Annotated in this window: 51 protein-coding genes and 1 pseudogene (1 of these 52 running past the window's edge); 37 read left to right on the top strand and 15 right to left on the bottom strand. The window is 61.4% G+C overall.

The genetic code is table 11. From position 1 onward, the window contains the following. The 21 genes from cysE to AC09SL_RS18760 all read left to right on the top strand — a co-directional run. Positions 1–739 carry the 3' portion of a serine O-acetyltransferase gene (gene cysE / locus AC09SL_RS18860; RefSeq protein ID WP_064107081.1) on the top strand. It extends 38 nt beyond the left edge of the window, so only the last 739 of its 777 coding nucleotides appear in the window; the start codon falls outside the window, past its left edge; its stop codon occupies positions 737–739. 303 nt (positions 740–1,042) lie between these two features. Next, positions 1,043–1,534 (top strand): Fe-S cluster assembly transcriptional regulator IscR, encoded by a 492-nt coding sequence (gene iscR / locus AC09SL_RS18855; RefSeq protein WP_024777044.1) that lies wholly within the window; start codon positions 1,043–1,045, stop codon positions 1,532–1,534. Between the two features lie 50 nt (positions 1,535–1,584). Next, positions 1,585–2,799, top strand: coding sequence for an IscS subfamily cysteine desulfurase (locus AC09SL_RS18850; RefSeq protein WP_058542524.1), 1,215 nt, complete (start codon positions 1,585–1,587; stop codon positions 2,797–2,799). Positions 2,800–2,842: 43 nt separating this feature from the next. Continuing rightward, positions 2,843–3,229 (top strand): Fe-S cluster assembly scaffold IscU, encoded by a 387-nt coding sequence (gene iscU, locus AC09SL_RS18845; RefSeq protein WP_003185157.1) that lies wholly within the window; start codon positions 2,843–2,845, stop codon positions 3,227–3,229. A gap of 25 nt (positions 3,230–3,254) precedes the next feature. Then, positions 3,255–3,578: an iron-sulfur cluster assembly protein IscA gene (gene iscA / locus AC09SL_RS18840; RefSeq protein WP_030139597.1), complete on the top strand. Its 324-nt coding sequence runs from the start codon at positions 3,255–3,257 to the stop codon at positions 3,576–3,578. 8 nt (positions 3,579–3,586) lie between these two features. Continuing rightward, positions 3,587–4,108: a co-chaperone HscB gene (hscB, locus tag AC09SL_RS18835; protein WP_058542525.1), complete on the top strand. Its 522-nt coding sequence runs from the start codon at positions 3,587–3,589 to the stop codon at positions 4,106–4,108. A 50-nt stretch (positions 4,109–4,158) separates the two neighbouring features. Next, on the top strand, positions 4,159–6,021 hold the full coding sequence (hscA, locus tag AC09SL_RS18830; RefSeq protein ID WP_058542526.1) for a Fe-S protein assembly chaperone HscA: 1,863 nt from the start codon (positions 4,159–4,161) through the stop codon (positions 6,019–6,021). A 3-nt stretch (positions 6,022–6,024) separates the two neighbouring features. Then, entirely contained in the window at positions 6,025–6,366 is a 342-nt protein-coding gene (gene fdx / locus AC09SL_RS18825; protein ID WP_058542527.1) for an ISC system 2Fe-2S type ferredoxin, read from the top strand. A 13-nt stretch (positions 6,367–6,379) separates the two neighbouring features. Further along, positions 6,380–6,580: a Fe-S cluster assembly protein IscX gene (iscX, locus tag AC09SL_RS18820; RefSeq protein WP_058542528.1), complete on the top strand. Its 201-nt coding sequence runs from the start codon at positions 6,380–6,382 to the stop codon at positions 6,578–6,580. An 88-nt stretch (positions 6,581–6,668) separates the two neighbouring features. Further along, entirely contained in the window at positions 6,669–7,094 is a 426-nt protein-coding gene (gene ndk / locus AC09SL_RS18815; protein ID WP_042727994.1) for a nucleoside-diphosphate kinase, read from the top strand. A 28-nt stretch (positions 7,095–7,122) separates the two neighbouring features. Beyond that, on the top strand, positions 7,123–8,271 hold the full coding sequence (rlmN, locus tag AC09SL_RS18810; RefSeq protein WP_053118626.1) for a dual-specificity RNA methyltransferase RlmN: 1,149 nt from the start codon (positions 7,123–7,125) through the stop codon (positions 8,269–8,271). Positions 8,272–8,283: 12 nt separating this feature from the next. Then, positions 8,284–9,042, top strand: coding sequence for a type IV pilus biogenesis/stability protein PilW (gene pilW, locus AC09SL_RS18805; protein ID WP_058542529.1), 759 nt, complete (start codon positions 8,284–8,286; stop codon positions 9,040–9,042). Beyond that, positions 9,042–10,073 carry a RodZ domain-containing protein gene (locus AC09SL_RS18800; RefSeq protein WP_058542530.1) on the top strand — a complete coding sequence of 344 codons (1,032 nt, stop codon included), beginning with the start codon at positions 9,042–9,044 and terminating at the stop codon, positions 10,071–10,073. Before pilW ends, AC09SL_RS18800 begins: the two co-directional genes overlap by 1 nt. 3 nt (positions 10,074–10,076) lie before the next feature. Continuing rightward, a complete protein-coding gene (gene ispG, locus AC09SL_RS18795) occupies positions 10,077–11,186 on the top strand; it encodes a flavodoxin-dependent (E)-4-hydroxy-3-methylbut-2-enyl-diphosphate synthase (protein ID WP_003185136.1) in 1,110 nt (369 codons plus the stop codon). Between the two features lie 22 nt (positions 11,187–11,208). Beyond that, on the top strand, positions 11,209–12,498 hold the full coding sequence (gene hisS, locus AC09SL_RS18790; RefSeq protein ID WP_058542531.1) for a histidine--tRNA ligase: 1,290 nt from the start codon (positions 11,209–11,211) through the stop codon (positions 12,496–12,498). Between the two features lie 40 nt (positions 12,499–12,538). After that, positions 12,539–13,180, top strand: coding sequence for a YfgM family protein (locus tag AC09SL_RS18785; protein ID WP_058542532.1), 642 nt, complete (start codon positions 12,539–12,541; stop codon positions 13,178–13,180). Further along, on the top strand, positions 13,173–14,324 hold the full coding sequence (bamB, locus tag AC09SL_RS18780) for an outer membrane protein assembly factor BamB (protein ID WP_058542533.1): 1,152 nt from the start codon (positions 13,173–13,175) through the stop codon (positions 14,322–14,324). The genes AC09SL_RS18785 and bamB overlap by 8 nt, the downstream gene beginning before the upstream one ends. A 134-nt stretch (positions 14,325–14,458) precedes the next feature. Continuing rightward, positions 14,459–15,931 carry a ribosome biogenesis GTPase Der gene (gene der, locus AC09SL_RS18775; protein ID WP_058542534.1) on the top strand — a complete coding sequence of 491 codons (1,473 nt, stop codon included), beginning with the start codon at positions 14,459–14,461 and terminating at the stop codon, positions 15,929–15,931. Positions 15,932–16,114: 183 nt separating this feature from the next. Beyond that, positions 16,115–17,263 carry a pyridoxal phosphate-dependent aminotransferase gene (locus AC09SL_RS18770; RefSeq protein ID WP_058542535.1) on the top strand — a complete coding sequence of 383 codons (1,149 nt, stop codon included), beginning with the start codon at positions 16,115–16,117 and terminating at the stop codon, positions 17,261–17,263. Continuing rightward, on the top strand, positions 17,251–18,042 hold the full coding sequence (locus AC09SL_RS18765; RefSeq protein WP_058542543.1) for an amidohydrolase: 792 nt from the start codon (positions 17,251–17,253) through the stop codon (positions 18,040–18,042). Before AC09SL_RS18770 ends, AC09SL_RS18765 begins: the two co-directional genes overlap by 13 nt. A gap of 68 nt (positions 18,043–18,110) precedes the next feature. After that, complete coding sequence (locus AC09SL_RS18760; RefSeq protein WP_058542536.1) at positions 18,111–18,530, top strand: hypothetical protein; 420 nt, start codon at positions 18,111–18,113, stop codon at positions 18,528–18,530. 206 nt (positions 18,531–18,736) lie between these two features. Here AC09SL_RS18760 and leuA read toward each other — a convergent pair whose 3' ends face one another. The 3 genes from leuA to xseA all read right to left on the bottom strand — a co-directional run bounded on the left by leuA (position 18,737) and on the right by xseA (position 23,016). After that, the gene (gene leuA, locus AC09SL_RS18755) at positions 18,737–20,416 is read right to left on the bottom strand and encodes a 2-isopropylmalate synthase (protein ID WP_058542537.1); all 1,680 of its coding nucleotides are present in this window, start codon (positions 20,414–20,416) and stop codon (positions 18,737–18,739) included. A gap of 395 nt (positions 20,417–20,811) precedes the next feature. Beyond that, entirely contained in the window at positions 20,812–21,633 is an 822-nt protein-coding gene (locus AC09SL_RS18750; protein WP_058542538.1) for a peptidoglycan DD-metalloendopeptidase family protein, read from the bottom strand. 3 nt (positions 21,634–21,636) lie between these two features. Beyond that, entirely contained in the window at positions 21,637–23,016 is a 1,380-nt protein-coding gene (xseA, locus tag AC09SL_RS18745) for an exodeoxyribonuclease VII large subunit (RefSeq protein ID WP_058542539.1), read from the bottom strand. Between the two features lie 150 nt (positions 23,017–23,166). On the opposite strand from xseA, the gene AC09SL_RS18740 reads away from it, so the two are divergent. From AC09SL_RS18740 to AC09SL_RS18725, 4 genes and pseudogenes are all read left to right on the top strand, one after another. Beyond that, positions 23,167–23,715: a hypothetical protein gene (locus AC09SL_RS18740; protein ID WP_058542540.1), complete on the top strand. Its 549-nt coding sequence runs from the start codon at positions 23,167–23,169 to the stop codon at positions 23,713–23,715. A gap of 231 nt (positions 23,716–23,946) precedes the next feature. Further along, positions 23,947–25,416, top strand: coding sequence for an IMP dehydrogenase (gene guaB / locus AC09SL_RS18735; protein ID WP_058542541.1), 1,470 nt, complete (start codon positions 23,947–23,949; stop codon positions 25,414–25,416). A gap of 79 nt (positions 25,417–25,495) precedes the next feature. Next, a complete protein-coding gene (gene guaA, locus AC09SL_RS18730; protein WP_058542542.1) occupies positions 25,496–27,073 on the top strand; it encodes a glutamine-hydrolyzing GMP synthase in 1,578 nt (525 codons plus the stop codon). Between the two features lie 244 nt (positions 27,074–27,317). Further along, a pseudogene (locus AC09SL_RS18725) lies at positions 27,318–27,635 on the top strand (helix-turn-helix transcriptional regulator); the annotation flags it as partial. Positions 27,636–27,984: 349 nt separating this feature from the next. Here the strand turns inward: AC09SL_RS18725 and treR are convergent. After that, the gene (gene treR, locus AC09SL_RS18720) at positions 27,985–28,689 is read right to left on the bottom strand and encodes a trehalose operon repressor (RefSeq protein ID WP_057448412.1); all 705 of its coding nucleotides are present in this window, start codon (positions 28,687–28,689) and stop codon (positions 27,985–27,987) included. A gap of 245 nt (positions 28,690–28,934) precedes the next feature. Here treR and treP point away from each other — a divergent pair, with 245 nt between their 5' ends. The 5 genes from treP to AC09SL_RS18695 all read left to right on the top strand — a co-directional run bounded on the left by treP (position 28,935) and on the right by AC09SL_RS18695 (position 36,362). After that, entirely contained in the window at positions 28,935–30,377 is a 1,443-nt protein-coding gene (treP, locus tag AC09SL_RS18715) for a PTS system trehalose-specific EIIBC component (protein WP_064107082.1), read from the top strand. A gap of 73 nt (positions 30,378–30,450) precedes the next feature. Then, entirely contained in the window at positions 30,451–32,097 is a 1,647-nt protein-coding gene (gene treC / locus AC09SL_RS18710) for an alpha,alpha-phosphotrehalase (RefSeq protein ID WP_058546176.1), read from the top strand. A 142-nt stretch (positions 32,098–32,239) separates the two neighbouring features. After that, a complete protein-coding gene (locus tag AC09SL_RS18705; RefSeq protein ID WP_058546175.1) occupies positions 32,240–33,463 on the top strand; it encodes a maltoporin in 1,224 nt (407 codons plus the stop codon). Positions 33,464–33,537: 74 nt separating this feature from the next. After that, a complete protein-coding gene (ptsP, locus tag AC09SL_RS18700; protein WP_058546174.1) occupies positions 33,538–36,072 on the top strand; it encodes a phosphoenolpyruvate--protein phosphotransferase in 2,535 nt (844 codons plus the stop codon). Positions 36,073–36,074: 2 nt separating this feature from the next. Continuing rightward, positions 36,075–36,362 carry a PTS sugar transporter subunit IIB gene (locus tag AC09SL_RS18695; protein ID WP_058546173.1) on the top strand — a complete coding sequence of 96 codons (288 nt, stop codon included), beginning with the start codon at positions 36,075–36,077 and terminating at the stop codon, positions 36,360–36,362. A 247-nt stretch (positions 36,363–36,609) separates the two neighbouring features. Here the strand turns inward: AC09SL_RS18695 and AC09SL_RS18690 are convergent, their stop codons facing one another. Genes AC09SL_RS18690 through AC09SL_RS18680 form a run of 3 tightly spaced genes read right to left on the bottom strand, consistent with a single transcriptional unit; the run spans position 36,610 to position 41,526 of the window. After that, a complete protein-coding gene (locus AC09SL_RS18690) occupies positions 36,610–37,734 on the bottom strand; it encodes an ABC transporter permease (protein WP_058546172.1) in 1,125 nt (374 codons plus the stop codon). A gap of 1 nt (position 37,735) precedes the next feature. Then, positions 37,736–40,477, bottom strand: a complete 2,742-nt coding sequence (gene rbbA, locus AC09SL_RS18685) for a ribosome-associated ATPase/putative transporter RbbA (protein WP_058546171.1) — start codon at positions 40,475–40,477, stop codon at positions 37,736–37,738. A 2-nt stretch (positions 40,478–40,479) separates the two neighbouring features. Further along, the gene (locus AC09SL_RS18680) at positions 40,480–41,526 is read right to left on the bottom strand and encodes an HlyD family secretion protein (protein ID WP_058546170.1); all 1,047 of its coding nucleotides are present in this window, start codon (positions 41,524–41,526) and stop codon (positions 40,480–40,482) included. 317 nt (positions 41,527–41,843) lie between these two features. Here AC09SL_RS18680 and AC09SL_RS18675 point away from each other — a divergent pair, with 317 nt between their 5' ends. Both AC09SL_RS18675 and tadA read left to right on the top strand, forming a co-directional pair. Continuing rightward, entirely contained in the window at positions 41,844–43,220 is a 1,377-nt protein-coding gene (locus AC09SL_RS18675) for a multicopper oxidase family protein (protein ID WP_058546169.1), read from the top strand. Beyond that, on the top strand, positions 43,220–43,717 hold the full coding sequence (gene tadA, locus AC09SL_RS18670; RefSeq protein ID WP_058546168.1) for a tRNA adenosine(34) deaminase TadA: 498 nt from the start codon (positions 43,220–43,222) through the stop codon (positions 43,715–43,717). Before AC09SL_RS18675 ends, tadA begins: the two co-directional genes overlap by 1 nt. A 260-nt stretch (positions 43,718–43,977) precedes the next feature. On the opposite strand, the gene cmoB is transcribed toward tadA, so the two are convergent. From cmoB to AC09SL_RS18630, 8 genes are all read right to left on the bottom strand, one after another. After that, positions 43,978–44,934 carry a tRNA 5-methoxyuridine(34)/uridine 5-oxyacetic acid(34) synthase CmoB gene (gene cmoB / locus AC09SL_RS18665; protein ID WP_058546167.1) on the bottom strand — a complete coding sequence of 319 codons (957 nt, stop codon included), beginning with the start codon at positions 44,932–44,934 and terminating at the stop codon, positions 43,978–43,980. After that, positions 44,931–45,674 carry a carboxy-S-adenosyl-L-methionine synthase CmoA gene (gene cmoA / locus AC09SL_RS18660; RefSeq protein WP_058546166.1) on the bottom strand — a complete coding sequence of 248 codons (744 nt, stop codon included), beginning with the start codon at positions 45,672–45,674 and terminating at the stop codon, positions 44,931–44,933. Before cmoA ends, cmoB begins: the two co-directional genes overlap by 4 nt. Positions 45,675–45,778: 104 nt before the next feature. After that, positions 45,779–46,414 (bottom strand): lysoplasmalogenase, encoded by a 636-nt coding sequence (locus tag AC09SL_RS18655; protein ID WP_058546177.1) that lies wholly within the window; start codon positions 46,412–46,414, stop codon positions 45,779–45,781. 2 nt (positions 46,415–46,416) lie between these two features. Further along, entirely contained in the window at positions 46,417–46,809 is a 393-nt protein-coding gene (locus AC09SL_RS18650; protein WP_058546165.1) for a protease inhibitor I42 family protein, read from the bottom strand. Positions 46,810–47,360: 551 nt separating this feature from the next. Further along, on the bottom strand, positions 47,361–49,775 hold the full coding sequence (gene lon / locus AC09SL_RS18645; RefSeq protein WP_058542690.1) for an endopeptidase La: 2,415 nt from the start codon (positions 49,773–49,775) through the stop codon (positions 47,361–47,363). Between the two features lie 210 nt (positions 49,776–49,985). Beyond that, positions 49,986–51,299 (bottom strand): MFS transporter, encoded by a 1,314-nt coding sequence (locus AC09SL_RS18640; protein ID WP_058542689.1) that lies wholly within the window; start codon positions 51,297–51,299, stop codon positions 49,986–49,988. Between the two features lie 487 nt (positions 51,300–51,786). Then, positions 51,787–53,028 (bottom strand): HlyC/CorC family transporter, encoded by a 1,242-nt coding sequence (locus tag AC09SL_RS18635; protein ID WP_058544501.1) that lies wholly within the window; start codon positions 53,026–53,028, stop codon positions 51,787–51,789. A gap of 12 nt (positions 53,029–53,040) precedes the next feature. Beyond that, positions 53,041–53,853: a cytochrome C assembly family protein gene (locus AC09SL_RS18630; RefSeq protein WP_058544502.1), complete on the bottom strand. Its 813-nt coding sequence runs from the start codon at positions 53,851–53,853 to the stop codon at positions 53,041–53,043. A 206-nt stretch (positions 53,854–54,059) separates the two neighbouring features. On the opposite strand from AC09SL_RS18630, the gene ffh reads away from it, so the two are divergent. The 5 genes from ffh to rplS all read left to right on the top strand — a co-directional run bounded on the left by ffh (position 54,060) and on the right by rplS (position 57,632). Next, positions 54,060–55,436, top strand: coding sequence for a signal recognition particle protein (ffh, locus tag AC09SL_RS18625; protein ID WP_003198085.1), 1,377 nt, complete (start codon positions 54,060–54,062; stop codon positions 55,434–55,436). Between the two features lie 251 nt (positions 55,437–55,687). After that, complete coding sequence (gene rpsP, locus AC09SL_RS18620) at positions 55,688–55,939, top strand: 30S ribosomal protein S16 (protein WP_003198088.1); 252 nt, start codon at positions 55,688–55,690, stop codon at positions 55,937–55,939. A gap of 5 nt (positions 55,940–55,944) precedes the next feature. Continuing rightward, a complete protein-coding gene (gene rimM, locus AC09SL_RS18615; RefSeq protein WP_058544503.1) occupies positions 55,945–56,481 on the top strand; it encodes a ribosome maturation factor RimM in 537 nt (178 codons plus the stop codon). Next, positions 56,463–57,236, top strand: a complete 774-nt coding sequence (trmD, locus tag AC09SL_RS18610) for a tRNA (guanosine(37)-N1)-methyltransferase TrmD (RefSeq protein WP_170845966.1) — start codon at positions 56,463–56,465, stop codon at positions 57,234–57,236. The genes rimM and trmD overlap by 19 nt, the downstream gene beginning before the upstream one ends. 45 nt (positions 57,237–57,281) lie before the next feature. Continuing rightward, positions 57,282–57,632, top strand: a complete 351-nt coding sequence (gene rplS / locus AC09SL_RS18605) for a 50S ribosomal protein L19 (RefSeq protein WP_003175895.1) — start codon at positions 57,282–57,284, stop codon at positions 57,630–57,632. Positions 57,633–57,671 lie beyond the last annotated feature (39 nt).

Below are 57,671 nucleotides of genomic sequence, written 5' to 3'. Positions count from 1 at the left end.
CCATCGTGACCCGGCGGCGCGCAATGCCTTTGAAGTGCTGACCTGCTACCCGGGGATGCACGCGATCTGGATCCATCGCCTGTCCGGTGCTTTGTGGAACATGGGCTGGAAGTGGCTGGCTCGGCTGGTTTCGAACTTCGGGCGCTGGCTGACCGGGATCGAGATCCATCCGGGCGCCAAGGTCGGTCGTCGGTTCTTCATCGACCATGGCATGGGTATTGTCATCGGCGAAACCGCCGAGATCGGCGACGATGTGACGCTATACCAAGGCGTGACTCTCGGCGGCACCAGTTGGAACAAAGGCAAGCGCCACCCAACCCTGGAAGACGGCGTGGTGGTGGGCGCCGGTGCCAAGGTGCTCGGGCCGTTCACGGTGGGGGCGGGGGCGAAAGTCGGCTCCAATGCCGTGGTAACCAAGGCCGTGCCGCCCGGCGCGACCGTGGTGGGTATTCCGGGGCGGATCATCGTCAAGTCCGATGACGAGCAGAGCGCGCGCCGCAAGGCCATGGCCGAGAAGATTGGCTTCGACGCCTACGGTGTCGGCGAAGACATGCCCGACCCGGTCGCCCGCGCCATCAACCAGTTGCTCGATCACCTGCAGGCCGTCGACGGCCGCCTGGAGGGGATGTGCGGCGCCCTGAAGGAACTGGGCAGTAATTACTGCGCCAAGGACCTGCCTGAACTGCGCGAGGAAGACTTTGCGTGTGTGAAGGACAAGGATGAGACCCAGGCCAGCTGAACCGAGGTGCCTGCATCGCGGGCAGGCCTTGCTCCCACAGGGGTTCTGGTTGTTACTGAACCCCTGGTTTTACAGGCGTCCTGGCTTTTAAAGGAGCCCCCTGTGGGAGTGGGGGATCCTGTGGGAGCAAAGCTTGCTCGCGACGAACGATAACGCGGTATAGCTGGTCGTTAGTCGCCTGCCTTTGCTATCATGCGCGCGCTCTTTCGCGGGTAAACCTGAGTAAAGCACTAGGTCTTATACTTGACTTAAATACTCGGGAATTGCATACTCGCCCCATTCCGAACTCCGTGGTAATTGTCCATGCGACTGACTACAAAAGGCCGATACGCCGTGACCGCAATGCTGGATCTGGCATTGCATGCGCAGCACGGGCCGGTGTCTCTGGCCGATATCTCCGAGCGCCAGGGCATTTCCTTGTCCTACCTTGAACAGCTGTTCGCCAAGCTGCGCCGTAGCAACCTGGTTTCCAGCGTTCGCGGCCCGGGCGGCGGCTACCAGTTGTCGCGCGACATGCAGGGCATCCAGGTCGCCCAGGTGATCGATGCGGTGAATGAATCGGTCGATGCGACCAAATGCCAGGGCCTTGGCGACTGCCATGGCGGCGATACTTGCCTGACCCACCACTTGTGGTGCGACCTCAGCCTGCAGATCCACGAATTTCTAAGCGGTATCAGCTTGGCTGACCTTGTAACTCGCCGTGAGGTGCAAGAAGTAGCCCAGCGTCAGGACCAGCGCCGTTGCAATGGCAAGGCGCCGCACCTGGACAAGATTGAAGCGTCCGCCGTCGAATGACCGCCGCAGAGCACGCGGAACGCCAGCCAGCCTGATTTAGGAGAGAGTCCATGAAATTGCCGATTTACCTTGATTACTCTGCGACCACCCCGGTTGATCCGCGTGTCGCGCAAAAAATGAGTGAGTGCCTGCTGGTCGACGGAAACTTCGGCAACCCGGCGTCCCGCTCCCACGTGTTCGGCTGGAAGGCCGAAGAGTCGGTCGAGAACGCTCGCCGCCAGGTCGCCGACCTGGTCAATGCCGACCCGCGTGAAATCGTTTGGACTTCCGGTGCCACCGAGTCCGACAACCTGGCAATCAAGGGTGTCGCGCACTTCTATCACACCAAGGGCAAGCACCTGATCACCTCCAAGATCGAGCACAAGGCTGTCCTGGACACCATGCGCCAACTGGAGCGTGAAGGTTTCGAAGTCACCTACATCGAGCCGGGTGAAGACGGCATCATCACTCCAGCCATGGTGGAAGCCGCCCTGCGCGACGACACCATCCTGGTTTCGATCATGCACGTGAACAACGAAATCGGCACCATCAACGACATCGCAGCCATCGGCGAGCTGACCCGCTCCAAGGGCATCCTGTTTCACGTCGATGCGGCCCAGTCCACCGGCAAGGTCGACATCGACCTGTCCAAGCTGAAAGTCGACCTGATGTCGTTCTCGGCCCACAAGACCTACGGCCCTAAAGGTATCGGCGCCCTGTACGTCAGCCGCAAGCCGCGTGTTCGCCTCGAAGCGACCATGCACGGCGGCGGTCACGAGCGCGGCATGCGCTCCGGTACCCTGGCGACCCACCAGATCGTCGGCATGGGTGAAGCCTTCCGTGTAGCCAAGGAAGACATGGCTGCCGAGAACGTGCGCATCAAGGCCCTGAGCGACCGCTTCTTCAAGCAGGTCGAGGACCTCGAAGAACTCTACGTCAACGGCAGCATGACCGCCCGCGTACCGCACAACCTGAACCTGAGCTTCAACTATGTTGAAGGCGAGTCGCTGATCATGGCGCTCAAGGATCTGGCCGTGTCGTCCGGTTCGGCGTGCACCTCGGCGTCGCTGGAGCCTTCGTACGTACTGCGCGCCCTGGGCCGCAACGACGAACTGGCCCACAGCTCGATCCGCTTCACCTTCGGCCGTTTCACCACCGAAGAAGAAATCGATTACGCCGCGCAGAAAGTCTGCGAGGCCGTTACCAAGCTGCGCGCTCTGTCGCCGCTCTGGGACATGTACAAAGACGGCGTCGACATTTCGAAAATCGAGTGGGCGGCGCACTGAAGAAGTCGCCACCAGAGCGACTCACTGATGAGGATTGAAGCAAATGGCATATAGCGAAAAGGTCATCGACCACTACGAGAACCCGCGCAACGTCGGCAAGATGGACGCGCAGGATCCTGATGTGGGCACCGGCATGGTCGGCGCCCCAGCATGCGGTGACGTGATGCGCCTGCAGATCAAGGTCAACGAGCAAGGCATCATCGAAGATGCCAAGTTCAAGACCTACGGCTGCGGTTCCGCTATCGCGTCCAGCTCCCTGGCCACCGAGTGGATGAAGGGCAAGACTCTCGACGAAGCCGAAACCATCAAGAACACCCAGCTGGCCGAAGAACTGGCCCTGCCGCCAGTGAAGATCCACTGCTCGGTACTCGCCGAAGACGCCATCAAGGCCGCCGTTCGCGATTACAAGCAGAAGAAAGGCTTGATCTGATCCGCGTTACGGTAAGGAGTTTTCCATGGCTATCCAGATGACAGAAGCGGCAGCTAAGCATGTGCAGCGCTCCCTTGCAGGGCGCGGCAAGGGCGAGGGTATCCGCCTGGGTGTTCGCACCACGGGCTGTTCCGGCCTCGCCTATGTACTGGAATTCGTCGACGAAGTCGGTGAAGACGACCAGGTGTTCGAGAGTCATGGTCAGAAAGTGATCATCGACCCGAAAAGCCTGACGTACCTGGACGGCACCGAACTGGATTTCGTCAAGGAAGGGTTGAACGAAGGCTTCAAGTTCAACAACCCCAACGTGCGCGGTGAATGTGGCTGCGGCGAAAGCTTCAACATCTGAGGCGGCTTGTGGGTACTCCTTGTCATTTTGCGTTGTTCCAGATGCAGCCCGCGTTCCAACTGGATCTCGATCAGTTGTCCGCGCGTTACCTTGAATTGGCCCGTGGCGTCCATCCCGACCGCTTTGCCGATGCTTCCGAGGCGGAGCAGCGGCGTGCGCTCGAGCAGTCTGCGAACCTCAACGAGGCGTACCAGACACTCAAGAGTCCAGCCAAGCGCGCGCGTTACCTGCTCGCCATCAGCGGCCATGAGTTGCCGCTGGAGGTCACGGTCCACGATCCCGAGTTTCTTTTGCAGCAGATGCAATGGCGCGAAGAGCTCGAAGACCTGCAGGACAGCGCCGACCTGGCCGGTGTCGCGGTATTCAAGCGTCGCTTGAAAGACGCCCAGCTAGAAGTGAACGAAAGCTTCGCAGCCTGCTGGAACGATGCCGCGCAACGCGAACAGGCCGAACGCCTGATGCGGCGCATGCAGTTCCTCGACAAGCTCACCTACGAAGTGCGCCAGCTCGAAGAGCGCCTCGACGATTAACCCAGTGCCGCTCCGGTCGCACGCCTGATTACAGATAAGTCCTGATTACGATGGCCCTACTGCAGATCGCCGAACCCGGCCAAAGTCCACAACCGCACCAGCGTCGCCTGGCTGTCGGGATCGACTTGGGTACCACCAATTCCCTGGTCGCTGCCTTGCGCAGCGGTCTTTCCGAACCGCTGGCCGACGAGCAGGGGCGGGTGATCCTGCCGTCCGCCGTACGCTATCACGCCGATCGCGTTGAAGTGGGCGAGTCGGCCAAGCTGGCCGCCGCCACCGACCCTTTGAACACCATCGTGTCGGTCAAGCGCTTGATGGGTCGTGGTCTGTCCGACGTCAAGCAATTGGGCGACCAACTGCCGTACCGCTTCGTCGGTGGCCAATCCCACATGCCGTTCATCGAAACCGTACAAGGCCCGAAAAGCCCGGTAGAGGTTTCCGCCGACATCCTCAAGGTCCTGCGCCAGCGCGCCGAAGCGGCATTGGGCGGTGAATTGGTGGGCGCGGTCATTACCGTCCCGGCTTATTTCGACGACGCACAGCGCCAAGCCACCAAGGATGCGGCCAAGCTCGCCGGCCTGAACGTGCTGCGCCTGCTCAACGAACCGACCGCCGCTGCGGTGGCGTATGGCCTGGACCAGCATGCCGAAGGCCTGGTCGCCATCTACGACCTGGGCGGCGGCACTTTCGATATCTCCATCCTGCGCCTGACTGGCGGTGTTTTCGAAGTCCTGGCTACCGGCGGCGACAGCGCCCTGGGCGGCGATGATTTCGACCACGCCATCGCTGGCTGGATCATCGAGCAAGCCGGCTTGTCCGCTGACCTCGACCCGGGTGCGCAGCGCCAGTTGCTGCAAACCGCCTGCGCCGCCAAGGAAGCCTTGACCGACGCCGCCACGGTTGAAGTCGCTTATGGCGACTGGAAAGCCGCGCTGACCCGCGAAGCCTTCGATGCTCTGATCGAACCCATGGTCGCCCGCAGCCTCAAGGCCTGCCGCCGTGCCGTGCGTGATTCCGGTGTGGAGCTCGAGGACGTCAAGGCCGTGGTCATGGTCGGTGGTTCGACCCGCGTACCTCGGGTTCGCGAAGCCGTTGCCGAGGCCTTTGGCCGCCAGCCGCTGACTGAAATCGACCCGGACCAGGTGGTTGCCATCGGCGCCGCGATCCAGGCCGATACCCTGGCCGGCAACAAGCGCGATGGCGGCGAACTGCTGTTGCTCGACGTGATCCCGTTGTCCCTGGGGCTGGAAACCATGGGCGGCCTGATGGAGAAGGTGATTCCGCGTAACACCACCATCCCGGTTGCTCGCGCCCAGGACTTCACCACCTATAAAGACGGCCAGTCGGCCATGATGATCCACGTGCTGCAAGGCGAGCGTGAGCTGATCAGCGACTGCCGCTCCCTGGCCCGCTTCGAATTGCGCGGCATCCCGGCCATGGTCGCCGGTGCGGCGAAGATCCGCGTGACCTTCCAGGTCGATGCCGACGGCTTGCTCAACGTTTCCGCCCGCGAACTGGGTTCGGGCGTCGAGGCCAGCATCCAGGTCAAGCCGTCCTATGGCCTGACCGACGGCGAAATCGCCAAGATGCTCAAGGATTCCTTCCAGCACGCCAGCGACGACAAGGTCGCCCGCGTATTGCGCGAGCAACAGGTCGACGCCCAGCGCCTGATCGAAGCCGTGCAAGGTGCCCTGGAGGCTGATGGCGAGCGCTTGTTGGACGCTGAAGAGCGCATGGTCATCGAACTGCAAATGCAGGAACTGTCCGAATTGATCAAGGGCACCGATGGTTATGCCATCGAGCAACAGACCAAGCGTCTGTCGCACGTCACCGATGCCTTTGCTGCCCGCCGCCTGGACTCGACGGTGAAAGCCGCCCTGGCGGGGCGCAACCTGAATGAAATCGAGGAATAACTGATGCCGCAGGTGATTTTTCTGCCCCACGAGAAGTTCTGTCCGGAGGGCATGGTCGTGGAGGCTGAGCCCGGAATCTCGATTCTCGAGCTGGCCCATGAGCACCATATCGAGATGGAAAGTGCCTGTGGCGGCGTTTGTGCTTGCACGACGTGCCATTGCATCATTCGTGAAGGCTTCGATTCGCTGGAAGAGGCTGACGAGCTGGAAGAGGATTTTCTTGACCGTGCCTGGGGGCTTGAGCCGCAGTCGCGCCTGGGTTGCCAGGCCATCGTCGGCACCGAAGACCTGACCGTCGAGATCCCGAGATATTCGCTTAACCATGCGGCCGAAGCGCCGCACTGATGGTGACACTGTCATGAGCTATGGTTGGAATGATGTACAACGCATCGCAGAAGAACTGGCCGAAGCCAAGCCGGACGTGGATCCGCTGAAGGTCAATTTCGTCGATCTGCAGCACTGGATCATGGAGCTTCCCGGTTTCGACAGTACCTCTGGCCGTTGTGGCGAGAAGGTCTTGGAAGCGGTCCAGACGCTCTGGATCGAAGAAATCGACTGATCGACCCGGCAGGTTAGGCAATACCCCTGAACCCGCGTATAATTCGCGGGTTTAATTTTTCGCAAATTACCGTTTCTGGAGTTACACCATGGCTGTTCAACGTACTTTCTCCATCATCAAGCCTGACGCCGTTGCTAAAAACGTGATCGGCAAGATCGTTACCCGTTTCGAAGACGCTGGCCTGCGCGTTGTAGCTTCGAAAATGAAGCAACTGTCCAAAGCCGAAGCCGAAGGCTTCTACGCTGAGCACAGCGAGCGCGGTTTCTTCGGTGAGCTGGTTGCTTTCATGACTTCCGGTCCGGTTGTCGTTCAGGTGCTGGAAGGTGAAAACGCTATCGCTCGCAACCGTGAGCTGATGGGCGCTACCAACCCTAAAGAAGCCGCTGCCGGCACCATCCGTGCTGACTTCGCTGAGTCCATCGACGCCAACGCCGTTCACGGTTCGGACTCCGAAGCCGCTGCTGCTCGCGAAATCGCTTACTTTTTCTCCGCTACTGAAGTAACCACTCGCTAAGCCCAGGCTTTTGAGTGAAGGTGAATCCATGACTACATCGAACGGCAAAACCAACCTGTTGGGCCTGACCCAGCCGGAAATGGAGAAATTCTTCGACTCGATCGGGGAGAAGCGTTTCCGTGCCGGCCAGGTGATGAAATGGATTCACCACTTTGGCGTCGACGACTTCGACGCCATGACGAATGTCGGCAAGGCCCTGCGCGAAAAGCTCAAGGCTGTTGCCGAGATTCGTGGCCCCGAAGTGGTCAGCCAGGACATTTCCAGCGACGGCACCCGCAAGTGGGTGGTGCGCGTGGCGTCCGGCAGCTGCGTCGAGACCGTGTACATTCCCCAGGGCAAACGCGGCACCTTGTGCGTTTCGTCCCAGGCAGGCTGTGCCCTGGATTGCAGTTTCTGCTCCACCGGCAAGCAAGGCTTCAATAGCAACCTCACCGCCGCCGAAGTGATCGGCCAGGTGTGGATTGCCAACAAATCCTTTGGCAGCGTCCCGGCGACCGTCGACCGTGCCATCACCAACGTGGTGATGATGGGCATGGGTGAGCCGCTGCTGAACTTCGACAACGTCGTTTCCGCCATGCACCTGATGATGGACGACCTGGGCTACGGCATCTCCAAGCGCCGCGTGACCCTGTCCACCTCCGGCGTGGTGCCGATGATCGATGAGCTGGCCAAGCACATCGACGTCTCCCTGGCGTTGTCGCTGCACGCACCCAATGACGCATTGCGTAACCAATTGGTGCCGATCAACAAGAAGTATCCGCTTAAGATGCTGCTCGAGTCGTGCCAGCGCTACATGTCGTCCCTGGGCGAAAAGCGCGTGCTGACCATCGAGTACACACTGCTCAAGGATGTGAACGACAAGGTCGAGCACGCGGTCGAGATGATCGAGCTGCTCAAGAACATCCCGTGCAAGATCAACCTGATCCCGTTCAACCCGTTCCCGCATTCCGGTTACGAGCGTCCGAGCAACAACGCGATTCGTCGCTTCCAGGATCAGCTGCACCACGCCGGCTTCAACGTCACCGTGCGCACCACCCGCGGCGAAGACATCGACGCCGCCTGTGGCCAATTGGTAGGACAGGTGCTGGATCGCACCCGTCGCAGCGAGCGCTACATTGCCGTGCGTGAGTTGAACGCCGCGGACGATGCAGTGCAAAACGCTGCGAACAGTCACTAAGAGAGGAACTCTATGTCCCTGCGCTTCGCGCTCGTTTTGCTGTTGGCCGGCCTTTGTTCCGGTTGTGTCCTGTCGGGTGACTACAACCCCATGAGGACCAGCAAAGGGCGCGACGAGGCCCGTGTGGCCTACGTGCAGTTGGGCATCGGCTACCTGCAGCAGGGCATGACCGAGCGGGCCAAGGTGCCGCTCAAGAAAGCCCTGGAACTGGACGACTCCGACGCCGATGCCAATGCGGCCCTGGCCCTGGTGTTCCAGGCCGAGATGGAGCCGGGGCTGGCCGATGAGCATTTTCGCAAGGCGCTCTCGGCTCGCCCGCAAGACGCACGGATCCTGAACAACTACGGCAGCTTTCTTTTCGAGCAGAAGCGCTACAAGGACGCCTACGAGCGCTTCGAGCAGGCTGCCGCCGACACCCTTTACCCTGAGCGTTCGCGGGTTTTCGAAAACCTCGGCATGACAGCCTCGCAGTTGGGCTGGCGTGACCTGGCCCGCCAGCATCTGGAAAAGGCGTTGCGGCTCAACCGCCAGCAGCCGCGGGCGCTGTTGGAAATGGCTGAGTTGTCTTACGAAGACAGGCATTATGTGCCCGCGCGCGACTACTACGAACGTTTTAACCTGCTGAGCGAGCAAAATGCACGTAGTCTATTGCTCGGCGTTCGGCTGGCACATGTGTTTGAAGATCGCGACAAGGCTGCAAGTTACGCCTTGCAACTCAAAAGACTCTATCCCGGTACGCCGGAATATCAGCAATACCTGTCGGAGCAATGATGAAAGCGGCGCATCCCGAAGTTGTAGCAGCGACTCGCGTAAATCCCGGTGAGACCCTGCGTCAAGCCCGCGAAAACAATGGCTGGTCGCTGGCCGAAGTGGCCCTCAAGCTCAATCTCACCGTGGCTTCCTTGGGCAATCTGGAAGCGGGCGCGTTCGACAAGCTGCCTGGGCATACCTTTGCCCGGGGCTATATCCGCGCCTATGCCAAGTTGCTCGGCATGGACCAGACCTTGCTGGTCCAGCAATTCGATCAGTACACCGGTTCCGATGCCCAGGGCAGCAGCGTGCACAGCCTGGGACACATCGAGGAGCCGGTTCGTGTTTCCCACACCATTTTGCGAATCGTCAGCCTGTTGCTGCTGATCGCGGTGATTGGTGGCGGTTTTGTCTGGTGGCAGGAGCAGGCGTCCTTGCGCAACAAGGAGCCAGTCGTCATGAACCCTGAGCACGTTGAGGTCGAGGGTGCCGACGGCACTACGCAGATCCATCCGCTGGACGAGCCGGAAGACCAGGCTGTCGTCGAAGGGCAGGCCGCTGGCGAAACCACCCTGGCGTTGCCACAAAGCCAGGACGCCGCCGATGCCCAGGCGGGTGCCGAGCCACCTGTGCCAGCGCCAGACGCACCAACAACGCCGGCTGCACCGATCACCGGCAGTGCTCCGGTTGCCACGGCGCCAGCCGCACCGAGCGTACCAGCGCCAACCGTGGCTGCGCCTGCGGCCCACGCCGCTCCAGCCGTCCCGGCGGCGCCAGTGGCTCCGGCCGCTCCAGCCGCCCCGGTCTCGGGTGAAGGCCAGGTACAGATTCAATTTGTCGCCGACTGCTGGACGCAGATCACCGATGGTAACGGCAAGGTGCTGTTCAGTGGCCTCAAGCGCAAGGGCGACAGCACCTCCGTCAACGGCAAGCCACCCTTTGCCGTACGCCTGGGTTATGCCCGTGGCGCGCAGGTCAGCTACAACGGCCAGCCGGTCGACATCGCTCCGTTCACCAGTGGCGAGACCGCTCGCCTGAAGTTGGGTCAATAAGTCATGCACGGCGAATCTCCAATCAAGCGTCGCGAATCCCGAAAGATCTGGGTCGGCAACGTGCCCGTGGGCGGCGATGCGCCTATCGCTGTGCAGAGCATGACCAACAGCGACACCAATGACGTGGCCGCCACGGTCGCGCAAATCAACCGCCTGGAAGCCGCCGGTGTCGACATCGTGCGCGTATCCGTGCCGGACATGGACGCCGCCGAGGCGTTCGGCAAGATCAAGCAATTGGTCAAGGTCCCCTTGGTGGCCGACATCCACTTCGACTACCGCATCGCCTTGCGCGTGGCCGAGTTGGGCGTCGACTGCCTGCGCATCAACCCGGGCAACATCGGTCGCGAAGACCGGGTACGTGCCGTGGTGGATGCCGCCCGCGACCGGGGCATCCCGATCCGCATCGGCGTGAACGCCGGTTCCCTGGAAAAAGACCTGCAAAAGAAATACGGCGAACCGACCCCGGCGGCACTGGTGGAGTCGGCCCTGCGCCACGTCGAGCACCTCGAGCGCCTGAATTTCCAGGACTTCAAGGTCAGCGTGAAGGCCTCCGACGTGTTCATGGCCGTCGAAGCGTACCGTCTGCTGGCCAAGGAAATCGTCCAGCCGCTGCACCTGGGCATCACCGAAGCCGGTGGGTTGCGTTCGGGCACGGTGAAATCCGCCGTCGGCCTCGGTATGCTGCTCGCCGAAGGGATTGGCGATACCATCCGTATCTCGTTGGCGGCCGACCCGGTCGAGGAAGTGAAAGTCGGCTACGACATTCTCAAGTCCCTGCACCTGCGTTCCCGTGGCATCAACTTCATCGCCTGCCCGAGCTGCTCGCGGCAGAACTTCGATGTGGTCAAGACCATGAACGAGCTGGAAGGGCGCCTCGAAGACCTGCTGGTGCCGCTGGATGTCGCGGTCATCGGTTGCGTGGTCAACGGGCCGGGCGAAGCCAAGGAGGCCCACATCGGCCTGACTGGCGGTACACCGAACCTGATTTACATCGACGGCAAGCCGTCGCAGAAACTGACGAATGACAATCTGGTGGATGAGCTGGAACGGCTGATCCGCCAGAAAGCGGCCGAAAAGGTCGAAGCCGACGCAGCGGTCATCGCGCGCGGTTAAGTCGAAAGATTAAGGAATACACGTGAGCAAGTCCCTGCAAGCCATTCGTGGCATGAACGACATCCTGCCCGAGCAGACGCCCCTGTGGCGTTATTTCGAGGGCACCGTGGCGCGCCTGCTGGATAACTACGGCTACCGACAGATCCGCATGCCGATCGTCGAGTTCACCGAGCTGTTCAAGCGCTCCATCGGTGAAGTGACCGACATCGTCGAAAAAGAGATGTACACCTTCGACGACCGCAACGGCGACTCCCTGACCCTGCGCCCAGAAGGCACGGCGGCCTGCGTGCGTGCGGTGCTCGAACACGGCATCACCGGCGGCGGCCAGGTGCAGAAACTCTGGTACATCGGCCCGATGTTCCGTCACGAGCGCCCGCAGAAAGGCCGTTATCGCCAGTTCCACCAGATTGGTTGCGAGGTGTTCAACCTTGACGGTCCGGACATCGACGCCGAACTGATCGTGCTGACCTGGCGCCTGTGGGGCGAGCTGGGCATCCGTGATGCGGTCAAGCTTGAGCTCAACAGCCTGGGCACCAGCGAGTCCCGTGGCCGCTACCGTGAAGCCTTGGTGGAGTTTCTTAGCGCCCACCTGGACAAGCTGGACGAAGACAGCCAGCGTCGCTTGAAGACCAACCCTCTGCGGGTACTGGACACCAAGAACCCGGACACCCAGGCCGTACTGGTGGGTGCGCCAAAAATGGCCGACTACCTGGACGAAGAGTCCCGCGTGCATTTCGAGGGGCTCAAGGCCCGTCTGGACGCCGCCGGCATTCCCTACGTGATCAACCCGAAACTGGTCCGTGGCCTGGATTACTACAGCAAGACCGTATTCGAATGGGTCACCGACAAGCTCGGCGCCCAGGGCACCGTGTGTGCCGGTGGCCGTTACGACGGGCTGGTAGAACAGATGGGCGGCAAGCCGACGTCGGGCGTGGGCTTTGCCATGGGCATCGAGCGCCTGGTGCTGATGCTTGAGGCCCTGGACAAGGTGCCAGAGGAACTGGCCCGTCAGGTCGACGTTTACCTGTGCGCCTTCGGTGAAGCAGCCGAACTGGCGGCCCTGACGTTGAGCGAGCGGGTCCGCGACCAGTTGCCCAACCTGCGCCTGCAGATCAACGCCGGCGCCGGCAGCTTCAAGAGCCAGTTCAAGAAGGCCGACAAGAGCGGTGCGCTGTATGCACTGATCCTCGGTGACGACGAACTGGCCCAACAAGTGGTAGGTTTCAAACCCCTGCGTGGCCAGGGCGAACAACAAAGCATTGCCTGGGATGCGCTTGCTGCACACCTGGCCACCTGCGTCGTGCAGGGTTGAAGCTGTCAAACAGCCGATTTAGCGATTAAGGAGTATTGGGGTGTCGAGTACCGAAGATGAACAGCTGGCGGATTTGAAGGACTGGTGGACGCGCAACGGCAAGCCGCTGGTCACTGGCGGCCTGTTGGCGCTGGTCATCGTGTTCGGCTGGCAGGCCTACCAGAAATACCAGAGCAACCAGTCGCAAGGCGCCTCGGTGCTCTACCAGCAATTGCTGGAAACCACCCTGACCCCGGACGGCAAGCCTGATGCTGCCCGCGTGGTGGACCTGGCCGGCAAGCTGGACAAGGAATTCGGCGGCACCGCCTATGCGCAGTTCGGTCGCCTGTTCGTGGCCAAGGTAGCGGTGGACAGCGGCAAGCTGGACGACGCGGCCACCGAGCTCAAAGGTATCGTCGACGAACCGGCCAACCCGACCCTGGGCGAAGTGGCGCGTCAGCGCCTGGCGCAGGTGCTGGCGGCACAGAACAAGGCCGAAGACGCCTTGAAGCTGCTCGACGGTGATGCCGACAAGGCATTCCTGGCGACCCGCGAGGAACTCAAGGGCGACCTGCTGGTACAGCTGGGCCGTGCCGATGAAGCCCATGCGGCCTACCAAAAAGCCAAGGCTGCGCTGTCGGATGAAGCCGCAGTCGGTGGCCTGCAAATCAAGCTGGACGACCTGGCCAAAGGGGATGCGTGACGTGATCCGTTGGAAACATGCAGCATTGCTGGCTCTGGCCATTCTGGCCGCGGGTTGCAGCAGCAACAGCAAGAAAGAACTGCCTCCGGCCGAACTGACCGACTTCAAAGAAGAAGTCGTGCTGCAGAAGCAGTGGAGCCGTTCCATCGGCGATGGCCAGGGTGAAACCTACAACATGCTGGTGCCAGCCATTGATGGCGACACCCTCTATGCCGGCGACGTCACGGGCGTCGTCATGGCCATGGATCGCATGAACGGCGACGTCAAATGGAAGAAAGATCTTGAACTGCCTGTTTCCGGCGCCGTTGGCGTGGGTTATGGCCTGGTCATGATCGGCACGCTCAAGGGCGAGATCGTCGCCCTGGACGCGAGCAGCGGTGAAGAGAAATGGCGCGCCCGCGTCAGCAGTGAAGTGCTCGCACCGCCGGCCACCAATGGTGACGTGGTGGTGGTCCAGACCCAGGATGATCGCTTGATCGGCCTGGATGCTGCCACCGGCAACCAACGCTGGTTGTACGACAGCACCCCGGCGGTACTGACCCTGCGCGGCACCAGCGCGCCGATCGTCACCAACCGCCTGGCGGTGGCTGGCTTGTCGACCGGTAAAGTGGTGGCCCTGGATATCTCCAACGGCGTGCCGGTCTGGGAACAGCGCGTAGCGATCCCGCAAGGTCGTTCGGAACTGGAGCGCGTGGTCGACATCGACGGCGGCCTGCTGCTGTCCGGCGGTACGTTGTACGTCGCCAGCTACCAGGGCCGCGTTGCAGCACTGGACCTGGAAAGCGGTCGTGCGCTGTGGCAGCGCGATGCGTCCAGTTACGCCGGTGTCGCCCAAGGTTTTGGCAGCGTCTACGTGAGCCTGTCCTCGGGCACCGTCGAAGGCGTCGACGAGCGTTCCACCACCGCATTGTGGAGCAACGACTCCCTGGCCCGTCGTCAACTGTCGGCCCCGGAAGTGTTCTCCAGCTACGTCGCAGTGGGTGACATGGAAGGTTACCTGCACCTGCTCAGCCAGGTGGACGGTCGTTTCGTCGGCCGTGAGCGCATCGACAGCGACGGCTTGCGTGCCCGTCCGCTGGTGGTGGGCGACATGATCTATGTGTATGGCAACAGCGGCAAACTGGAAGCCCTGACCATCAAGTAAGACTATGCTTGGGGCTAATCCCCCCAAGCGGCCTTGTTCACAAGGTTTGCAGGGCTTGCACAGACTGCCCCGAGCACCAGCCGCTGCCTCGCAGCGGCTTTTGTATTTTCTGAAATAACGAAGTGGAGAGCCGCATGGTTCCCGTAATCGCCCTGGTGGGCCGACCGAACGTCGGCAAGTCCACCTTGTTCAACCGCCTGACCAGGACTCGCGACGCCATTGTCGGCGACTTGTCCGGTCTGACCCGTGATCGCCAATACGGTGAGGCCAAGTGGCAAGGGCGTACCTATATTCTGGTCGACACCGGCGGCATCTCCGGTGATGAACACGGCATGGACGAAAAAATGGCCGAGCAGTCGCTGCTCGCCATTGAAGAAGCCGATGTGGTGCTGTTCCTGGTAGACGCCAAGGCCGGTTTTACAGCCGCCGACCAGATGATCGCCGAGCATTTGCGCAAGCGTAACAAGCGTTCCTATGTGGTCGCCAACAAGGTCGACAACATCGACCCGGACATGGCCCGCGCCGAATTCGCACCGTTGGGCATGGGCCAGGCGATCCCGATCGCCGGCGCCCACGGTCGTGGCATCACCCAGATGCTGGAAATCGCCCTGGAGAGTTTCCCCAAGGACGACGAGGAAGAACCGGAAGAGGGCGAGGAAGAGATCGTTGCCGAAGGCGAGGAAGCCAAGCGCATTCCGGGCCCAAGCGAAAAAGACGGGATCAAGATCGCCATCATCGGCCGGCCGAACGTGGGCAAGTCGACGCTGGTCAACCGCATGCTCGGTGAAGACCGGGTCATCGTCTACGACCAGCCCGGCACCACCCGCGACAGCATCTACATTCCCTTCGAGCGTAACGAAGAGAAGTACACGCTGATCGACACCGCCGGTGTGCGCAAGCGCGGCAAGATCCATGAAGAAGTTGAAAAGTTCTCCGTGGTCAAGACCCTGCAGGCGATCAAAGACGCCAACGTGGTGATCTTCGTGATGGACGCCCGCGAAGGCGTGGTCGATCACGACCTGAACCTGCTGGGCTTTGCCCTGGAAGCCGGTCGTGCGTTGGTCATCGCGATCAACAAGTGGGACGGCATGACGCCGAGCGAACGGGATTTCGTCAAGGTCGAATTGCAGCGCCGCCTGTTCTTCGTCGACTTCGCCGACATCCACTTCATCTCGGCCTTGCACGGCACGGGCGTGGGCAACCTCTACGCTTCGGTGCAGAACTCGTTCAAGTCGGCGGTGACCCGCTGGCCGACCAACCGCCTCACCCAGATCCTCGAAGATGCGGTAGGCGAGCACGCGCCACCGATGGTCAACAACCGCCGTATCAAGCTGCGCTATGCCCACTTGGGCGGTGCCAACCCGCCGATTATCGTGATCCACGGTAACCAGATCGAGAAGGTGCCCAAGTCGTACGTTCGTTACCTGGAGAACACCTATCGTCGCGTCCTGAAGCTGGTCGGCACGCCGATCCGCATCGAGTTCAAGGGCGGCGAAAACCCGTACGAAGGCAACAAGAACACGCTCACCGACCGCCAGGTCAACAAGAAGCGCCGCTTGATGTCGCACCACAAGAAGGCCGACAAGAAGCGCCGCGACAAGCGCTGACCCAGGCTTCTCCCGGGACCGCTTTTGTGGCGAGGGAGCAAGCTCCCTCGCCACAGAGTTTTCCTGCGATTCGGTGACAAGAAAAGGGTGCCCTGGGTGGCACCCTTTTTCATGCCCGGCGATTGGGCTATCCTCGAGCTCTCCCGCGCCGCACCTGAGCCGGGTGCAGAGCAGGGACCCTTCATGATCACCAGCAAGTTGCCGAATGTCGGCATCACGATTTTCACCCAGATGTCCCAGCTCGCCGCGCAGACGGGCGCGCTGAACCTGTCCCAGGGGTTTCCTGATTTCGATGGCCCGCAGGCCCTGCGCGATGCGGTCGGCCGGCACATTGCCCAAGGTCATAACCAATACTCGCCCATGACCGGCCTGCCGGCGCTGCGCCAGCAGATCGCTGCGAAGATCGCCCGCTGCTACGGCGCCAGTGTCGATGCCGATCAGGAAGTCACCGTGACCCCCGGCGCGACCCAGGCGATTTTCTGTGCCATCGCGGCGGTGGTCCACAGCGGCGACGAAGTGATCGTCTTCGACCCCAGCTACGACAGCTACGAGCCTGCCGTGCAATTGGCCGGCGGGCATTGCGTGCACGTGCCATTGGGCCTGGATGACTTCGCCATCGACTTCGAGAAGCTCGGCCAAGCCCTGAGCCCGCGTACGCGCATGATCATCCTCAATTCGCCGCACAACCCCAGTGGCGCCTTGATCAGTCACGCCGAGCTGGATCAATTGGCCACGCTGATTCGTGACCGTGATATCTACCTGGTCAGCGACGAGGTCTACGAGCACCTGGTGTTCGACGGCGTCGCCCACGCCAGCGTCCTGGCCCATGAAGAGCTGTACCGCCGCGCCTTCGTGGTCAGTTCGTTCGGCAAGACCTACCACGTCACCGGCTGGAAAACCGGCTACGTGGTGGCGCCAGCGGCCCTGACGGCGGAGCTGCGCAAGGTGCACCAGTACGTCAGCTTCTGCGGCGTGACGCCGTTGCAGTACGCCTTGGCTGACTATATGGCCGAGCATCCGGAACACGTCGATGAATTGCCGGACTTCTACCAGGCCAAGCGCGACCTGTTCTGCGATCTGCTGGCGCCGTCGCGGTTCAGCTTCAAGCGCGTGACCGGCACTTATTTCCAGTTGGTGGACTATTCGCAGATTCGCCCGGACCTGAATGACGTCGAGATGGCGCTGTGGATGACCCGTGAGCACGGCGTGGCGACGATTCCGATCTCGGTGTTCTACCAGCACCCACCACAAGGCCAGCGCCTGGTGCGCCTGTGCTTTGCCAAGCGTGAGGAGACGCTGCGCGAAGCGGCGGAAAAACTATGCGTGATTTGAGTACATTGCCAGACCTCGACATTGCCCTGGTCCAGACCACCCTGGCCTGGCACGACCGCCGGGCCAACCTGGAACATTTCCAAGCGCTGCTCGAGCAGGCGCGCGGGGTTGACCTGATCATCCTCCCAGAGATGTTCACCACGGGTTTCTCCATGGAGTCCGAGACCCTGGCGGAGCCGGAGAGCGGCCCGACGCGCCAATGGCTCAAGGTCCAGGCGGCGAAGCTGGACGCGGTGATCACCGGCAGTGTGATCATCCAGGCCGCTGACGGCAGCCATCGCAATCGCCTGCTTTGGGCGCGCCCGGATGGAGAAGTGCTGCATTACGACAAGCGCCACCTGTTTCGCATGGCGGGGGAGCACAACCACTACACCCCGGGTGAGCGACAAGTGCTGTTCGAGCTCAAGGGCTGGCGGATTCGTCCGCTGATTTGCTACGACCTGCGCTTTCCAGTCTGGAGCCGCGACGCCGAGGACACCGACCTGCTGCTGTACACCGCCAACTGGCCCGGAGCGCGGCGTCTGCACTGGAACCGGCTGTTGCCGGCCCGGGCGATCGAGAACCTGTGCTACGTGGCGGCGGTGAACCGAGTCGGTACTGACGGCAAGGGCTTTGCCTACACCGGTGACAGCCAGGTGCTGGATTTCCAGGGCGAAACCCTGCTCAGCACTGGCGAAGCGGATGGTGTGTTCAAGGTGTGTTTGAGCGCGACGGACCTGGCGGCCTACCGCACGCGGTTTCCGGCGAACCTGGATGCCGATCGGTTCGAATTCATCTGATTGAAACGATTCAGCCCTTCAGGAACGGGGTTGCGTGCCGATAACCGGTCAGCCAAGGAGAAGTCCCTATGACCAGTATCAGCGCAACCACCGTCAATCCTTATCCATCGTCAGCTCCCAAAGTCTCCATTCGCGGAGCTGAAGAAGAGAAAGCGGCCAGTCCAGTGGCATCGACTGATAGCAGTGAAGACAAAGACAAGAAACTGGAAGTCGACACCAGTGGCGCGAATATCGCAGGTGCGGGTGGCAGCAGCGGCAGCAGCGATGTCATCGAACAACTGAAGAAGCAGATCGAACAGACCGAGAAGTTGCTGGCCGAACAGCAAGCCCAGTTGGCACGGGTGCAAAAAAGCCGCGCCGATGAGGAGCAAAAAGCTCAGGAAACCATGGCGATCCAGACTCAGATCATGGCGACCCAAGCCACATTGCAGACCCTGCAGGCCGCGCTGTTGCAGGCGATGACTGTTTCGATCGATACCCATGCCTGACATCCCTGCCGTCTGGTAGGGCCCCTTCGCGAGCAAGCCCGCTCCCACAGTGGACCTGCGGCGGACACAAATTTTGTGCCCGCCAGGAAACGCCTGTGGGAGCGGGCTTGCTCGCGAAGGCGTCGGAACAGCCCGCCCAAAATCAAGCCAAACAAAAAGGCCCCGGGGTTCTCACCCCAGGGCCTTTTTGCATTTCAGCCGAACGATCAGGCCGCTTTGGCTTCCGGCTGGCTCAGGGAACGGTTCAGTGCACTGAACAGCGCCTTGAAGCTGGCAGTGGTGATGTTTTCATCGATGCCCACGCCGTGCACTGCACGCTCGCCGTTGACCCGCAGTTCGATGTACGCCGCCGCCTTGGCATTGGTGCCGGCGCCGATGGCGTGTTCGTTGTAGTCCATGATCTCCACCGGAACTGGCAGGCCGGCCACCAGCGCTTCCAGCGCGCCGTTGCCCTTGCCGCGCCAGTGCAGGTTGGTCTCGCCCTGACCCTTGCTCGCCACTTCCACTTCCACGGCGCTGTTGCCGTTTTCTTCCTGCAGGCGATGGCTGACAAGCGCGTACGGGGTGTTGGCTTGCAGGTATTCACGCTGCAGCAAGGCGTGGATCTGCTGGGCGGTCATTTCCAGGCCCAGGCGATCGGTTTCGCGCTGTACCACCTGGCTGAACTCGATCTGCATGCGACGCGGCAGGCTGATGCCGTATTCCTGTTCCAGCAGGTAGGCGATACCGCCCTTGCCCGACTGGCTGTTGACGCGAATCACCGCCTCGTAGCTGCGGCCGATGTCGGCCGGGTCGATCGGCAGGTACGGCACTTCCCACAGGGCGTCCGATTTCTGCTGGGCGAAGCCCTTGCGGATGGCATCCTGGTGCGAGCCGGAGAATGCAGTGTGGACCAGGTCGCCAACGTACGGATGACGCGGGTGCACCGGGATCTGGTTGCATTCCTCGACCACTTTGCGCACGCCGTCGATGTCGGAGAAGTCCAGCTCAGGGTTGATGCCCTGGGTGTAGAGGTTCAGCGCCACGGTCACCAGGTCGACGTTACCGGTGCGCTCGCCGTTGCCGAACAGGCAGCCTTCGACGCGGTCGGCACCGGCCATCAGGCCCAGTTCGGTAGCGGCCACGCCGGTGCCACGGTCGTTGTGGGTGTGCAGGCTGATGAGCACGCTGTCACGACGGGTAATGTTGCGGTGGAACCACTCGATCTGGTCGGCATAGATGTTCGGGGTGGCGACTTCCACGGTAGCGGGCAGGTTGAGGATCACCTTGCGCTCGGGCGTCGGGTTCCAGACTTCGATCACCGCATCACAGACTTCCTTGGCGAACTCAAGCTCAGTGGCGCTGAAAGTCTCTGGCGAGTACTCGAACTGCCACTGGGTTTCCGGCTGCTGCGCGGCGTATTTGACGAACAGCTTGGCCGCGTTCACCGCGATTTCCTTCACGCCTTCCTTGTCCTGGTTGAACACGATGCGGCGGAACGACGGGCAGGTGGCGTTGTACAGGTGGACGATGGCCTTTTTGGCGCCGCGCAGGGATTCGAACGTGCGGGCGATCAGGTCTTCACGGGCCTGGGTCAGCACCTGGATGGTGGTGTCGTCCGGGATGTGGCCTTCTTCGATGAGGGTGCGCACGAAGTCGAAGTCGGTCTGCGAAGCGGCCGGGAACGATGCTTCGATTTCCTTCACGCCCACCGCGACGAGGGTTTTCCAGAAGCGCAGCTTCTTGACCGCGTCCATTGGCTCGATCAGCGACTGGTTGCCGTCGCGCAGGTCGGAGCTGCACCAGATCGGCGCGGCGGTGATGGTCTTCGACGGCCAGGTGCGATCCGGCAGGTTGATGGTCGGGAAGGCACGGTATTTGGAAGACGGGTCTTTGAGCATGCTCATGGGAAAGTCCTTTATTGTCGTGGCCGGAAAAAGGCGGCCTGCCGGTGGTTCGAATGGGGGTGGCTTCACAGCCGGGACGAGGTGCCGCGATTCAGCCCGGCAGTCGTGCGCTGACGAGGCACAGGCTGCGGTGCTGGCGAAGCTGAATGAGGGTGTGAGAGGTTTTCATGCCCTCAACCCTAACCGCGCGGAAGGCGGATCGCAAGCAGTCGGAAAAAATTGAGATAAGTTCTGTTTTTAGGCGGGTTTGCGAGATTTAATCGCGTGAATATGAGGTATTTGTAGTTTTATTGCGTCGATGCTTGCCACTCGGCAATCCATGACGAAGAGTTACGATGCCGCTGGCCCGTTCGCGAGCAAGCCCGCGAAGAGGCCAGTAGCCTCACCGCAAAAACTCAGGGCTGGAAAGCGCCGATAAAGATCGCCGGATCCACCCGCGCATCGTTCAGGCTGATGTTCCAGTGCATGTGCGGGCCGGTTGCGCGGCCGGTGGCACCGACCTTGCCCACCACGGTGCCCCGGGCCAGTTGCTGGCCGACCTTCACGTCGATCTTCGACATGTGGCAGAACATGCTGATGAAGCCTTGGCCATGGTCGACGAACACGGTGTTGCCATTGAAGAAGTAATTGCCGATGAGGATCACCTTGCCGGCGGCCGGGGTCTTGATCGGCGTGCCAGCGGGGACGGCGAAGTCCAGGCCGGCGTGGGGGTTGCGTTCTTCGCCGTTGAAGAAGCGCCGCACGCCGAACTTGCTCGACATCGGACCATTGACCGGTTTGTCCAGCAGCAGGTTGCTGGGGATGTTCGGACTGAAGCGGCGGTAGGCCTTCAGTTGCACCGCCAGTTCGGCGTTGATGCGTTTGAGGTCCGCCGGGTTCGGATTGACCTGGCGCTTGTTCTTCAGGGTGATGTGTTGCTCGGGGTACTTTTTATAGCCGACCACGAACGGGTGGGTGCCGCCGCCGCTGCTGATCCGCTGGGTGCCGGGCTGGACCGTCAGCGGTATACCGACAATCGCCAGCCAGTTGTCCTGTTCCTTGACCACCAGCACTGGCTTGCCCTGGTAACTGGCTTTCGGTGCCTTGGCCGCGCTGCCCAGGTCCACCACGGCCACGCCACCGGGCACCGGCTTGTTCAGCAGGCGGGTGATGTAACTGTCGGCGTGGGCGTTGAAGGTCAGGCACAGCAAGAGCAAGGGGGCGAGATATCGCGGCATGAATCAATCCAGTAAAGAAAGGGTGACCGGCGTCAGGTGATTGTCTTCGACCCGTACCAGCAATTGGCCTTCGCCGAGCTTGGCGGTCAGGCGCTGGCCGGTCTGGGTTTGTCCGGCACTGCGGATCGCATGGCCGCGCTCGTCCAGCAAAATGCTGTAGCCCCGGCCGAGGGTCGCCAGGGGGCTGACGATGTGCAGCGTCTGCATCTGGTTGTGCAATTGCACGCGGCGTGTTTTCAGGCCTTCGCGCATGGCCCGGGGCAGGCGTTCGGCCAGGCTGTCCAGGCGCTGGCGCAGCAACGCCAATTGCCGGCCGGGGTGTTGCCCGGCCAAGCGGGTTTCCAGGCGGATCAGGCGTTCGCGGCGGGTATTGAGGCTGCGTTCGAACGCCCGGCGCATGCGCATATCCAGGTCGTCGAGGCGCTGGGCTTGCTGGCGCAGGCGTTCACCGGGGTGGCGCAGGCGCCGGGTGAGGCCTTCGAGGCGCAGTTGATCGCGCATCAGCCGGTCACGCATGCGCATCACCAGCCGCCGGTGCAGGCTTTCGACCCGGCGCACCAGATCACCGGCATCCGGTGCGAGCAGTTCGGCGGCGGCGGACGGGGTCGGGGCACGTACGTCAGCGACGAAATCGCTGATGGATACGTCGGTTTCATGGCCCACGGCGCTGACGATCGGCGTGACGCAGGCATCCACGGCCCGGGCCACGGCTTCTTCGTTGAAGCACCACAAGTCTTCCAGCGAACCGCCGCCCCGGGCCAGGATCAGCGCATCGAAACCACGGGCGTCGGCCAGCTTCAGGGCACGGACGATTTGCGCGGTGGCTTCGCGGCCTTGCACGGCGGTGGGGATCAGCGTCAGGGCGATCTGCGGCGCGCGGCGGCGGAACACGCTGATGATGTCGCGGATCACCGCGCCCGTGGGTGAACTGATGATGCCGATGCGTTGTGGATGGGCCGGCAACGGCACCTTGCGCTCGGCACTGAACAGGCCCTCGGCACCGAGCTTTTCCTTCAAGGCATCGAAGGCCATGCGCAGCGCACCATCGCCGGCCGGCTCGACGGTGTCGAGGATCAGTTGATAGTCGCCACGGCCTTCGAACAGCGAGACCTTGCCGCGCACTTTCACCGCCAGCCCGTCCTTCAAGGCCTGGCGCACCCGCGCGGCATTCTGCCGGAACAGCGCGCAACGCACCTGGGCGCCACTGTCCTTGAGGGTGAAGTACACATGGCCGGAGGCCGGACGGGCGAGGTTGGAGATTTCGCCCTCGACCCAGATGTTGCTGAACACGTCTTCGAGCAACACCCGCGCACGGCCGTTGAGCTGGCTGACAGTCAGGACCTCGCGGTCCAGGCCCAGTCGGGCAAAGGGATCTTTAATCATGGGCGGCATGATAAGGGTATTCGCCGCTCAATCTCCATGCTCACCGAAAAACCTTCCGAGAGCCGGCCCTGTACAATGCTCCATTCCCTTGGTTTCGATGTGGGCGCCGGCTTGCTCGTCGCCACCAATAGATTCACCGCAGGATGTTCCATGAACTCGCAAAGCATCATCGTCCCGAAAATTTCCACCCTGCCGGTCCACGAGCCTCGGGCCCGGGCGATTGTGCGCTGGCTGGTGCGCAAGAATATCGTCGAAGAACAACTGACCACCTGTGGGCGCACCGGCAATCGCATGGCCCACGCGATCGCTCCCGGTGCTCGCGAGGTGGTCTTGCACCCCGAAGCCTTGCCATTCGGTGAACCAGTCAATGGCCTGGAGATCATCACCAAGCGCTGCATCTATACGCCGGCCAAGGGCTTTCTCGAAGAAGCCGGTTGCGCCGAGTGCCGCAAGGAGGTCGGCGAAGCGCTGTTCGAAAGCCTGGAAGACTGGATGCCGGCGCGCACCGACAACTTCACCTGCCCCGAATGTGGCCATGAAGACGACATCAACGGCTTCCTGTTCCTGCAGCCCTGCGGCTTTTCCAACCTGGGGTTCATCTTCAACAACTGGCTGGAGGCGGGGTTCAAGCAGGACTTTCTCGATGAATTCGCCGATTGGCTCGATCAGCCGGTGAGTTGGGTGAAGGTGGAACTGTAGTCAAGCGCCGATCGGTTTTCCGTAGGAGCTGGCGAAGCCTGCGATCTTTTGACTTTTAAGCGTTAATCAGGGCGCTGAAGATCAAAAGATCGCAGGCTTCGCCAGCTCCTACAGTAGGCACCAGATCTCCGAATATCAGTAATGCCAATATAGACAGAGTTTTACATTGAGCCAGACGGGGTGCATGAGTATAATGGCGCGCTTCCATTTTCCCGCTCGGGAGCCCCCGCGATGCTGCGTATCAGCCAAGAAGCTCTGACCTTCGACGACATTCTCCTAGTGCCCGGTTATTCCGAAGTACTGCCTAACGAAGTCAGTCTCAAAACCCGTCTCACCCGTGGCATCGAACTGAATATCCCCCTGGTTTCCGCCGCCATGGACACCGTGACCGAAGCCCGTCTGGCCATTGCCATGGCCCAGGAAGGCGGTATCGGTATCATCCACAAGAACATGACCATCGAACAGCAGGCCGCCGAAGTGCGCAAGGTCAAGCGGTTCGAGGCTGGCGTGGTCAAGGATCCGATCACCATCGAGGCTGACGCCACGGTCCGGGATCTGTTCGAACTGACCCGCATGCACAACATCTCCGGCGTTCCGGTGCTGCACGATGGCGACCTGGTCGGCATCGTCACCTCCCGCGACGTGCGTTTCGAGAATCGCCTGGATGCCACCGTCCGTGAAGTGATGACGCCTAAAGAGCGCCTGGTCACGGTCAAGGAAGGCATTAACAAGGACGAAGTCCGCGAGTTGCTGCACAAGCACCGCATCGAGCGCGTGCTGATCGTCGACGACAAATTCGCCCTCAAGGGCATGATGACCGTCAACGACATCGAAAAAGCCAAGGCCTACCCGCTGGCCAGCAAGGACGACCAAGGTCGTCTGCGCGTCGGCGCTGCGGTCGGCACCGGCAAGGACACGGGTGATCGTGTCGCCGCCCTGGTCAATGCCGGCGTTGACGTGGTGGTGGTCGACACCGCCCACGGCCACTCCAAAGGCGTGATCGACCGCGTTCGCTGGGTCAAGCAGAACTTCCCTGACGTGCAGGTGATCGGCGGCAACATCGCCACCGGCGCTGCCGCCAAGGCCCTGGCCGAAGCCGGCGCCGATGCGGTCAAGGTCGGTATCGGCCCTGGCTCGATCTGCACCACCCGTATCGTCGCTGGCGTCGGCGTGCCGCAGATCAGCGCCATCGCCAACGTCGCCGCTGCCCTTGAAGGCACCGGCGTGCCGTTGATCGCCGACGGCGGCATCCGCTTCTCCGGTGACCTGTCCAAGGCCATCGTCGCCGGTGCCTACTGCGTGATGATGGGTTCGATGTTCGCCGGTACCGAAGAAGCACCGGGCGAGATCGAACTGTTCCAGGGCCGTAGCTACAAGGCCTATCGCGGCATGGGTTCGCTGGGCGCCATGTCCCAGGCCCAGGGCTCTTCCGACCGTTACTTCCAGGACTCCTCCGCGGGTGCCGAGAAGCTGGTGCCGGAAGGCATCGAAGGTCGCGTGCCGTACAAAGGCACCCTGAGCGCCATCATCCATCAACTGATGGGCGGCCTGCGTTCTTCCATGGGCTACACCGGCAGCGCCAACATCGAAGAGATGCGCACCAAGCCTGAATTCGTGCGTATCACCGGCGCTGGCATGGCCGAGTCCCATGTCCACGACGTGCAGATCACCAAGGAAGCGCCGAACTACCGCGTAGGTTAAGGCCTTCAGCAAAACGTTAATCACCGGGGCTGTTCATTCAGCCCCGAGTTGTTTCTGATTCACTACATGAGAATGAGTCATGGCCCTCGACATTCACGCTCACCGCATCCTGATCCTCGACTTCGGTTCCCAGTACACCCAGCTGATCGCCCGCCGCGTGCGTGAAATCGGTGTGTATTGCGAATTGCATCCGTTCGACATGGATGACGAAGCGATTCGCGAATTCGCGCCTAAAGGCGTCATCCTCGCCGGCGGCCCCGAGTCCGTGCACGAAGCCGACAGCCCGCGCTGCCCGCAAGCCGTATTCGACCTGGGCGTGCCCGTCTTCGGTATCTGCTACGGCATGCAGACCATGGCTGAGCAATTGGGCGGCAAGGTCGAAGGTTCGGACCTGCGTGAATTCGGTTATGCCCGCGTTGACGTAGTCGGCAAGAGCCGCCTGTTGGACGGCATCGAGGACCACGTCGACGCCGACGGCCTGTTCGGCCTGGACGTGTGGATGAGCCACGGTGACAAAGTCACCAAGATGCCGGAAGACTTCCACATCCTGGCCAGCACCCCGAGCTGCCCGATTGCCGGCATGTTCAACGATGATCGTCGCTACTACGGCGTGCAGTTCCACCCTGAAGTGACCCACACCAAACAGGGCGGCCGCATCCTGTCGCGCTTCATCCTCGACATCTGCGAGTGTGAAGCCCTGTGGACCCCGTCGAAAATCGCTGAAGACGCCATCGCCCAAGTCCGCGCCCAGGTTGGCACCGACAACGTGCTGCTGGGCCTGTCTGGCGGTGTGGACTCCTCGGTGGTTGCCGCGCTGCTGCACAAGGCCATTGGCGACCAGCTGACCTGCGTCTTCGTCGACAACGGCTTGCTGCGTCTGCACGAAGGCGAGCAAGTGATGGCCATGTTCGCCGAGAACATGGGCGTGAAAGTGATCCGCGCCAACGCCGAAGAGCAGTTCCTGAACAACCTGGCCGGCGAGTCCGACCCGGAGAAGAAGCGCAAGATCATCGGCCGTACCTTCATCGACGTGTTCGATGCCGAGTCCTGCAAGCTGGACAACATCAAGTACCTGGCCCAGGGCACCATCTACCCCGACGTGATCGAGTCGGCCGGCGCCAAGAGCGGCAAGGCCCACGTGATCAAGTCCCACCACAACGTCGGTGGCCTGCCGGAAGAGATGAACCTCAAGCTGGTCGAGCCGCTGCGCGAACTGTTCAAGGACGAAGTGCGTCGCCTCGGCCTGGAGCTGGGCCTGCCCTACGACATGGTCTACCGCCACCCATTCCCGGGCCCGGGCCTGGGCGTGCGGATCCTCGGTGAAGTGAAGAAGGAATACGCCGACCTGCTGCGTCGCGCTGACCACATCTTCATCGAAGAATTGCGCAAGGCCGACTGGTACCACAAGGTCAGCCAGGCGTTCGTGGTGTTCCAACCGGTGAAATCGGTGGGCGTGGTCGGCGATGGCCGTCGCTACGCCTGGGTCGTGGCCCTGCGTGCCGTGGAAACCATCGACTTCATGACCGCGCGCTGGGCGCACCTGCCGTATGAACTGCTGGAAACCGTTTCCGGGCGGATCATCAATGAGATCGAAGGTATTTCTCGCGTGACGTATGACGTGTCGAGCAAGCCGCCGGCGACGATTGAGTGGGAGTGAGTCAGGCCTAAGTATTGATACCGCTGACGGCCGCTATTGGCTTCGGCGCCTGCCTTGAACAAAAGCCCTGTGGATAACTTCCACAGGGCTTTTTCATTTTTACTGACCAATCCAGTCTTCCTCTGGCTTCCAACTGCAATGACAGACCGTAACGGTGTTGGGAGGGCAGTGCCGTCACCTCTCGCTACGATTACCCGCCTTAGCGTGCACCGGGAAACGCTTATCATCGGCTGCAGCCCATGGGCCGTCGGCCAAGTTAATTGAGGTTGCGCCTGATTTGGTTGGGCTGACCGACGTTGCTGAGATCGTCGGTGTGTCTCGGCAGAACATGCGCAAGCTGATGTTGGCCCATCCAAGCAGCTTCCCGACGCCGGTGCACGAGGGGAGTGCATCTATCTGGCATTTGGCGGACGTGCTGACCTGGCTGCAGGCCAAGGGCAGCTATTCGCTTACCAAGAATGTGTTGGATGTGGCCCAGGTGGCGTTGCAGGTCAACGTTGCGAAAGAAGGCCGACGGTTACTTGGTATGGCTTCCGAAGAGTTGGACGCTTTGGTTGGGTGACAGACATCTCAGCCTCTCCTCAGTTTGACGAGCCGGTTGTCAGGAGTAATCGTTTTTGTGCGCGGCTCTTGTTATCTAATCGTTTTTTTACAACCTTAACCGTTAGCTACAAGATCAGGTGCACGACATCATTTCTGGAATGCCCGTGCTGCAACAGGTCGGAGTATGAGCCGAAATCGTTGATGCCGTTTCGCGGGCGTTTGAGGAGGGCGGTGGAGCGGGTGTTGCTGTGATCGATCGATATCGTCCGGGAAAACCTGTCGACCGCTGAAGTCCTTCAGACTTACGTATTAGAGAAACTGTGATCGAATCAAATCCGTGTGACCCATATCCACACGGATTTTTGTGTTCACCGCCGCGCCACATCCGAAAAATAAAACTTATCCAGCGTATGTCGCGATTCGGTGTACTCGAACTGTCGGCCGTCCTGGAGAAAGGTCTGGTTGCTGACCACGATCACATGGCTCTGGCCGTCGAGGTCCAGGTGCTGCTGATCGTCCTTGCCGCAGCGGACTGCTTCGATGGTGCGCTGGGCGTAGGCGATTTGCAGGTGCAGGGTCTGTTCGATGAAGGCGTAGATCGACTGCACGGCGATGTCGCGGGTCAGGCCGGGGATCACGTCGCTGACGAAGTGGTTGATGTCCAGGATCACGCGCTTGCCGTCGATTCGCCGGACCCGCTTGATGCGGGTGATCGGGCTTCCGGCGGGCGCCTTGATGTGCTCGAGCAGGGCGCCTTCCAAAGGTAGCTGGCTGAATTCGACCACTTCGGTGCTGACATCGTTGCCCAGGCGCGGGTAGGTCTCCTGGAAGCTGACGATGCCGCCGAGCTGGAATTCGATGGGCTGGGTCGACAGCACGAAGGTGCCCTTGCCATGGATCTTCTGGGCGAAGCCGCGCTCCTGGAGTTGTTCGATGGCTTTGCGCACCGTGCCACGGCTGGCCTGATAGCTGTCCATCAGTTCGGTTTCGGAGGGCAGGCGGGCGCCTCGCTCCAGGCGTTCGGTGGTAATGCTGGTCAGCAGATCGTTGTAGATCTGGTTGTATTTGCTCATGGGGAGGGCTCTGTACCGCGCTGTTCACCGGGGCGGAACCTTACGGGCCAAGTGGGGGATTTGTCCATTCGGCTGTCATCATTTGACGACAGGAGCGTAGGACGTTTCCCGGTTTTTCGGGGGGGCATCATAAACAAAAACAAAACTCGTCTGTACGAGTTGTTGATTTAACTCGTACAGACGAGTACTTTGCCTTCCACGTGCTGTCGACTCTCAATAACAAGAATGACGCGGAAGAAAAAAGCATGAGCCACGATTACTCCAAAATCGCCAGCGAGCTGCTGCAAAGCTTGGGTGGCGTTGACAATATCGAGCAGGCGGCCCATTGCGTGACGCGCCTGCGCCTGTCACTCAAGGACGCGGCCCGGGTGGACAGTGCCACGCTGAACCAGATCGACCTGGTCAAGGGTTCGTTTTTTACCGGTGGCCTGTTCCAGGTGGTCATTGGCCCGGGCGAGGTGGAAAAGGTCTATGCCGCCCTGCGCGAGCTGACCGGCCTGGCTGCCGCGACCATTGCCGACGTCAAGCGCCAGGGGGCGCAGAAGGGCAACGGCATGCAGCGCCTGGTGCGGGTGCTGTCCGATGTGTTCATGCCCATCCTGCCTGCCCTGGTGATCGCCGGCCTGCTGATGGGCATCAACAACCTGCTGGGCGCCAAGGGCATGTTCATTGCCGGGCAGACGTTGCTCGATGCCTATCCGAACCTGGATGGCGTCTGGAGCCTGATCAACCTCATGGCCAATACCTCCTTCGTCTTTCTCCCGGCCCTGGTGGGCTGGTCGGCGGCCAAGCGTTTCGGGGGCAGTGAGATCCTCGGCATCGTGCTGGGCCTGATGCTCGTCCACCCGGACCTGCTCAACGCGTGGAACTATGGCAAGGCCGTGGCGGGGTTGGAAGGCCAGAGCCTGCCGTACTTCGACATCTTCGGCTGGTTCCGGATCGAGAAAGTCGGCTACCAGGGGCAGATCCTGCCGATCCTGCTGGCGGCCTATGTCATGAGCGTGATCGAGAAGTGGTTGCGGGCCAGGGTGCCCAACGCCATCCAGTTGCTCGTGATCCCCATCACCACCATCGTCATCACCGGTGTGCTGGCCCTCGCCATCATCGGTCCGGTCACCCGGCACCTGGGCATCCTGATTACCGAAGGCATGGTGGCGCTGTTCGACCTGGCGCCGGTGATTGGCGGGGCGATTTTCGGCCTGCTCTATGCGCCGCTGGTGGTGACCGGCATGCACCACATGTTCCTGGCGGTGGACCTGCAATTGATCTCGACCCAGGGCGGCACCTTCATCTGGCCGATGATCGTCATGTCCAACCTGGCCCAGGGCAGCGCGGCGCTGGCGGTGTTCTATATGACACGCAATGCGCGGGACAAGAGCATGGCGTCCACCTCGGCGATTTCCGCTTATTTCGGCATCACCGAACCGGCCATGTTCGGCGTCAACCTGCGCTACAAATTCCCCTTCTATTGCGCCCTGGCCGGCTCGGCCCTGGGCTGCATTTTCCTGTCGCTGAACAAGATCAAGGCCTCGGCGATTGGCGTCGGGGGGCTGCCGGGTTTTATTTCGATCGTGCCTGACTACATACCGATGTTCGTGATCGGCATGGTCATCGCCATGAGCGTCCCTTTTGCCCTGACCTGCGCGTTGAGCATGAGGATCGTCCGGCCGGGGTATCGCGTGGCCTGACACCTGTGGGCGCCGGGCTTGCCCGCGATGAGGCCCGCCAGACCAGTACCAAACTGATTGAAGGAATCTCGCCATGCAAGACTGGCAACGCTCAGTGATCTACCAGATTTATCCGAAGAGTTTCTACAGCCATGGCGGCCAGGCTACTGGTGACTTGCGAGGGGTGGTGGACAAGCTCGACTACTTGCACTGGCTGGGTGTGGATTACCTGTGGCTGACGCCGTTCCTGCGTTCGCCGCAACGGGACAACGGCTACGACATCAGCGACTACTACGCCATCGATCCTAGCTACGGCACCATGGCCGATTGCGAGTTATTGATTGCCGAAGCGAGCAAGCGCGGTATCAAGTTGATGCTCGACATCGTGGTCAATCACACGTCCATCGAGCATCCCTGGTTCCAGGCTGCCCGCAGCAGCCTCGATAACCCGTACCGCGATTTCTATATCTGGCGGGACCAGCCGAACAACTGGGAATCCAAGTTCGGCGGCTCGGCCTGGGAGTACGAAGCGCAGACCGGCCAGTATTACCTGCACCTGTTCGACCACACCCAGGCTGACCTGAATTGGGACAACCCCCAGGTGCGCGCCGAAGTGTTCAAGATGATGCGTTTCTGGCGGGACAAGGGCGTCGGCGGCTTTCGTCTCGATGTGATCAACCTGATCTCCAAGCCGAACGACTTCCCTGACGACCACACCGACGGCCGGCGTTTCTACACCGACGGCCCCAACGTACACCGCTACTTGCAGGAAATGCATCGGGAAGTGTTCGAGGGCTTCGACCTGATCAACGTCGGCGAGATGTCGTCCACCAGCCTTGAACACTGTGTTCGTTATTCGTGCCCGACGTCCCGTGAGCTGTCGATGACGTTCAATTTCCATCACTTGAAAGTGGATTACCCGAACCTGCAAAAGTGGGTGCGGGCCGACTTCGATTTTCTCGAACTCAAACGCATCCTGTCCGACTGGCAAGTCGGCATGCAGGCCGGTGACGGTTGGAATGCGTTGTTCTGGTGTAACCACGACCAGCCGCGGGTAGTGTCGCGGTTCGGCGATGACGGTGAGTACCGCGCGCCTTCGGCGAAGATGCTTGCCACGGCGTTGCACTTTCTCCAGGGCACCCCGTTCGTGTATCAGGGCGAGGAGTTGGGGATGACCAATCCGGGCTTCGAGCACATCGAGCAGTATCGCGATGTGGAAACCCTGAACATCTATCGCCTCAAGCGCAACGCCGGGGTGCCGGAAGCCGAGGCCATGGCGCCGATCATGCAGAAGTCCCGTGACAACGGGCGCACGCCGATGCAATGGAATGCCGGGCCGAACGCAGGTTTCAGCCGGGCCGAACCCTGGATCGGCGTACCCGCCAACGCCGCATTCATCAACGTCGAGCAGCAACAGCAAGACTCGACCTCGGTGCTGCATTACTACCGTCAATTGATCGCCCTGCGTCGCAGCGAAGCCTTGATCCAGGACGGCGTCTACCGCCTGCTATTGCCCGAACATCCGCACGTATGGGCTTACCTGCGCGAAGGGCAGGGGGAGCGCCTGCTGGTGGTCAGCCATTTTTATGGAGGCGAGTGCGACGTGGAACTGCCCGAAGGGATTCTCACCCATGGCACGAAACAACGCTGGGTGATCGGCAACTACGAGGCCGGCGAGCACCGATGCCGACGGCTGCGCCTGCGGCCCTACGAGTCGTTTGTGTTGCACCTGAGCGACTGAATAAAGACTTCCCCTGACCCAGGCAATGCCTGACAGCGAACACGTTGCGCCAGACGCATCGTGAGCCCTTTGTCGCCAGCCAGATGGCGGCCAAGGGGGGAAGTCATGAAGCGAAAAACAATAAGAAATAATGGAGAGGCGTATGAAAACAATAATAAACCGTGGCCTTGCCGCGTCCTGTATCTGCCTGGCGCTGCCGTTCCCGGTCCAGGCGCTGGAGTTCTCCGGTTATCTGCGCAGCGGTGTCGGCAGTGCGACCAATGGCCGTTCCCAATCCTGCTTCCAGTTGCCTGGTGCGCAGACTAAATATCGGTTGGGCAATGAATGCGAGCAGTACGGGGAACTGGAACTGCGCCAGGATCTTTTCACCCTCGACGACGGCTCGGTGTTGAGCGTGGACGGCATGGCATCGCTGTACAACCGCTATGACCGCACGCCGACTTTCCAGGGCGAAAACGGCTCGGCCCGCATGCCGCAGATGTATGCCCAATGGTCGAACATGCCCAGCCTGAACGGCGGGTCGCTGTGGGCCGGTCGGCGTTACTACAAACGTAACGACATCCATATCTCGGATTTCTACTACTGGAACCAGAGTGCTACCGGTGGCGGGATCGAGGACGTGCTGATCGGCGGATTGAAATACAGCTACGCCTTCTCGCGCAAGGACAACCTGTACCAGAAAGACCCGGTCAACCGGCATGACTTCAACGTCGCCGGTTTCAAGACCAACCCCGGCGGCGAGCTGGAATTTGGCCTGAGCTTTATCGACCGGGCGGACCATCGCGACGCCCATCGTGGCTGGGCCCTGACCGCCCAGCATGTGCAGCAGGACTTCCTGGGTGGGAAGAATAAACTGGCCTTGCAATATGGCGAGGGCCCCGGCACCGGGCTGGGTTATACCGGCGACACTGGGCTGGACGACAGCAACAAGAGCTATCGTCTGGTGGAGTTCTTCGATTGGCAGGTCACGCCGCGTTTCGGCGGGCAGGTGCAGGCGGTGTACCAGAAGGACATCCGCCCCGATGGCGCCGACCAGAACTGGCTGTCGTTGGGGGTTCGCCCGGCGTACGCCATCACCGATCAATTCAAGCTGGTGGCCGAACTGGGCCATGACCAGGTACAGGCCAGCGATGGAACACGCAAGCTGAGCAAATTCACCTTTGCGCCCACCTGGTCGCCCAAGGGCCCGGAATTCTGGGCTCGCCCGGAAATACGCCTCTACTACACCTACGCCAGTTGGAACGAGGCGGCCAAGCGTGCAGCCAATGAACTGGCAGCCGGCTCGGCGCTGTCGGACACCGGTGTTTTTGGCGGTGCGCGACATGGTTCCAACGTGGGCCTGCAGGTCGAATACTGGTGGAAATGACCCGTGTAGCGCGGGTTGCTGATCGCTGCGTGCCCGCAATGCCAAAAAGAACAGACAGCAGCAGGTGAAGTCTCATGAACACAACGCAACCTTTGCAATTGCTCGCACCGCTGTCCGGTGTCCTGATGCCCTTGGACAGCGTGCCGGACCCAGTCTTTTCCAGCCGTGTGGTGGGGGATGGCATCTGCATCGATCCGACCTCGCAGACCCTTTGCGCGCCGCTTTCCGGTGTCATCGGCACGCTTCAGGACAGCGCCCATGCGGTAAGTGTCACCGCTGACAACGGCGTCCAGGTGCTGATGCACATTGGCCTGGACACGGTCAATCTGGCGGGCAAGGGGTTCACCTCGCGGGTGACCATGGGGCAACGGGTCGAAGCCGGCCAGCCGCTGATCGATTTCGATGCCGACTACATCGCCTTGCACGCGCGCAGCCTGTTGACGCTGATGCTGGTGGTCAGCGGGGAACCTTTCAGCCTGCTTGGGGACGAGGCGAGCTGTATCGAGAGCGGTGCTCCGTTGTTGCGTGTGTGCTCGGCGGAACAAGGGCTCGTCGACGAGGCGCAGCAGGGCTCGGTGCTGTTTTCCAGGCCGCTGATCGTACCCAATGAAAGTGGCCTGCATGCCCGTCCTGCCGCGGTGTTCGCCCAGGCGGCCAAGGGGTTTGATGCCAAGATCCAACTGCATAAGCAGCAAGCCAGCGCCAACGCCAAATCACTGGTCGCGGTCATGGCGTTGCAGACGGCCAAGGGCGACAGCGTGCAGGTCAGCGCCGCTGGCCCTCAGGCCAGACAGGCCATCGAAGCGTTGGAGCAATTGCTGCTGTCCGGGTGTGGCGAGACAGTGCAAGCGCCCCTGACGTTGGCGCCGACCATCATCGTCGAGCCATCGATACCTGGCCGGCTGCGAGGTGTCTGCGCGTCGCCCGGTTCAGCGTTTGGCGAAGTGGTCCAGATCGCCTCCCAGGTGTTGGACATCGAGGAGGTGGGGGCAGGTATCGAGGCTGAACAGGAAGCCCTGGACCAAGCACTGGAGCAAGCTACGCACGCCTTGAAGGCATTGCAGGACGAGGCGGCGGGCAGTGTCCAGGCGCAGATTTTTCGCGCCCATCAAGAGTTGCTGGAAGACCCCACTTTGCTCGATCAGGCCCAAGCCTTGATCGGCGAGGGCAAGAGCGCGGCGTTCGCCTGGAAAACCGCCACCGAGGCGAGCGCTGCGCTGTTCCAGCAATTGGGCAGTGCTTTGCTGGCCGAGCGTGCAGCGGACCTGGCCGATGTCGGGCAACGGGTGCTCAAGCTGATCCTGGGGGTACAAGACAACGCCTGGCACCTGCCTGAACAGGCGATCCTGGTGGCCGAGCAACTGACGCCGTCCCAGACCGCCAGCCTTGACACCTCTCGCATCGCCGGTTTCGTCACCGTGGGCGGTGGCGCCACCAGCCATGTCGCGATCCTCGCCCGGGCGCTGGGCCTGCCCTCGTTGTGTGGCGTGGCGCACCCCGTGCTGGCCCTGGATAACGGCACCCGGGTGTTGCTGGACGCCGACGATGGCGAATTGCACGTGAGTCCGGATCAGGCCCTGGTCGAGCAACTCCAGGCCACTCGCGACCGGCAGCGCCAGCGGCATCAGCGTGACCTCGAACAATCGGCCCAGGCGGCGCGTACGCTGGACGGTCATCGAGTCGAGGTCAGTGCCAATGTCGGGTCGCTGCGGGACGTGGAGCAGGCCATCAGCCTGGGCGGCGAAGGTGTCGGGCTGTTGCGCTCCGAGCTGCTTTACCTGGATCGCGCGCACCCACCTGGCCATGACGAGCAAGCGGCCCTGTACCGCGCCGTCGCCCAGGCCCTTGGCGCCGAGCGCAATCTGGTGGTACGTACCCTGGACGTGGGCGGGGACAAGCCGCTGGCCTATGTGCCGATGGCTCATGAGGCCAATCCATTCCTCGGTATGCGCGGTATTCGCCTGTGCCTGGAGCGCCCCCAGCTGCTGCGCGAGCAGTTCCGGGCCATTCTTGCCTGTTCGGGGCTGGCGCGGCTGCACATCATGCTGCCCATGGTCACGCAACTGGCGGAGCTGCGCCTGGCGCGGCAGATGCTGGACGAAGAGGTTCGCCACCTGGGACTCAAGCAGGCGCCGAAGCTGGGCATCATGATCGAAGTGCCGGCGGCGGCGTTGATGGCCGACCTGTTCGCCCCAGAAGTGGATTTCTTCTCCATCGGCACCAATGACCTGACCCAATACACCCTGGCCATGGACCGTGACCACCCACGCCTGGCCAGTCAGGCCGACGGCCTGCATCCGTCGGTGTTGCGCCTGATCGCCCGTACGACCGAAGCCGCTCACGCTCATGGCAAATGGGTCGGGGTGTGTGGCGCACTGGCATCGGAACCCCTGGCGGTACCGGTATTGTTGGGGTTGGGCGTGGATGAGTTATCGGTCAGTGTGCCGCTGATTCCGGCGATCAAGGCCTGCGTGCGTGAATGGAACCTGAGCCAATGCCGCACGCTGGCTCAACAGGCCTTGGGCCAGGAAAGCGCCGAGCAGGTGCGTGACCTCCTGCGTACTCACTCATCCACGGCCACTTCGGCCACCCTGGCCATGGAGCATTGAACATGTTCGACAGACTACAACAGGCGTTCTGGAAAGCCCTGACTCCGGACCTGATACCGGAAGAACCCACGCTGCCGGTCTCGGTGGAGGGGCCGGCGCCAGCCATCATCGCCGCGTTGGGCGGTGCGGATAACCTCAAGTCCCATCAGCCCGTGGCACTGACGCGGCTGCGGGTGGAACTGCGGGATATGGCGCGGATCGACCGGACGGGCCTGAGCGCCGCCGGTGTGACGGGGGTGATGATGCTGGACAACGGCGTGGTGCATCTGATCACCGGCCTGCAAGGCTGAACCGTCGTAACGGCGGTTCGGGGGTGCTGCATAGGAGCTGTAGGAACCGTAGGAACTGTAGGAACTGTAGGAACCGTAGGAGCTGTAGGAGCTGTCGAGTGCAACGAGGCTGCGATCTTTCCCCTGACACTTGAATCTCAAGAGAAAGCTCAAGATCAAGATCAAAAGATCGCAGCCTTCGGCAGCTCCTACACGCAACCCAGCGGGAGCAAGCGCTAATGGAAAGTCCCTCCCGGATCTGGCCAGCCTAGTGCAACGTGGCGACGGACCGGCGGAACAGCATCAGGCTCATCGTGAGAAATGTCACCCCCATCACCATGACCGTCAGGAACTCTTTCCAGACGATATCCAGATTTGCCCCTCGAAACACGATCGCTTGCGTGAAAGCTACATAGTGTCGCGAAGGGAAAAACCACGTCACGTACTGGACCCATTGCGGCTGACTCTCGATCGGCGACATACCTCCCGACAGCATCATCATCGGCATCACCGTCATGATCATCAAAAGGGCGAACTGCGCCATGGTGCGGGCGAGCGTGCCCAGGAAGATGCCGATCGCTGCCGTGGCGAAGACGTAGATGACCGTTCCAAGTACCAGCAGACTGCGTGAGCCGGCGATCGGCACATCGAGCAGATCCTCGATCACGAATAAAAGTGAGCAGATGAAGGCGATGACGATCACCAATCCATTCGCCCACACCTTGGCGAGGGCAATTTCGAAGGCCGTGAGCGGCATCACCAGCAAGTGCTCGATCGTGCCATGCTCGCGCTCGCGCAAGAGCGCCGCGCCGGTCAGGATAATGATCAGCATCGACAGGTGGTCGGCGAGGCTGACGACCGCACGGAACCAGGATTGCGTGCCGTTTGGATTGAAGGCGCGACGGATGACCAGATCGGAAGACAGGCCGCTGGTGCGCTTTATCGCCTGCCGATAGCGGTTGACCTCGTTGGTCACCATGCTCTGGATGTAGCCGGCGCCCAAGGACGCCTGCTGGACCGCAGTGGCGTCCACGTTAACCTGGACTTCCACATCGCGCCCCTTGCGCACGTCCGCTTCAAAGCGCGGAGCAATGACCACGACAAAGGTGTAGAGACCTTTGTCCATGGCGCGGTCGATATCGGCGGCGTCAATCATTTTGGGCGCTTGGAAATAAGGCGGATAGAACAACCCGGCAATCGATCGCGAGAGGCTGGAATGGTCTTCGTCAACGAACGCCAGGGCGGCGTTATTGACGGTCTCGCCGCCTCCGGTCGACTGCATGTAGATACTGAAGCCGAAGGACCAGATGATGAACAGGATCATCATCATGTCTTTGGAAAGAATGCGCAGCTCCTTGGTGCCGAGCCAGAACAGGTTGGAGAGGCTGCGCACGTTATTTCTCCTGCTTGCGCAAGAACAGCGCGGACAGCCAGAGGAAGGCCGGACAAAACAGCGTCAGCGTCAGCAGGTCGGCCAGCATGTCACTCAAACCAAGGCCCTTGGTGAACGCGCCGACGCTCATATGCATGTAGTAGCTGGTGGGCCACAGCGAGCCCATCAGGCGCGCACCGCCTTCCAGTGTCGAAACCGGCTGCATCATCCCGGAGAACTGCATGGTCGGCAGCAGCGACAGGATTGCGCCGGCGAACACGGCGGCGACCTGGCTCGAGGTGAAGGTCGAGATGAAAAGCCCGTAGCCGGTGGCCGCCGCTACGTAGAGAAACGCGCCGAGGACCAGGGCGAGCATGTCCCCCTTGATGGGGACCTTGAAGAGAAACAGCACGGTCGCCGTCATGATGAAAAAGTTGATCATGCCGACGCCGATGTAGGGCAGCTGTTTGCCGATGAGGAATTCCAGGCGCGTTGTAGGCGTGGCGTAGAAGTTCGTAATCGTGCCGATCTCCTTTTCGCGGGCGACGCTGACGGCCATCAGAATGGCGAGAAACATCATGAGCAGCATGGCCGGTACTGCCGGCCCGATTGCATAGATGCTCTCGGCTGTCGGGTTGTAGCGGTAGCGGACCTCGATGCTGGTGGTCGGTTCTGCACTCCGTGGCGCGCTGGACTCTCGGTCCCGCTGTTGGGTGAACAGATTATGTGCCTGCTCGACATACCCCTCGATGGTGCCGGCGCGTGAGGTGTTGGCGCCGTCGATCCAGGCTGCGACCTGCCAGTCCGAGCCGCGTTTTACCAGGCGCCCGAAGTCCGGGGCAATCTCGATGGCCAGGGTGATGTCGTTTGACTTCAGGCGCTGTTGCATCTGCTCGGCGCTGTGGATGGGCGTCTTTTCGGTGAAGTACTGCGAGCTTGAGAAATTGGCCAGATAGGCCCGGCTCTGTGGCGTGTTGTCATGGTCAAACGCCGCGTAGGTGAGGTTGGTCACGTCGCTGGAGACACCGAAACCGAAGATCAAGAGCATGATGAACGAGCCCAGGAACGCGAAGACGAGCCGCACCGGATCGCGCATCAGCGACAGCGTCTCGCATTTGGCGTAGGCGAGCAGGCGTCGCAGCGGCATGAAGACCGCGCGGCTGCGGGACGACGTCACGACGGTCCTCAGGATCTGCCCCTGGGTCGGCGCTGTTTCGGGCGCGCGGGAAGCACGCTCGGCGTCCTCGATATAGGCGATGAACGCCTCCTCCAGATCCGCCGCCCCTTTGGGGGCGATGACGTTCTGCGGTGTGTCGCAGACCAGGACTCGCCCCGCGTGCATCAATGAGATGCGGTCGCAACGCGTCGCCTCGCTCATGAAATGCGTGGAGACGAAAATGGTGACATTGCGATTTCGCGAGAGATCGCCCAGCAGCCTCCAGAACTCGTCACGTGCCTGCGGGTCGACACCCGAGGTGGGTTCATCGAGGATCAGCAGCTCGGGATCGTGCACGATCGCCACGGCCAGAGAAAGACGTTGGCGCAACCCTAGCGGCAGCGAATGGGCGCCAGCATCGGCATAGTCGACAAGGCCGACGTCGATCAGGAGTTTGGCGATACGCGCCTTGACGCGGTCGGCTGGCAGATGAAAAAGGCGGGCATGAAGCAGCAGGTTCTGCTGTACGGTGAGTTCGCCATAGAGTGAGAACGCTTGCGACATGAAGCCGACGCGCTGGCGGATCGACAGGTCATTGGCGTCGACCGGTTTTCCACATACCTGGGCCTGTCCCTCGCTCGGCGCCAGCAGCCCGGTCAGCATTTTCATGGTCGTGGTCTTGCCACAGCCGTTCGAACCGAGGAAGCCGAAGATTTCTCCGCGCTCGATGGAGAAACTGACGTGATCGACGGCCGTGAAACTGCCGAAACGGCAAGTCAATTGGGTCGCGACAATGACCGGGGGCTCCGTGCTCGGTTGACGCGGCGAAATGACGAGCCGCCCAGAGGTCGATTTTCGCCCCGGTTGCAGGGCGACAAAGACGGATTCGAGGTCTTGTTCACCGGTCTTCTCGCGCAATTCATCGGCCGTGCCGCAGGCGAGCACTTTCGCGTGGTCCATCACGATGAGCCAATCGCAATAGCTCGCTTCATCCATATAAGCGGTGGAGACGATGACGCTCATCGTCGGTCGCTCGCGCCGCAAGTCTGCGATGAGATTCCAGAACTGCCGGCGTGACAGCGGATCGACCCCGGTGGTCGGCTCGTCGAGAATAAGCAGGTCGGGATCGTGAATGAGCGCGCAGCACAGGCCGAGCTTTTGCTTCATGCCGCCCGACAGTTTTGCGGCAGGTCGGTCAAGAAAGGGCAGCAGGCCGGTTGCGCTCGCCAGGCGCCGAGTACGCGCCTCGCATTCCGAGGCGCTCAGACCGAAAAGCGCGCCAAAGAAGGCCAGGTTCTCGCGGACGCTGATTTCCTGATAGAGGTTCTTGCCCAGTCCTTGCGGCATGTAGGCAATGCGCGTGCAGACGGCACGACGATGACGCGCATTGCCCATACTGCCGTCCAGGACCGTGACCGCTCCAGCCTGTAGCTTTCGCGCCCCGGCGATCAGCCCCAGCAGTGTGGATTTACCGGCACCATCAGGGCCGATGACACCGGTCATCCGAGCGCTTGGCACTTGGAGCGACACGTCGTCGAGCGCGCGGACCTTGCCATAGCCATGGGTTACGTCGCAGATATCGGCGATCAAGGGGCTGTACGCTGGCATCGTCAAGGCCCCGCATCAACCGGATCATCCTCGATGCGTTTTTGCAGGAAGGCCGGCCAATCGGGTGGATTGGGGTCGAGGCGTACATAGCCGACGCCACGGGCCCCGGTTTTCACCTGTTCGATGTGACGTTCGACGAGGCTTGTCGGGACGCGCAATTTGACCCGGAACATCAGCTTGTCGCGTTCGCTGCGGGTTTCGACTTGTTTGGGCGTGAACTGAGCTTCTGGCGATACGAAGCTCACTTGGGCCGGGACGGCGAAATCGGCGCCGTCGAACTGAATCCGCCCTTGCGAGCCGATTGGCACGCGCATGGCCTGCTCGGAGGGGAGATAGATTTCCATGTAGATCTGCGACAGATCGATGAGCGTCAGGACCTTGCCACCGGCCGAAAGGACTTCCCCTGGATTGGCCAGGCGATAAAGAACGCGGCCCCGCACCGGCGCTCGCAGGAGGGTATCGGCGATCTGGGCGTCGACCTGATCGACCAGTGCTTGCGCGGCAGCGACCGATCGTTCACGTGCCGTCACGGTCCTCTGCGCGGCTTCAAGGATCGCGCGGGCAGAGTCGTTTTCACTCTGTGCCTGGTCGCGGTCGTCCTGGCTGACTGCGCCGGTCTCGACGAGCTTGAGCACCCGGCCAAGCTTGGCTTTCTTGAGCACCAGTTCGGCCTGCCGTTGAGCGACAGTCGCCTTCGCCTCGAGCATCGAGGCTTGCTCTGAAGCCACGTCGGCGACGTATTTGGCGCGCTGGGCCTGCAACTCCGTGATATCGATGCGCGCCAGCACTTGTCCCGCGGTGACCAGGTCGCCCTCCCGGACGAGCACCTCCTGAATGCGCCCGGCCGACTTCGCGGCGATGTCGACCTGGTCGGATTCAATCCGTCCGTTGCCCGATACCAGCCCTTCCGGCAGCTTGCCCTGCTGGCCCTTCCACCAATACCAAGCGCCACCAGCGCCGCCTGCCAAGGCGATGGCAAGAACGAGAAGGACCTTTGCGGCAACACGCCGCCAAGCAGGTTTTGCGTCGTTACTCGGGGTGGTCGTCACGATCGGATCCCTGGCGTGAAGTGAGGAGCTCAAGCGTTTATCGTGCCGCGCACTTTGATCTACGGCGTCCTGTGAATACCCAAGTCAGTTTGTTCCCTTGGATGTTGCCCATTAACCGCCGGGCATGGCGTTGATCTTTATCAATCAATTGCGCGGGTGCTTACCTTGCCGATGGGCGCGGAGGAGGACCGTCCTGTGGATAACTTCCTTAGGTTTTTTTCATTTTTGCAGCCCTTACTGTTTCTCATCTGCGGGTGTATCGTATTCGCCTTTTGCGGGCCCAACGGTTCGCCGCGGATTCATAGGTGGTTGCATTCATGTCCTTTACCCGTCGCCAAATACTCGGTGGCCTGGCCGGTCTTGTTGTCGTTGGCGTGGGTGCAGGCGGCGCATCGCGGTACTGGCTGGGGAAGATGGCCGATGCCGAGGCCGGTCACGACTATGAATTGATCGCCGCACCGCTGGATGTCGAGCTGGTGGCCGGGCACAAGACCCAGGCCTGGGCCTTCGGTCCGTCGGCGCCGGGTACCGAATTGCGGGTGCGCCAGGGTGAATGGTTGCGGGTGCGCTTCATCAATCACCTGCCGGTCGCCACCACCATTCATTGGCACGGGATCCGTTTGCCGTTGGAGATGGACGGTGTGCCGTATGTCTCGCAATTGCCGGTGTTGCCGGGCGAGTATTTCGATTACAAATTCCGCGTGCCGGACGCCGGCAGCTATTGGTATCACCCTCACGTCAACAGCAGCGAAGAGCTCGGGCGTGGGCTGGTGGGGCCGTTGATCATCGAAGAACGTGAGCCCACCGGCTTCAAATACGAGCAGACCCTGAGCCTCAAGAACTGGCATGTGGATGAGCAGGGCGAGTTCGTCGCCTTCAGTATTCCCCGTGAAGCGGCCCGTGGCGGGACGGCCGGGCGTCTGTCGACCATTAATGGCGTGCCGCTGCCGGTGATTGATCTACCGGCCGGACAGATCACTCGGGTACGCTTGCTCAACCTGGACAATACCCTGACTTATCGCATCAACATTCCTGGCGTCGAGGCGCAGATCTACGCCCTGGATGGCAACCCCATCGAGCCGCGCCCGTTGGGCAAGGAATACTGGCTGGGCCCGGGCATGCGCATTTGCCTGGCGATCAAGGCACCTCCAGCCGGCGAAGAGTTGTCGTTGCGCAATGGTCCGGTGCGGCTGGGCACTTTGCGCTCCGTGCCCAACAATGATGCGCCGACCCAGTGGCCGCCCGCGCTGCCACCTAACCCGGTGGCCGAGCCGGACCTGGCCAATGCCGAAAAACTCAACTTCAATTTCGAATGGGTTGGTTCGGTGTCGGTCAATGTCGACAACGGCAAGCCGCCGAGCCTTTGGCAGATCAACGGCCAGGCTTGGGACATCACCGACAAGACCTGCGCCGATCGGCCGATTGCTACGCTGAAGAAAGGCCAGAGCTATATTTTCGAATTGAAGAACATGACTCAGTACCAGCACCCGATCCATTTGCATGGCATGAGCTTCAAGGTGATCGCGTCGAACCGGCACAAGGTCATCCCGTATTTCACCGACACTTACCTGCTGGGCAAGAACGAGCGGGCGCAGGTGGCGCTGGTGGCGGATAACCCCGGGGTATGGATGTTCCACTGCCATGTGATCGACCACATGGAAACCGGCCTGATGGCCGCCATCGAGGTGGCGTGATGCGCCAGATTCGCCCTGCCAGGATCATCGACCGCAGCCGTGACCAGGACTTCATGCGCCAAGCCCTGGCCCTCGCCGCACAAGGCGCAGCCCTGGGCGAAGTGCCGGTGGGCGCGGTGCTGGTGCAGGACGGCGAGATCATCGGACGCGGCTTCAACTGCCCGATCAGCGGCCATGACCCCAGCGCCCACGCGGAAATGGTTGCCATCCGCGCCGCCGCCCAGGCGGTGAACAACTATCGCCTGCCCGGCAGCACGCTGTATGTGACGCTGGAGCCGTGCAGCATGTGCGCCGGCCTCATCGTCCACTCGCGTATCGCCCGGGTCGTCTACGGCGCCCTGGAGCCCAAGGCCGGCATCGTGCAGAGCCAGGGGCAGTTCTTCAACCAGGGTTTCCTGAACCATCGGGTGATGTACGAGGGCGGGGTGTTGGCTGAGGAATGCAGCACCGTGCTGAGTGAGTTCTTCAAGGCCCGAAGAGCCAAATCCCAAGGTTGACCACATACCCTTGTGGCGAGGGAGCTTGCTCGCGCTGGGCTGCGTGTAGGAGCTGCCGAAGGCTGCGATCTTTTGATCTTGATCTTTCGCTCTGGACTCAATTGGCTGTGGAAAGATCGCAGCCTCGTTGCACTCGACAGCTCCTACACAGCTCCTACACAGCTCCTACGGGCGCAGCCGAGCGGGAGCAAGCTCCCTTGCCACAATGATTGGCAGCCCTTAAGTGAGCAGGTTGCTCTGACACAGGCGGCTGGCGCGATTTATTTACGCGCCACAATCACCGCCCGCATCGGCGCCGGCAGTCCTTCGATGGTTTTGCTGTGGTCGGCGGGGTCGAGGAAATCACTTAGCGACTGATACTTCATCCACTCGGTGCTGCGCTGCTCCTGCACGGTGGTCAGGCTCACGTCCACGCAACGCACATCGCTAAACCCGGCGCGGCGCAGCCAGCGCTCCAGGGCCGGGACCGACGGCAGGAACCACACGTTGCGCATCTGCGCGTAGCGGTCCTCGGGCACCAGCACCTGGTGTTCGTCGCCCTCGATCACCAGGGTTTCCAGCACCAGTTCGCCACCTTTGACCAGGCAATCCTTCAAGGCCAGCAAGTGTTCGATCGGCGAGCGCCGGTGGTAGAACACGCCCATGGAAAACACCGTGTTGAAACCTTCCAGCTCCGCTGGCAGGGCTTCGAAGGGGAACGGCAAATGCCAGGCGTTGGGCTGCGACAGGTAGCGTTGCACCGCCTGGAACTGACAGAAGAACAGCCAGTTGGGGTCGACGCCGATCACTGTGTCGGCCCCGGCACCAAGCATGCGCCACATGTAGTAGCCGTTGCCACAGCCCACATCGAGGATGCGCTTGCCTTTGAGGTCCAGGTGCGGGGCCACCCGGGACCACTTCCAGTCCGAGCGCCATTCGGTGTCCACGTGCACGCCAAACAGGTCGAAAGGCCCTTTGCGCCATGGCGACAGGCCCATCAACGCGGTACGCATTTGCGCACGGGTTTCGTCGGAACAATCGGTGTCGAGGGTCAGACCGTTCTGCAGGTCGACCGTGGTGGGGTGCAAGGCCGGCAGCGCATCGAGCGCGCTTTGCCAACGCTCCAGATCGCCATGGCCCTTTTCCATCTTGCTATCGAGTTGCGCCTGCAACGTCGCTGCCCAATCGGCCAGGGGCGTGCCGGCCAGATGGCGGGCGAGGGGGGACAGATCAATCATGGCAGGGCAATCAACGAGGCGAAGTTAAGACACTGGAACCACGGCACGACTTTCGAGAACCCGGCCGCCAGCAGGCGTTCGCGGTGTTCTTCGAGGCTGTCGGGCTTCATGACGTTTTCGATGGCGCTGCGCTTCTGGGCAATTTCCAGCTCGCTGTAGCCGTTGGCGCGCTTGAACGCCACGTGCAGGTCGGTGAGCAGGGCGTGTTCCTCGGCATCGTTGAAACGCAACTTTTCCGACAGGATCAGGGCGCCACTGGGCAGCAAGGACTGGCGGATGCGGCTCAACAGTGCGGTGCGCTGGTCCGGCGCGATGAATTGCAGAGTGAAGTTCAGTGCCACCACCGAGGCTGGCTGGAACGCCAGGGCGAGGATGTCGCCTTCGATCACTTCCACCGGCAGCAGCTCCTGGAACATCGAGTCCTGGCCGTTGAGGTATTGGCGGCAGCGTTCGACCATGGCCGCCGAGTTATCCACTGCGATCACCCGGCAACCGTCAGTGCGCACGTGGCGGCGCAGGGCCTGGGTCACGGCGCCCAGGGACGAGCCCAGGTCGTAGAGCACGCTATTGGGCTGGGCGAATTGCGCGGCGAGCACGCCGAGGTTTTCGACGATGGTCGGGTAACCCGGCACCGAACGCTTGATCATGTCCGGAAACACCCGCACCACGTCCTCGTTGAAGGCGAAGTCCGGCACTTGGGCCAGGGGTTGGGCGAATAGGCGATCGGGGTCTTTGCTCACGGCGGTTCCAGCGGCATGGGTGGTGAAAAGGCCGGCATTTTAACCAAAAAACCTGTGGGAGCGAGTTTTGTGGGAGTAAGGCTTGCTCCCACATTGATCTTTGTTCAGTGCCGCCTTTGGGTAAACGCCGACGCCGTAATCCCCCATTGGCCCAGCCAGTAACTGACGATGATCAGGTAAGGCGCAGCATGGAAGGGTTGCACGAACCGGTTGATGCCGATCAGGCTGTCGGAGAACACAAACGCCAGCGCCCCGGCGGCGGCCAGCCAGGCGGAGCGTTTCGGCACGCCGGTGCCCAACCGCGCCAACGCTCGCCAAAGCATGGCGCTGATGGCCAGGCCATAGACCATCACCGGCACCAGCAACGGCCCAAGGCCGTTCGACACCAGGATCCCCAACAGCACCGCACCGATGCCCAAGGCCAGGGCCAATGGCAGCAGTGCCGGGCGGCGGCAGTCGCTGAGGTAGGCTTTCAGGTAGGCCAGGTGCGCCAGCAGAAATGCGCCAAGGCCGAATACGAACAGATCCCCCGGCCAGGCCAGCAACACGTCACCCACCAGTGAAAAAATCAGCCCGAGGCTGATCCAGCGCCGATAGTCACTGGGCGGTGCATCGTGCAGCCAGCCAAGCAGGGCCAGCACCGGCATGGGCTTGACCAGCAGACACAAGAATGTGGCGTGCACGGTCAGGCCGTACAGGTAGGTGGCTGCGCCCATCAGGGCAAGGATCAGCCAGCCCACGGTCACTTCACCGAAATGGCGCAGTCGAAGGTTTCCACGGGCGGCACTTCCGGGGCCCAGGGCTGTTGGTAAGTCAGGCGCAAGCGTCCGGTGCCGGCGCTGAATGCCTGGAAGCGCCAGGTCGAGACACCCGCGGCGCCGACGATGCCAGCGTCTTCCGGGTTGCGATAAACCTCCGGTCCCAGGCCTTTCAACACGCCACCGGCCGAATCCTGGATCGCCCAGCGATAACCGGTGGTGGGGTTGCTGGGCAGGCTCAGGATCAGGTTTTGCCCATTATTGAGCCGCACCGGGCACTGGCTCAGTTTTTCCACGGTCACGTTGTGTTTCGGTTGCATGGCGCAGGCGCTCAGCAGGGCGAGACTGAAGGGGACGAGCAGGCGGGTGAGGGACATAAGGGCAACGGCTCCGGCATTTACGACGAACGGCGAGCATAACCGAAGATGCTACTAGGTGTGTCAGCTGGGCATAGGTTGTTGCTGATGCCGCCTTCGCGGGCAAGCCTTGCTCCCACAATGGATCTTTGTTGCCCACAAAATCTGTGAGCGACATTTAACCCTGTGGGGCAAGGCTTGCTCCCAATGGATCTTTGTTGCCCACAAAGTCTGTGAGCGACATTTAACCCTGTGGGCAAGGCTTGCTCCCACAATGGATCTTTGTTGCAGACAAAATCTGTGAGCGACATTAACCCTGTGGGAGCAAGGCTTGCTCCCAATGGATCTTTGTTGCAGACAAAATCTCTGAGCGACATTTAACCCTGTGGGGCAAGGCTTGTTCCCACAATGGATCTTTGTTGCCCACAAAGTGTGTGAGCGACATTTAACCCTGTGGGGCAAGGCTTGTTCCCACAATGGATCTTTGTTGCCCACAAAGTCTGTGAGCGACATTTAACCCTGTGGGAGCAAGGCTTGCCCGCGATGGGGCCCGCACAAGCGCTAGAGGAGCATCAGAACAACACCTTCGCCACATCCGCAAACCGCTTGGCAAAGTGCACCGTGACGCCTTCCTTGAGGTAGTCCGGCAGCTCTTCGAAGTTGCCCCGGTTGGCTTCCGGCAGGATCAGCTCGTTGATTTTCTGCCGTCGCGCCGCGATGACCTTTTCGCGCACCCCGCCAATCGGCAGGACGTGCCCGGTGAGGGTCAATTCGCCAGTCATGGCCACGCCTTTTTTCGGCGGCTGGTTGCGGGCCAGGGATAGCAAGGCGCTGGCCATGGTGACGCCGGCGCTCGGGCCGTCCTTGGGCGTGGCGCCTTCGGGTACGTGCAGGTGAACGAAGGCCTCGTCGAAGAATTTCGGATCGCCGCCAAATTGCTTCAGGTGCGAACTGACGTAGCTGTGGGCGATTTCCGCCGACTCCTTCATCACGTCCCCCAGTTGCCCGGTCAGCTTGAAGCCGCGATTGAGGGTGTGGATGCGCGTCGCCTCGATCGGCAAGGTCGCGCCGCCCATGCTGGTCCAGGCCAGGCCGGTAATCACCCCGACGCCAGACAACACCTGCTCGTTGCGAAACACCGGTTTGCCCAGGGAGGCCTCGAGGTCCTTCGGCCCGAGCTTGATCACGGCCTTGGGGTCGTCGATCAGCTTCATTACCGCCTTGCGCACCAGTTTGCCCAGCTGTTTCTCCAGCTGTCGCACCCCGGCTTCACGGGCATAACCGTCGATCAGGGCCTTGAGGGCGCTGTCGTTGATACTCAGGCTGCCCTTGGACACGCCGGCCTTGGCCAGTTGCTTGGGCCACAGGTGGCGCTTGGCAATGGCGACTTTTTCTTCGGTGATGTAGCCCGACAGGCGGATCACTTCCATCCGGTCCAGCAATGGCCCGGGGATCGAGTCCAGGGTGTTGGCGGTGCAGATGAAGAGCACTTTCGACAGGTCCAGGCGCAGGTCCAGGTAGTGGTCGAGGAATTCGACGTTCTGCTCCGGGTCGAGGGTCTCCAGCAGGGCCGAGGCCGGGTCGCCCTGGTAGCTCTGGCCCATCTTGTCGATCTCGTCGAGCATGATCACCGGGTTCATCACTTCGACATCTTTCAGCGCCTGCACCAGCTTGCCCGGCTGGGCGCCGATGTAGGTACGCCGATGGCCCTTGATCTCGGCTTCGTCGCGCATGCCGCCGAGGCTGAAGCGGTAGAACGGCCGCCCCAGGGATTCGGCGATGGATTTGCCGACGCTGGTCTTGCCCACGCCCGGCGGGCCGACCAGCAGCACGATGGAACCGCTGATCTCGCCTTTGTAGGCGCCGACGGCGAGGAACTCCAGGATGCGGTCCTTGATGTCGTCCAGGCCGGCGTGGTGCTGGTCGAGCACCTTGCGCGCGTGCTTGAGGTCAAGCTTGTCCTGGCCGTACACGCCCCACGGCACCGAGGTCGCCCAATCCAGATAGTTGCGAGTAACGGCATATTCCGGCGAACCGGTTTCCAGGATCGAGAGTTTGTTCATTTCCTCTTCGATGCGCTTCTGCGCCTGGGCCGGCAGCACCTTGCCTTCGAGCCGCTGCTCGAACTGTTCGATATCGGCGCTGCGGTCGTCCTTGGTCAGCCCCAGCTCCTGCTGGATGACCTTGAGCTGCTCCTTGAGAAAGAACTCGCGCTGATGTTCGCCGATCTTGTTGTTGACCTCGGCGGAAATCTCTTTCTGCAGCCGCGCCACTTCGACTTCCTTGCGCAGCATCGGCAGGACTTTTTCCATGCGCTTGAGCATGGGCACGCAATCGAGCACTTCCTGCAGTTCACTGCCGGTGGCGGAGGTGAGCGCAGCGGCAAAATCGGTCAGCGGCGAAGGGTCGTTGGGACTGAAGCGGTTGAGGTAGTTCTTCAGCTCTTCGCTGTACAGCGGATTGAGCGGCAGCAGCTCCTTGATCGCATTGATCAGCGCCATGCCGTAGGCCTTGACCTCGTCGGTCGGTTCGCTCGGCTGGTGCGGGTATTCGACTTCCACCAGGTACGGTGGGCGATGGTGCTTGAGCCAGGTGCGGATACGCACACGGGTCAGGCCCTGGGCGACAAATTGCAGTTTGCCGCCTTCCCGGCTGGCGTGGTGCACCTTCACCAGTGTGCCGTACAGCGGCAGCTTCGAGGTGTCGAAATGGCGCGGGTCTTCCTGGGGCGAGTCCATGAAGAACAGCGCCAGGGAGTGATGGTCGGACTTGGCCACTAACTCCAGGGTCTCGGCCCACGGTTCTTCATTGACGATGACCGGCAACACTTGGGCCGGGAAGAAGGGACGATTGTGGATCGGGATGATGTAGACCTTGTCTGGTAAATTCTGGCCAGGCAGGGCCAGGCCGGTGCCGGAGGAGGTGTGTTCGATGTGTTCGGAGTCGGCGTAATCGTTCGTGGCTTCAGTAGAGTGCTGGTCGCTCATGGGGCACCTGCGCAATGGGGTATGGGTCTTAGATGGGGCAGGTGGGGGGCGGTTTCAATGGCGGGTGATTGTTAGCGGCTATTTCATTGGCCGGTTTTTCCCCTGTAGGAGCTGCCGGAGGCTGCGATCTTTCCCCTGACGCTTGAGTCTCAAGTGAAAGATCAAAAGATCAAAAGATCGCAGCCTCCGGCAGCTCCTACGGGAGGCGCGTCAGGCAACCCGGTTCAAGTCGTTATGACGCGTTTCTTTCAGGCACAGTACGGCGATCACGCTGAGCAGCGCGGCCGCTGACACATAGCCCCCGACATAACTCAAACCACCCATCGCCACCAATTTCTGGGCGAAGAACGGCGCGGCCGAGGCGCCGACGATGCCGCCCAGGTTGTAAGCCGCCGAGGCGCCGGTATAGCGCACGTGGGTCGGGAACAGTTCCGGCAGCAAGGCACCCATGGGAGCGAAGGTCACCCCCATCAGGAACAGCTCGATGCACAGGAACAGCGCCACGCCGCCGGTCGAGCCGTGGGTCAGCAGCGGTTCCATGAGGAAACCCGAGGCAATTGCCAGCACACCGCCGACGATCAGCACCGGCTTGCGGCCGTAGCGGTCGCTGGCCCAGGCCGACAGGGGCGTAGCGGCGGCCATGAACAGCACGGCAACGCACAGCAGGCCCAGGAAGGTCTCGCGGCTGTAGCCCAGGGTGGACACGCCGTAGCTCAGGGAGAACACCGTCGAGATATAGAACAGCGCGTAACACACCACCATCGCCGCGGCGCCCAGCAAGGTTGGCGCCCAGTACTGGCTGAACAGCTCGACCAACGGCACCTTCACCCGCTCCTGGCGGGCCATGGCATTGGCGAACACCGGGGTTTCATGGAGCTTGAGCCGAACATAGAGACCAACGATCACCAGCACGGCGCTGAGCAGGAACGGAATCCGCCAGCCCCAGGCGCGAAATTGCTCATCGTCCAGGCTCATGGCCAGGGTCAGGAACAGCCCGTTGGCTGCCAGGAAGCCGATAGAGGGCCCCAGTTGGGGGAACATGCCGAACCAGGCACGTTTGCCTTTAGGCGCGTTCTCGGTGGCAAGCAGCGCCGCGCCGCCCCATTCACCGCCCAACCCCAGGCCCTGGCCGAAGCGCAGCACGCACAGCAGGATCGGCGCCCAGGCGCCGATGCTGGCGTAGCCGGGCAGCACGCCGATGAGGGTGGTGCACACGCCCATCAGCAGCAGGGACGCCACCAGCGTCGACTTGCGCCCGATCCGGTCGCCGAAATGGCCGAACAGCGCAGAGCCCAGCGGACGGGCAAGGAAGGCGATGCCGAACGTCAGGAAGGACGACAGCATCTGTGCCGTGCCTGAGGTTTGCGGGAAGAACACCGGCCCGATCACCAGGGCCGCAGCCGTGGCGTAGACGTAGAAGTCGTAGAACTCGATGGCGGTGCCGATGAAACTCGCGGTGGCCACGCGGGTGGTCGAGTTTGTCGGCCGGGTCGGCACAGCCTCGTTGCAGGTAGCGGTCGTCATGCAGTTATCCCTGACAGTCATGGGCTCCGTTGGAGCGAATTATTATGGTCGAACACCCAGGGATGTGGGCGGGTATCCTTTCGCTGTTTCGGGTAGGAACAGGCGCAGGGCTGATGCGGATTTTGCCGATGGTCGGGCCGGAACCGGCTGGGTGCGGGTAAGCACCGGGTTCGGGCGGGGCTGGGTAAGCGGGTTGAGTATAGGAAGGAGGCTAACGATTCAACAAGGTAGCTTGCACACAATATCGGAGCGTGTGATGAGCTTTTGTGGCGAGGGGATTTATCCCCGCTGAACGGCGCTGCAGGAGCCGTGTAGGAGCTGTGTAGGAGCTGTGTAGGAGCTGTCGAGTGCAACGAGGCTGCGATCTTGTTCCAGACAATTGAGTCACAAGTGAAAGATCAAGATCAAAAGATCGCAGCCTTCGGCAGCTCCTACACGGCTCCTACAGCGCCGTTCAGCGAGAGCCAAGCTCCCTTTCCAGGGGATGTCAGGAAACGGCAGGCACCGAACTGTTATGCCACGCCAGCACCTGGCTGACACGGTTGTCCACGGTTTCGATGATTTCCAGTCGGTAACGGCCAATCTTCAGGCACACCGGGCTTTCGGGGATGGTTTCCAGGGCTTCGGTCACCAGCCCGTTGAGGGTCTTGGGGCCGTCGCAAGGCAGATGCCAGCCCAGGGTCCTGTTCAACTCGCGGATCGACGCGGCGCCATCGATCATCAGGCGACCATCAGGTTGGGGATGGACGTGGGGGTTGTCGAGGCTGTGCTCGCTTTCGAATTCGCCGACGATTTCTTCGAGGATGTCTTCCAGGGTGACGATGCCCAGCACTTCGCCGTATTCGTCCACCACCATGCCCAGGCGCCGCTGCTGCTTGTGGAAATTCAGCAGTTGCAGTTGCAGTGGCGTGCTTTCGGGGACGAAGTAAGGCTCGTGGGAGGCGGCCAGCAGCGCTTCCTGGGTCAGGCTCGCATCCGCCAGCAAATGACGGATCTGGCGCGTGTTGAGCACCGCTTCGACCTGGTTGATGTCGCTGTGGAACACCGGCAGGCGGGTGTGACGGTTCAGGCGCAGTTGTTCGATGATTTCGCCGATGGGGTCGTCGAGATTGATCCCGTCGACCTCGCTGCGGGGCACGAGGATATCGTTGACGGTGATGTTGTCCAGGGCGTGGATGCCGGAAACCGGGTGCAATCGGCCGCTGCTGTGCTCAGGTTCATGCTCGCTGCGCGGTGGCGCGGGCATTTCGTCGTCGCTCTGTTGCACCATGCTGGCCTTGCGCGCGAATGGACGCAGCAAGAACTGGCTGGTGCCATTCAACAGCCAGGCAAGCGGATAGAGGATCTTCAACGGTATGCCAAGCAAGGCGTTGCCCAGCGCCAGCACCGCGTCGGGCTGGCGGGTGGCCAAGGTGCGCGGCAGGTAGTCGGCGAACACCAGCAGGGCGGCGCTGGTGCCGAGCCAAGCCACCCAAGGGCCGTTTTCCAGCCAGGTAAAAATCGCCAGCAAGGTGCCGATGACCACGGCCAGGGTGCGACAGAGGGTATTGCACAGGATCAGGCTGGCCAGCGGGAATGTCAGCGTTGCCAGCGGTTTGTCACTGGCGCGCGAGGCTGTGCGCTGGGCCAGCAAATGCTGCTGGGCGGCTTCGATGGCGGTGAACAGGGCCGACCAGAGGATCAGCACCACCAGCACGGCAAACAGCGGCGCCACGGGCAACGTATCCATCAGGGCCTTCCGTCACACATGCAGGATGTATTCGCGGACCAGCTTGCTGCCGAAGTACGCGAGCATCAGCAGGCAGAAACCGGCCAGGGTCCAGCGAATCGCCTTGTGGCCGCGCCAGCCGAGGCGGTTGCGCCCCCACAGCAGCACGCTGAAGACGATCCACGCCAGGCAGGCCAGCAGGGTCTTGTGCACCAGGTGCTGGGCGAACAGGTTCTCGACGAACAACCAGCCGGAGATCAGCGACAGCGACAGCAGGCTCCAGCCAGCCCAGAGGAAGCCGAACAACAGGCTCTCCATGGTTTGCAGTGGCGGGAAGTTGCGGATCAGCCCGGACGGGTGCTTGTGCTTGAGCTGGTGGTCCTGCACCAGTAGCAGCAAGGCCTGGAACACCGCGATGGTGAACAGGCCATAGGCGAGGACCGACAGCAGGATGTGGGCAAGGATGCCCGGCTCTTCGTCGATGATCTGCACCGTGCCCGACGGCGCGAACTGCGCCAGCAGCACCGTGGCCAGCCCCAGCGGGAACAGCAGCACCAGCAGGTTTTCCACCGGGATGCGCGAGCAGGCCAGCAGCGTCAGGGCGATCACGGCGACGGCGATCAGGCTGGCGGCGTTGAAAAAATCCAGGCCCAGGCCGATCGGCGTCATCAGGTGGGTATAAAGGCTGGCCGCGTGGCCGAGCACCGCCAGCACGCCAAGCGTGACCAGCAGGCGTTTGTTCGCCTTGGCGCCGTTGGCCAGGCGGGTGCCTTGATAGAGGGTCGCAGCGGCATAAAGGCAAGCGGCGGCGAGCGTGGCAAGCAAGCTGGGTGACAAGGGGAGCATAAATCCTGTTAGGCAAGCCCGAAAGGCGCTGAGTTTGGCATAGAACCCCCTCCGCACGAAAGACCACAGCAACTGACAGCAAGGTGTACGTTGCCCGCTTCTTCGCTATAATCCGCGACCTGCCCACGCCGCAGGCTCGCCGAGCACATTTTTCACGGTCTGGGCCGCCATTATCCCGGTCTCATCTGGGCCTGAAAGGATCGCGCATGTTTGAAAACCTAACCGACCGTCTCTCGCAGACGCTGCGCCATGTCACCGGCAAGGCGAAACTGACCGAGGACAACATCAAAGACACCCTGCGCGAAGTGCGCATGGCGTTGCTCGAAGCCGACGTCGCCCTGCCGGTGGTCAAGGACTTCGTCAATTCGGTCAAGGAACGTGCCGTCGGCACCGAGGTGTCGCGCAGCCTGACACCGGGCCAGGCGTTCGTGAAGATCGTCCAGGCTGAACTCGAAAGCCTGATGGGCGCCGCCAACGAAGACCTGAACCTGAGCGCCGTACCGCCAGCTGTGGTGCTGATGGCTGGTCTGCAAGGCGCGGGCAAGACCACGACGGCCGGCAAACTGGCGCGCTTCCTTAAAGAGCGCAAGAAGAAGTCGGTGATGGTCGTGTCGGCGGACATCTACCGTCCGGCGGCGATCAAGCAACTGGAAACCCTGGCCAACGACATCGGCGTGACGTTCTTCCCGTCCGATCTGAGCCAGAAGCCGGTGGACATCGCCCAAGCGGCTATTAAAGAAGCAAAACTGAAATTCATCGACGTGGTCATCGTCGATACCGCCGGTCGCCTGCACATCGATGAAGAGATGATGGGCGAGATCAAGGCGCTGCATGCCGCGATCAACCCGGTGGAAACCCTGTTCGTGGTCGATGCCATGACCGGCCAGGACGCGGCCAACACCGCCAAGGCGTTCGGTGATGCACTGCCGCTGACCGGCGTGATCCTGACCAAGGTCGACGGTGACGCCCGTGGCGGTGCCGCGCTGTCGGTACGCGCCATCACCGGCAAACCGATCAAGTTCATCGGTATGGGCGAGAAGAGCGAAGCGCTTGAGCCGTTCCACCCCGAGCGTATCGCTTCGCGCATCCTCGGCATGGGCGACGTGCTCAGCCTGATCGAGCAGGCCGAACAGACCCTCGACAAGGACAAGGCCGACAAACTGGCCAAGAAGCTGAAGAAGGGCAAGGGCTTCGACCTCGAAGACTTCCGCGACCAACTGCAACAGATGAAAAACATGGGCGGCCTGGGCGGCCTCATGGACAAGCTGCCGAACATCGGTGGTGTGAACCTGGCGCAGATGGGCAATGCCCAGGGCGCGGCTGAAAAGCAATTCAAGCAGATGGAAGCCATCATCAACTCCATGACTCCGGCCGAGCGCCGCGACCCTGAGCTGATCAGCGGTTCGCGCAAACGCCGCATCGCCATGGGTTCCGGCACCCAGGTGCAGGACATCGGTCGCTTGATCAAGCAGCACAAGCAGATGCAGAAGATGATGAAGAAATTCTCCGCCAAGGGCGGGATGGCCAAGATGATGCGCGGCATGGGCGGTATGTTGCCCGGCGGCGGCATGCCGAAAATGTAAAGAATCTGCGCCGGCTGTCATGTCGGCGTTGCCCCGCACGGATGCGGGGATCTCCAGCAAACCCGCGCTACGCGGGAGCTGACTTGCCGTTTTTCATGACGGCTCTATGGCAAATCTTGATCGCATGGCGCCAGGCGCCGGAAAAAGACATTTGCAAAAGTCCGGATATTCCTTAGAATATGCGGCCTTTCGGGCACCTATGCCCGCTGTGCATTTAGATTTGCAGCACCGACTACAGGAACGATGTTCACATGCTAACAATCCGTCTTGCCCTTGGCGGCTCCAAAAAGCGCCCGTTTTACCACCTGACCGTAACCGACAGCCGCAACCCGCGTGACGGTTCCCACAAGGAGCAGGTTGGTTTCTTCAACCCTGTTGCCCGTGGTCAGGAAGTTCGTCTGTCCGTGAACCAAGAGCGCGTAGCCTACTGGCTGAGCGTTGGTGCACAACCTTCTGAGCGCGTTGCTCAGTTGTTGAAGGAATCGGCTAAGGCTGCGGCCTGAGCAATATGAACGCGACGCCAAAAGATGCTGATGATTTGATCGTTGTCGGCAAGATCTATTCTGTACATGGCGTTCGCGGCGAAGTGAAGGTGTATTCCTTTACTGATCCGATCAAGAACCTGTTGGACTACAAAACCTGGACGCTCAAGCGCGAAGGTAGCGTGAAACAGGTGGAGCTGGTCAGCGGACGTGGGAACGACAAGTTCCTGGTCGCAAAGCTCAAGGGTCTCGATGATCGTGAAGAAGCGCGTCTTCTGGCCGGTTATGAGATCTGCGTGCCGCGCAACCTGTTCCCTGAACTGACCGACGGCGAGTACTACTGGTACCAGCTGGTGGGTCTGAAGGTCATCGACCACCTCGGGCAATTGCTCGGGAAAATCGATCACCTGCTCGAGACCGGTTCGAACGATGTCATGGTGGTCAAGCCTTGCGTCGGCAGCCTGGATGATCGCGAACGCCTGTTGCCCTATACCGAGCAATGCGTGTTGGCCGTCGACCTTGCCGCAGGCGAGATGAAGGTGGAATGGGATGCGGATTTCTAAACGTGGCTAACTTGCGCGTTGAAGTCATCACATTGTTTCCCGAGATGTTTTCCGCCATCAGCGAGTACGGCATAACCAGCCGCGCGGTGAAACAGGAGCTGTTGCAGCTCACCTGTTGGAATCCGCGGGACTACACCACGGATCGACATCACACTGTGGACGATCGCCCGTTTGGCGGTGGTCCGGGCATGGTGATGAAGATCAAGCCCCTGGAAGATGCGCTGGTTCAGGCCAGGACGGCAGCCGGGGAGGGTGCGAAGGTGATCTACCTGTCGCCCCAAGGCCGCCAGCTGACTCAGTCGGCGGTACGCGAGCTGGCGAATTCGGATGCATTGATCCTGATTGCCGGCCGTTATGAAGGCATTGACGAGCGTTTCATTGAAGCTCATGTCGATGAAGAGTGGTCGATTGGCGACTATGTACTGTCTGGCGGCGAGCTGCCGGCGATGGTCCTGATCGATGCGGTTACACGACTGCTGCCTGGAGCTTTAGGGCATGCAGATTCCGCTGAGGAAGATTCCTTTACGGATGGTCTGCTGGATTGCCCGCACTACACCCGACCGGAGGTGTATGCGGATCAGCGTGTTCCCGACGTGTTGCTAAGTGGCAACCACGCGCACATCCGGCGTTGGCGTTTACAGCAGTCCCTTGGTCGGACCTATGAACGACGCGCCGATCTTCTGGAAAGCCGCTCGCTTTCTGGAGAAGAGAAGAAGCTGCTCGAGGAATACATCCGCGAGCGGGACGATAGTTAACAACGTATCGATGGTGAGTCCGACGACTCGCCTTAGGAGCACAGCATGACTAACAAAATCATCCTTGCACTCGAAGCAGAGCAGATGACCAAAGAAATCCCTACCTTTGCCCCAGGCGACACCATTGTCGTTCAGGTGAAAGTGAAGGAAGGCGACCGTTCCCGTCTGCAAGCGTTCGAAGGCGTTGTTATCGCCAAGCGTAACCGTGGCGTGAACAGTGCATTCACCGTTCGTAAAATCTCCAACGGTGTCGGCGTAGAGCGTACTTTCCAGACCTACAGCCCGCAAATCGACAGCATGGCTGTCAAGCGTCGCGGTGACGTGCGTAAAGCCAAGCTGTACTACCTGCGTGACCTGTCGGGTAAAGCAGCTCGCATCAAGGAAAAACTGGCTTAAGTCCAGCTTCCGATGCAAAAAAAGCAGCCTGCGGGCTGC

It is taken from the genome of Pseudomonas sp. PF05, assembly GCF_056521845.1.
Note: the sequence above shows the minus strand (reverse complement) of the source record. Positions and strands in the feature narration are given on the sequence as shown.

Coding starts and splice junctions, on each gene's coding strand:
- iscR (WP_024777044.1), top strand. CDS start 1,043: ATGCGACTGACTACAAAAGGCCGATACGCCGTGACCGCAATGCTGGAT.
- AC09SL_RS18850 (WP_058542524.1), top strand. CDS start 1,585: ATGAAATTGCCGATTTACCTTGATTACTCTGCGACCACCCCGGTTGAT.
- iscU (WP_003185157.1), top strand. CDS start 2,843: ATGGCATATAGCGAAAAGGTCATCGACCACTACGAGAACCCGCGCAAC.
- iscA (WP_030139597.1), top strand. CDS start 3,255: ATGGCTATCCAGATGACAGAAGCGGCAGCTAAGCATGTGCAGCGCTCC.
- hscA (WP_058542526.1), top strand. CDS start 4,159: ATGGCCCTACTGCAGATCGCCGAACCCGGCCAAAGTCCACAACCGCAC.
- fdx (WP_058542527.1), top strand. CDS start 6,025: ATGCCGCAGGTGATTTTTCTGCCCCACGAGAAGTTCTGTCCGGAGGGC.
- iscX (WP_058542528.1), top strand. CDS start 6,380: ATGAGCTATGGTTGGAATGATGTACAACGCATCGCAGAAGAACTGGCC.
- ndk (WP_042727994.1), top strand. CDS start 6,669: ATGGCTGTTCAACGTACTTTCTCCATCATCAAGCCTGACGCCGTTGCT.
- rlmN (WP_053118626.1), top strand. CDS start 7,123: ATGACTACATCGAACGGCAAAACCAACCTGTTGGGCCTGACCCAGCCG.
- pilW (WP_058542529.1), top strand. CDS start 8,284: ATGTCCCTGCGCTTCGCGCTCGTTTTGCTGTTGGCCGGCCTTTGTTCC.
- AC09SL_RS18800 (WP_058542530.1), top strand. CDS start 9,042: ATGAAAGCGGCGCATCCCGAAGTTGTAGCAGCGACTCGCGTAAATCCC.
- ispG (WP_003185136.1), top strand. CDS start 10,077: ATGCACGGCGAATCTCCAATCAAGCGTCGCGAATCCCGAAAGATCTGG.
- bamB (WP_058542533.1), top strand. CDS start 13,173: ATGCGTGACGTGATCCGTTGGAAACATGCAGCATTGCTGGCTCTGGCC.
- der (WP_058542534.1), top strand. CDS start 14,459: ATGGTTCCCGTAATCGCCCTGGTGGGCCGACCGAACGTCGGCAAGTCC.
- AC09SL_RS18770 (WP_058542535.1), top strand. CDS start 16,115: ATGATCACCAGCAAGTTGCCGAATGTCGGCATCACGATTTTCACCCAG.
- AC09SL_RS18765 (WP_058542543.1), top strand. CDS start 17,251: ATGCGTGATTTGAGTACATTGCCAGACCTCGACATTGCCCTGGTCCAG.
- AC09SL_RS18760 (WP_058542536.1), top strand. CDS start 18,111: ATGACCAGTATCAGCGCAACCACCGTCAATCCTTATCCATCGTCAGCT.
- leuA (WP_058542537.1), bottom strand. CDS start 20,416: ATGAGCATGCTCAAAGACCCGTCTTCCAAATACCGTGCCTTCCCGACC.
- AC09SL_RS18750 (WP_058542538.1), bottom strand. CDS start 21,633: ATGCCGCGATATCTCGCCCCCTTGCTCTTGCTGTGCCTGACCTTCAAC.
- xseA (WP_058542539.1), bottom strand. CDS start 23,016: ATGATTAAAGATCCCTTTGCCCGACTGGGCCTGGACCGCGAGGTCCTG.
- AC09SL_RS18740 (WP_058542540.1), top strand. CDS start 23,167: ATGAACTCGCAAAGCATCATCGTCCCGAAAATTTCCACCCTGCCGGTC.
- guaB (WP_058542541.1), top strand. CDS start 23,947: ATGCTGCGTATCAGCCAAGAAGCTCTGACCTTCGACGACATTCTCCTA.
- guaA (WP_058542542.1), top strand. CDS start 25,496: ATGGCCCTCGACATTCACGCTCACCGCATCCTGATCCTCGACTTCGGT.
- treR (WP_057448412.1), bottom strand. CDS start 28,689: ATGAGCAAATACAACCAGATCTACAACGATCTGCTGACCAGCATTACC.
- treP (WP_064107082.1), top strand. CDS start 28,935: ATGAGCCACGATTACTCCAAAATCGCCAGCGAGCTGCTGCAAAGCTTG.
- treC (WP_058546176.1), top strand. CDS start 30,451: ATGCAAGACTGGCAACGCTCAGTGATCTACCAGATTTATCCGAAGAGT.
- AC09SL_RS18705 (WP_058546175.1), top strand. CDS start 32,240: ATGAAAACAATAATAAACCGTGGCCTTGCCGCGTCCTGTATCTGCCTG.
- ptsP (WP_058546174.1), top strand. CDS start 33,538: ATGAACACAACGCAACCTTTGCAATTGCTCGCACCGCTGTCCGGTGTC.
- AC09SL_RS18695 (WP_058546173.1), top strand. CDS start 36,075: ATGTTCGACAGACTACAACAGGCGTTCTGGAAAGCCCTGACTCCGGAC.
- rbbA (WP_058546171.1), bottom strand. CDS start 40,477: ATGCCAGCGTACAGCCCCTTGATCGCCGATATCTGCGACGTAACCCAT.
- AC09SL_RS18675 (WP_058546169.1), top strand. CDS start 41,844: ATGTCCTTTACCCGTCGCCAAATACTCGGTGGCCTGGCCGGTCTTGTT.
- tadA (WP_058546168.1), top strand. CDS start 43,220: ATGCGCCAGATTCGCCCTGCCAGGATCATCGACCGCAGCCGTGACCAG.
- cmoB (WP_058546167.1), bottom strand. CDS start 44,934: ATGATTGATCTGTCCCCCCTCGCCCGCCATCTGGCCGGCACGCCCCTG.
- AC09SL_RS18650 (WP_058546165.1), bottom strand. CDS start 46,809: ATGTCCCTCACCCGCCTGCTCGTCCCCTTCAGTCTCGCCCTGCTGAGC.
- lon (WP_058542690.1), bottom strand. CDS start 49,775: ATGAGCGACCAGCACTCTACTGAAGCCACGAACGATTACGCCGACTCC.
- AC09SL_RS18640 (WP_058542689.1), bottom strand. CDS start 51,299: ATGACGACCGCTACCTGCAACGAGGCTGTGCCGACCCGGCCGACAAAC.
- AC09SL_RS18635 (WP_058544501.1), bottom strand. CDS start 53,028: ATGGATACGTTGCCCGTGGCGCCGCTGTTTGCCGTGCTGGTGGTGCTG.
- AC09SL_RS18630 (WP_058544502.1), bottom strand. CDS start 53,853: ATGCTCCCCTTGTCACCCAGCTTGCTTGCCACGCTCGCCGCCGCTTGC.
- ffh (WP_003198085.1), top strand. CDS start 54,060: ATGTTTGAAAACCTAACCGACCGTCTCTCGCAGACGCTGCGCCATGTC.
- rpsP (WP_003198088.1), top strand. CDS start 55,688: ATGCTAACAATCCGTCTTGCCCTTGGCGGCTCCAAAAAGCGCCCGTTT.
- rimM (WP_058544503.1), top strand. CDS start 55,945: ATGAACGCGACGCCAAAAGATGCTGATGATTTGATCGTTGTCGGCAAG.
- trmD (WP_170845966.1), top strand. CDS start 56,463: ATGGGATGCGGATTTCTAAACGTGGCTAACTTGCGCGTTGAAGTCATC.
- rplS (WP_003175895.1), top strand. CDS start 57,282: ATGACTAACAAAATCATCCTTGCACTCGAAGCAGAGCAGATGACCAAA.